The following is a 57,045-nucleotide window of genomic DNA, read 5'->3' on the forward strand; positions in this document are numbered from 1 at the left end:
CGTGCCGAAGACCGCGAACGCTTCCAGCAGATGGTTCAGCGCCTGAGCCTGCTGCAGCCGCCAAACGCCACCGTACGCAGCGAAGACGAAGCCATCGTTGCCGCCGGCAAGATCGGTTACCCGCTGGTAGTGCGCCCGTCCTATGTACTGGGCGGCCGCGCCATGGAAATCGTCTACGAACTGGACGAGCTGAAGCGCTACCTGCGTGAAGCGGTTCAAGTGTCGAACGACAGCCCGGTGCTGCTCGACCACTTCCTCAACTGCGCCATCGAGATGGACGTGGATGCGGTCTGCGACGGCGCCGACGTGGTGATCGGCGCGATCATGCAGCACATCGAGCAGGCCGGCGTTCACTCCGGTGACTCGGCGTGCTCGCTGCCGCCGTACTCGCTGAGCCAGGACGTGCAGGACCAGGTTCGCGACCAGGTCAAGAAAATGGCCCTGGAGCTGGGCGTGGTCGGCCTGATGAACGTGCAGCTGGCCCTGCAGGGCGACAAGATCTATGTGATCGAAGTCAACCCACGTGCCTCGCGTACCGTGCCGTTCGTTTCCAAGTGCATCGGCACCTCGCTGGCGATGATCGCCGCCCGTGTCATGGCTGGCAAAACCCTGAAAGAGCTGGGCTTCACCCAGGAAATCATCCCGAACTTCTACAGCGTCAAGGAAGCCGTCTTCCCGTTCGCCAAGTTCCCAGGGGTTGACCCGATCCTCGGCCCTGAGATGAAATCCACCGGTGAAGTCATGGGTGTCGGCGACAGCTTCGGTGAAGCCTTCGCCAAGGCCCAGATGGGCGCCAGCGAAGTACTGCCGACCGGCGGTGCCGCGTTCATCAGCGTGCGTGACGACGACAAGCCGCAAGTGGCCGGCGTCGCTCGCGACCTGATCGCCCTGGGCTTCGAAGTGGTCGCCACGGTCGGTACCGCCAAGGTGATCGAGGCGGCTGGCCTGAAAGTGCGCCGTGTGAACAAGGTGACCGAAGGGCGTCCGCACGTGGTCGACATGATCAAGAACGACGAAGTGTCGCTGATCATCAACACCACCGAAGGTCGCCAGTCTATCGCCGACTCCTACTCGATTCGTCGCAATGCGCTGCAGCACAAGATCTACTGCACCACGACCATTGCGGCCGGTGAAGCCATCTGCGAGGCGTTGAAATTCGGTCCGGAAAAGACCGTTCGTCGCCTGCAGGATCTGCATGCAGGACTCAAAGCATGAGCATTACCAAGTACCCGATGACCGTCCAGGGCGCTCGCGCCCTGGAAGAAGAACACCTGTTCCTGAGCAAGACCGAGCGCCCGCGCCTGAGCCAGGCGATCGGTGAGGCCCGCGAGCTGGGCGACCTCAAGGAAAACGCCGAATACCATGCCGCCCGCGAGGAGCAGGGCATGGTCGAGGCGCGTATCCGTGACATTGAAGGCCGCCTGCAGAACTCGGTGGTGATCGACGTCACCACCATCGCCCATACCGGCAAGGTGATCTTCGGCACCACCGTCGATCTGGAAAACACCGAGACCGGCGATCAGGTGACCTACCAGATCGTCGGCGAGGACGAGGCCGACATCAAGAAGGGCAAGCTCTCGGCGAGCGCGCCGATTGCCCGGGCGATCATCGGCAAGGAAGAGGGCGACACCGTCGTCGTCAAGACGCCGAGCGGCACCGTCGAGTACGAGATTGTCGAAGTCAAGCACATCTGATCGGCGCCTGCGGGCGCCTTCCCTCGAGGGGATCCTCTGGCAACTGGCCCAGGTTTTCTGGGTCGGTGGCCTGTGGGTGTTCCACGTTGGGTTGGTGCCGGCGCTCAAGGTCAGCGGCCTGGCGCCGCTGCTGGTGCAGGACATCGCCGGGCAGATCGACCGTTGGTTGATCGGCGTGGCATTGCTCGGGTTGTTGACCCAGCTGGCGGTATTGGCGCGGGTGGACGGCCTGGCGGCCTGGTGGCGGCAATTCCGCGGCCAGATGCTGTTGCTCGGCTTTGGCGCCTGTATCGGCTACTACACACTGCGCTACGGGATTTCCGTCGGCGAGCGCTGGCAGATGTTCTGTTTCCTGGTGCTGGGCTTTTCCGGCATCGTGCTGGTGGCCCAGCCGGTGCCGATCAGGGCGCGCCGCTAGTCGGGTTTCCCAGGTTTGCGCGGTCCCTGTGGGAGCAGGCTTGCCCGCGAACACGGGCGAAGCCCGTGCCATCCACCGCAGTGCATGCTTCGCGGGCAAGCCCGCTCCCACAGGGGGCAGGCATTGCGCTCTGAACGTTACTTGTAACGGTGGATATTGGACAGCTGCTTGTTCGGCTGCGGATTCTTGCGGTAGATCAGCGCTTTCTTGCCGATGGTCTGCACCAGCTCGGCGCGACCGGCCTTGCACAGCGCGGCGATGGTCTCGGCGCGTTCCTCGCGATCTTCCGAGCGAATCTCGACCTTGATCAGCTCGTGATCGGCCAGGGCGCGTTCCAGTTCGGCAACCACGCCTTCATTCAAACCGTTGCCAGCGACGATCAGAACCGGCTTCAGGTCATGACCAATGGACTTGTATTGCTTCTTCTGCTCGTTATTGAGCGGCATAATCTGACCCTTTTCGTCTGATTCTGTAAAATTGACGGGCATTTTACCCGAGGGCCTGTGGCTCCGCCCAGTCAAACACGACGCATATCATCGAGGTGCCCCGTGGTACAACGTTCCAAAAGCAGCGCAAACTGGCTGCGCGAACATTTCAACGACCCTTTTGTGAAGCAGGCGCAGAAGGATGGCTACCGCTCGCGCGCGAGCTACAAACTGCTGGAGATCCAGGAGAAAGACCGCCTGATCCGGCCTGGCATGAGCGTGATCGACCTCGGCGCGGCCCCAGGTGGCTGGTCGCAGGTGACCAGTCGTCTGATTGGTGGCCAGGGCCGGCTGATCGCTTCCGACATCCTGGAAATGGACTCGATCCCCGATGTGACCTTTATCCAGGGCGACTTCACCCAGGACGAAGTGCTGCAGCAGATCCTGCAGGCGGTCGGTGATTCGCACGTAGACCTTGTGATTTCCGATATGGCCCCCAATATGAGTGGTACGCCCGCGGTGGACATGCCGCGCGCCATGTTCCTCTGTGAGCTGGCCCTGGATCTGGCGACCCGCGTGCTCAAGCCCGGCGGGGATTTCCTGATCAAGATCTTCCAGGGTGAAGGCTTCGACATGTACCTCAAGGATGTGCGCAGCAAGTTCGACAAGGTGCAGATGCGCAAGCCGTCGTCCTCGCGGGACCGCTCCCGTGAGCAGTACCTGTTGGGCAGGGGTTTCAAGGGGGCGTGAGCGGCGTTATGCGGAGTTTCCGATAGTTAAAACCAATCGGTCACCCCGTCTGGATCGTCCGAACTTCGTGTAGTCTAGCTTTCACAAAGGGTTACAGACGGTGCCTGCGGATGCGTGGGTAATGTAGTAAGTTAGGGCGATGAATATCATGCGAGGCACGGCTGCGTCGTGCGCCGGCCTCAGAGGGTAGCGAATTGAACGACATGGCAAAGAATCTGATCCTCTGGTTGATCATCGCCGCCGTCCTGGTGACGGTGATGAACAACTTCTCCAGCCCTAACGAGCCGCAGACCCTCAACTATTCCGACTTCATCCAGCAGGTCAAGGATGGTAAGGTCGAGCGCGTGACCGTCGACGGCTACATCATTACCGGCAAGCGCACCGATGGCGACAACTTCAAGACTGTCCGCCCGGCCATTACCGACAACGGCCTGATCGGCGACCTGGTCGACAACCATGTCACCGTCGAAGGCAAGCAGCCCGAGCAGCAGAGCATCTGGACCCAGTTGCTGGTGGCCAGCTTCCCGATCCTGGTGATCATCGCCGTGTTCATGTTCTTCATGCGCCAGATGCAAGGCGGCGCTGGTGGCAAGGGCGGGCCGATGAGCTTTGGCAAGAGCAAGGCGCGCCTGCTCTCCGAAGATCAGGTCAAGACTACCCTGGCTGACGTCGCCGGCTGCGACGAGGCCAAGGAAGAAGTTGGCGAGCTGGTCGAATTCCTGCGCGACCCCGGCAAGTTCCAGCGCCTGGGTGGCCGTATCCCGCGTGGCGTGCTGATGGTCGGCCCGCCCGGTACCGGCAAGACCCTGCTGGCCAAGGCCATCGCCGGCGAAGCCAAGGTGCCGTTCTTCACCATTTCCGGTTCCGACTTCGTCGAGATGTTCGTCGGCGTGGGCGCCAGCCGTGTCCGTGACATGTTCGAACAGGCCAAGAAGCACGCGCCGTGCATCATCTTCATCGACGAGATCGATGCCGTCGGTCGCCACCGTGGCGCCGGCATGGGCGGCGGTCACGACGAGCGCGAGCAAACGCTGAACCAGTTGCTGGTGGAGATGGACGGCTTCGAGATGAACGATGGCATCATCGTCATCGCCGCCACCAACCGTCCCGACGTGCTCGACCCGGCGCTGCTGCGTCCTGGTCGCTTCGACCGCCAGGTGGTGGTCGGCCTGCCGGACATTCGTGGTCGTGAGCAGATCCTCAAGGTGCACATGCGCAAGGTGCCGGTTGGCGAGAACGTCAACGCGGCGGTCATCGCCCGTGGTACCCCTGGCTTCTCCGGTGCCGACCTGGCCAACCTGGTCAACGAGGCGTCGTTGTTCGCCGCCCGCGCGAGCAAGCGCCTGGTCGAAATGAAGGAGTTCGAGCTGGCCAAGGACAAGATCATGATGGGCGCCGAGCGCAAGACCATGGTCATGTCCGAGAAAGAGAAGCAGAACACTGCCTATCACGAGGCCGGTCATGCCATCGTCGGTCGTGTCGTGCCCGAGCACGACCCGGTCTACAAGGTATCGATCATTCCCCGTGGCCGCGCCCTGGGCGTGACCATGTTCCTGCCGGAGGAAGATCGCTACAGCCTGTCCAAGCGCGCCCTGATCAGCCAGATCTGCTCGCTGTACGGTGGCCGTATCGCCGAAGAGATGACCTTGGGCTTCGACGGTGTCACCACCGGCGCGTCCAACGACATCATGCGTGCCAGCCAGATTGCCCGGAACATGGTGACCAAGTGGGGCCTATCCGAGAAACTCGGCCCGCTGATGTACGCTGAAGAAGAGGGCGAGGTATTCCTCGGTCGCAGCGCCGCCAGCCAGCACGCCAGCGTCTCGGGCGAAACCGCCAAGATGATCGACTCCGAGGTGCGCAGCATCATCGATCAGTGCTACGCCACGGCCAAGCAGATCCTCACCGACAACCGTGACAAGCTCGACGCGATGGCCGAGGCCTTGATGAAGTACGAAACCATCGATGCCGACCAGATCGACGACATCATGGCGGGTCGTACCCCACGCGAGCCGCGTGACTGGGACAATGATTCCGGTACCTCCGGTAATCAGGCTTCCCAGGATGATCGTCCGGAGTCGCCGATCGGCGGTCCAGCGGCGCAACACTAAGGGTTTCTATGACCTCACAGCAGTACCCAACCCGGTTGCCTTGCGGCAACCGGGTTCTTGATTTGTCCCGTACCCATGTCATGGGTATCCTCAATATCACCCCCGATTCCTTCTCCGACGGCGGGCGCTTCAGCCAGCGCGACGCGGCCCTGCGTCATGCCGAGGCGATGGTCGCGGCCGGCGCGACCCTGGTCGACGTCGGTGGCGAGTCCACGCGCCCCGGGGCGCGTGCGGTTTCACCCACCGAGGAGCTGGAGCGCGTGGCGCCGATTGTCGAGGCGATCAGCAGCCGGCTCGACGTGGTCATCTCTGTCGATACTTCGACGCCTGCGGTCATGCGTGAGTCAGCGCGCCTTGGGGCTGGCCTGATCAATGATGTTCGCGCGCTCGAGCGTGACGGTGCCCTGGACGCCGCGGCCGATACCGGGTTGCCGGTGTGTCTCATGCATATGCGCGGCGAACCGGGCACCATGCAGGATAATCCGCACTACGAGGATGTGACGACCGATGTCACGCGCTATCTTGAACAGCGTATGGCTGCCTGCGCGGCAGCGGGCATTGGTGCCGAGCGCATAGTGCTCGACCCAGGCTTCGGTTTTGCCAAGACCCTTGAGCACAACCTGAGCCTGTTCAAACACATGGAAGCGCTCTATCGCCTCGGGCGTCCACTGTTGGTGGGTGTTTCGCGCAAGAGCATGATCGGCCTCACGCTGGACCGTCCGGTCGGCGAGCGGCTCTACGGCAGTCTGGCCCTGGCCGCCTTGGCCATGACCAAGGGCGCGAGCATCCTGCGGGTGCACGACGTGGCGGAAACCGTCGACGTGGTACGCATGATCGCCGCGGTCCAGAACGCCGAATAAGAACATTGGAGTCACTATGAGCAGAAAATACTTTGGTACCGATGGTATCCGTGGTCGCGTCGGCCAATACCCCATTACCCCTGACTTCATGCTGAAGCTCGGCTGGGCGGCGGGCATGGCCTTCCGCAAGCAGGGCAATTGCCGTGTGCTGGTGGGCAAGGACACGCGGATCTCCGGCTACATGTTCGAATCCGCGTTGGAAGCCGGGCTTTCTGCCGCAGGCGCTGACGTGATGCTGCTTGGCCCGATGCCGACCCCGGCCATCGCCTATCTGACCCGTACTTTCCACGCCGAAGCCGGCATCGTCATCAGTGCCTCGCACAACCCGCACGACGATAACGGCATCAAGTTCTTCTCGGGTGCTGGCACCAAGCTGCCGGACGAAGTCGAGCTGATGATCGAGGAACTGCTCGATCAGCCGATGACCGTGGTCGAGTCGAGCAAGCTGGGCAAGGTCTCGCGCATCAATGACGCGGCCGGGCGCTATATCGAATTCTGCAAGAGCAGCGTGCCCAGCAGCACCAGCTTCGAAGGGCTGAAGATCGTCGTCGATTGCGCCCATGGCGCGACCTACAAGGTGGCGCCGAGCGTGTTCCGCGAGCTGGGGGCCGAGGTCACGGTGCTGCACGCGGCGCCGGATGGCCTGAACATCAACGAAGGCTGTGGCTCGACCCATATCGAGTCGTTGCAGGCGGCGGTGCTGGTCGGCCACGCCGACATGGGCATCGCCTTCGATGGTGACGGCGACCGGGTGCTGATGGTCGACCATACCGGCGCCATCGTCGACGGTGACGAGTTGCTGTTCATCATCGGTCGCGACATGCAGGAGCGCGGCAAGCTCCAGGGTGGCGTGGTCGGTACACTGATGAGCAACCTGGGCCTGGAGTTGGCGTTCAAGGAGCTGGATATCCCGTTCGTGCGCGCCAAGGTCGGTGACCGCTATGTCATGGCCGAACTGCTGGAACGCGACTGGCTGCTGGGCGGCGAGAACTCTGGTCACGTTGTTTGCGGCAGCCATACCACGACCGGTGATGCGATCATCGCCGCGCTGCAGGTGCTGATGGCGCTCAAGCGCCGCGGCGAGAACCTGGCGCAGGCGCGACAGGCCGTGCGCAAGTGCCCCCAGGTGCTGATCAATGTGCGCTTCGCGGCGGGCAAGGCCGATCCACTGGAAAACCCCTTGGTCAAGGAAGCCAGTGCCAAGGCCACCGAAGCCATGGCCGGGCGTGGGCGGGTGCTGTTGCGCAAGTCCGGTACCGAGCCGCTGGTGCGGGTGATGGTCGAGGGTGATGACGAAAGCCAGGTGCGCGGCCATGCCGAAGCCCTGGCCAAGCTCGTTGAAGAAGTTTGTGCCTGAAATAGGCTTGCCAGCGCAGATCGGGTTGGGTAAGATCTGCGCCCACTTTGACCGACGAGGTAAAGCATGCGTCGCCCCATGGTAGCTGGTAACTGGAAGATGCACGGTACCCGCGCCAGCGTCGTAGAGCTGACTCAGGGCTTGGGCAATTTGTCCCTGCCAGGCGGTGTGGAAGTCGCGGTGTTCCCTCCCTTGCTGTACGTCAATCAAGTGATTGATGCACTGGAAATCACAGGGATCAACGTAGGCGCACAGAATTCTGCTGTACAGCCTGAACAAGGCGCGCTGACCGGCGAAGTTGCACCGAGTCAGTTGGCTGAAGTCGGTTGCAAGTATGTCTTGATCGGGCACTCCGAGCGTCGCCAGATTATTGGTGAAACGGACGAAGTGCTGAACCAGAAGTTTGCAGCTGCTCAGAAAAGTGGTTTGACGCCAGTGCTCTGTATAGGGGAAACTCTCGCAGAGCGCGAAGCCGGCGAGACGCTCGAAGTTGTAGGGCGTCAACTAAGCAGTGTTATCGACGCGTTCGGTATCAAGGCTTTCGCCAATGCAGTTATTGCCTATGAGCCTGTTTGGGCCATTGGTACTGGTTTGACGGCCACGCCACAACAAGCCCAGGATGTGCATGCAGCCATCCGCAAGCAGTTGAAGGCGATGGACGCCGAAGTTGCAGATAATGTGCAGCTTCTCTACGGCGGCAGCGTGAAGGCGGCCAATGCGGCTGAACTGTTCGGCATGCCGGATATCGATGGGGGGCTCATTGGTGGAGCGTCCCTGAACGCAGACGAATTCGGTGCAATTTGTCGCGCCGCAGGAAACTGAACAAATGCTGGAAACAGTCGTAGTCGTATTTCATCTGTTGGCAGCGTTGGCACTGGTTGTAATGGTGTTGCTGCAACAGGGTAAAGGTGCGGAAGCTGGTGCATCTTTCGGCGCAGGTGCTTCAAATACTGTGTTCGGAAGCCAAGGTTCCGCTACCTTTTTGAGTAAAGTTACTGCTATACTTGCCGCCACTTTCTTTTTGACTGCACTTGGGTTAGGATACTTCGCCAAGCAGCAGGCTCACCAGCTGACTCAAGCTGGTCTGCCAGATCCAGCAGTTCTGGAAGTCAAAGAGCCAAAGCCGGCAGTCAATGATGATGTACCGGTGCTCCAGCAGCAGAAGAGCGAAGCCACCAACTCTGGTGACGTACCTCCTCCAGCCAAAGAGCAGCAGTAACGGGTTTCAAGAAGTAGTATTGCCGAGGTGGTGGAATTGGTAGACACGCAACCTTGAGGTGGTTGTGCCCATAGGGTGTAGGGGTTCGAGTCCCCTTCTCGGTACCAATTGAAGCATGAGAGCCCGCTTTAGCGGGCTTTCTTGCAGGTGGAGGTTGGATTGACCCTGCACAGGGTTCGGTCTTATACTTTCGCCCCAGCTTTGTCGCGGGGTGGAGCAGCTTGGTAGCTCGTCGGGCTCATAACCCGAAGGTCGTTGGTTCAAATCCAGCCCCCGCAACCAGCTTCAGCAGAGCCCCTTTTCAGGGGCTTTTTGCTAGCCGACAGTTTTCGGCGCCGTTGTCCAACGGCGCTTTCAGGGATGGGCGCTTCGCCCATTTTTTATTTGCACAGCATGCACGAGGGGGTTCAGGTGTCGAGCAAGCTAGAACAGTTGCAGGCCTTGTTGGCCCCGGTGGTCGAGGGTCTGGGCTATCAGTGCTGGGGGATCGAGTACGTATCCCAGGGTAAGCATTCGGTACTGCGCATCTACATCGACAAGGAAGGCGGCATCCTGGTGGAGGACTGCGAAGCGGTCAGTCGTCAGGCTAGCGCGATCCTCGACGTGGAAGATCCGATCAGCAGTGAATACACCCTCGAAGTTTCTTCGCCTGGCATGGATCGCCCACTGTTCACTCTGGAACAGTTTGCCTCGCATGCCGGCGAACAAGTGAAGATCAAGCTGCGTTCACCCTTCGAGGGTCGTCGTAACTTCCAGGGCCTTCTCCGTGGTGTGGAGGAGCAGGATGTGGTGGTCCAGGTGGACAACCAGGAGTTCCTGCTGCCGATCGACTCGATCGACAAGGCCAATATTATTCCCAGTTTTGACTGAGACGTGCCGGGCCCGGTGGACTTTCCGGGGCCAATGGCTTGCGCAAGGCGAGGCGTACGATGAGCAAAGAAGTACTGCTGGTTGTTGAATCGGTATCCAACGAAAAAGGTGTACCGCCAGGCGTCATTTTCGAAGCGCTGGAAGTGGCTCTGGCCACTGCAACCAAAAAACGTTTTGAGGACGAAGTCGACCTGCGTGTGGAAATCAACCGCCACACCGGTAGCTACGAGACCTTCCGCCGCTGGACCGTGGTCGACGAGAACGACCTGGACGATCCGGCGATCGAGACCTGGCTGGAAAAGATCCAGGACACGCACCCGGACGCCAAGATCGGTGACGTGATCGAAGAGAAGATCGAGTCGATCGAATTCGGCCGCATCGCCGCCCAGACCGCCAAGCAGGTCATCGTGCAGAAGGTCCGCGAGGCCGAGCGCGCCCAGGTGGTCGACGCCTACCGCGAGCGCGTCGGCGAGATCATCTCCGGCACCGTGAAGAAGGTCACCCGCGACAACGTCATCGTCGACCTGGGCAACAACGCCGAGGCGTTGCTGGCCCGCGAAGACATCATCCCCCGTGAGACCTTCCGTGTCGGCGTGCGCCTGCGTGCGCTGCTCAAGGAAATCCGCACCGAGAACCGCGGTCCGCAGCTGATCCTGTCGCGCACCGCGCCGCAGATGCTGATCGAGCTGTTCCGCATCGAAGTGCCGGAAATCGCCGAAGGCCTCATCGAAGTCATGGCCGCCTCCCGTGATCCGGGTTCGCGTGCCAAGATCGCCGTCCGCTCCAAGGACAAACGCATCGACCCGCAAGGCGCCTGCATCGGCATGCGCGGTTCGCGTGTCCAGGCCGTATCCGGCGAGCTGGGTGGCGAGCGTGTGGATATCGTCCTGTGGGACGAGAACCCGGCGCAGTTCGTCATCAACGCCATGTCGCCGGCAGAGGTTGCCGCGATCATCGTTGACGAAGATGCCCATGCGATGGACATCGCCGTGGCCGAGGACAACCTGGCCCAGGCCATCGGACGTGGCGGCCAGAACGTCCGTCTGGCCAGCCAGCTGACTGCATGGACCCTGAACGTGATGACCGAGAAGGACATCCAGGCCAAGCAACAGGCTGAGACAGGCGACATCCTGCGTAACTTCATCGAGGAACTGGAAGTCGACGAAGAGCTGGCACAGGTGCTGGTCGACGAAGGCTTCACCAGCCTCGAAGAAATTGCCTACGTACCGTTGGAAGAAATGCTCAACATCGATGGCTTTGACGAAGATATCGTCAATGAGCTGCGCGCTCGTGCCAAGGACCGTTTGTTGACCAAAGCCATCGCTACCGAAGAAAAACTGGCAGACGCCCATCCGGCCGACGACCTGCTCTCCCTCGAGGGCATGGACAAGGACCTGGCGGCGGAACTGGCGGTGCGCGGCGTGGTTAACCGCGAAGACCTGGCCGAGCAGTCGATTGACGACCTGCTCGACATCGACGGCATCGACGAAGAGCGTGCCGGCAAGTTGATCATGGCCGCCCGAGCCCACTGGTTCGAGTAATTAGGCGCGGCCTGAGGAGAGAAGTGCATGACGCAAGTCACGGTGAAAGAACTGGCCCAAGAGGTCGAGGCACCGGTAGAGCGCCTGCTGCAGCAGATGCGTGAGGCAGGTCTGCCGCACACCGACGCCGGTCAGGTAGTGACCGATAATGAGAAGCAGACCCTGCTGACCCATTTGAAGAGCAGCCACAAGAGCAAGGCGGAAGAGCCGCGCAAGATTACCTTGCAGCGCAAGACCACCAGCACGCTGCGTGTCGCCGGTAGCAAGAGCATCAGCGTAGAAGTACGCAAGAAGAAAGTATTCGTGCAGCGCAGCCCGGAAGAGATCCAGGCCGAGCAGAAGCGCGAGCAGGAAGAGCGTCGTGCGGCTGAAAACGCCGCGCGCGAAAAAGTCGAGGCCGAAGTTCGCCAGCGCAACGAGGAGCAGGCTCGCCGTCAGGCTGCCGAGGCCCCGGCCGCGGCGCCTGCGCCGAAGGCTGAGCCTGCCCCTGTCGCTGCCCCGGTAGTGGCTGACGCGCCGGTCTCCGAAGACGCCGCCGCACGTGCTGCCGAGCGCAAGAAAGACGAGACCCGTCGCAATGAAAGCCGTACCCGTGATGACGATCGTCGCGGTGGTGGCCCGGCGGCTGCCGGCCGTGGCGATGCGCCGCGCATGTCGGTCAAGGTCAAGGTCAAGGAGAAGGAAAAGGCTCCGACTCCACGTGCCGCGCCGCGTACCACCGACGAAGAGAGCGATAGCTTCCGTCGTGGCCGTGGTGGCAAGGGCAAGGGCAAGAAGCGCAATGCGCACGGCTTCCAGAGCCCGACCGGTCCGGTCATTCGTGACGTGACCATTGGCGAGACCATCACCGTCTCGGAACTGGCGCAACAGATGTCGGTCAAGGCCGCTGAAGTCGTCAAGTTCATGTTCAAGCTGGGTACCCCGGTCACCATCAACCAGGTGCTCGACCAGGAAACCGCGCAGCTGGTCGCCGAAGAGCTGGGCCACAAGGTCACCCTGGTCAGCGACACTGCCCTGGAAGACTCCCTGGCCGAATCGCTGAAGTTCGAAGGTGAAACCACCTCGCGTGCTCCGGTCGTGACCGTCATGGGCCACGTCGACCACGGTAAGACCTCGCTGCTCGACTACATCCGTCGCGCCAAGGTTGCCGCTGGCGAAGCCGGTGGTATCACCCAGCACATCGGTGCCTACCACGTCGAAACCGACCGTGGCATGGTCACCTTCCTCGACACCCCGGGCCACGCTGCGTTCACCCAGATGCGTGCCCGTGGTGCCAAGGCCACCGACATCGTCATCCTGGTGGTGGCGGCGGACGACGGCGTGATGCCGCAGACCCGCGAAGCCGTGCAGCACGCGAAAGCTGCTGGCGTGCCGCTGGTCGTGGCCGTGAACAAGATCGACAAGCCAGGTGCGGACCTCGATCGCATCCGTAACGAGCTGTCCGTCGAAGGCGTTACCTCCGAGGAATGGGGTGGTGACACGCCGTTCGTCAAGGTGTCGGCGAAGATGGGTACCGGCGTCGACGAACTGCTCGAAGCTGTCCTGCTGCAGGCCGAGATCCTCGAACTCAAGGCCACCCCGACCGCACCTGGTCGTGGTGTCGTGGTCGAGTCGCGCCTGGACAAGGGCCGCGGCCCGGTCGCCACCATCCTGGTTCAGGACGGTACCCTGCGTCAGGGCGACATGGTCCTGGTTGGCTCCAACTATGGCCGCGTGCGCGCCATGCTCGACGAGAACGGCAAGCCTGTGAAGGAAGCCGGCCCGTCGATCCCGGTCGAGATCCTCGGCTTGGACGGCACGCCGGACGCTGGTGAAGAGATGTCGGTGGTTGCCGACGAGAAGAAAGCGCGTGAAGTTGCGCTGTTCCGTCAAGGCAAGTTCCGTGAGGTCAAGCTGGCCCGTGCTCACGCCGGCAAGCTGGAAAACATCTTTGAGACCATGGGTCAGGAAGAGAAGAAGACCCTCAACATCGTCCTCAAGACCGACGTGCGCGGTTCGCTCGAGGCGCTGCAAGGTTCGCTCGGCGGCTTGGGCAACGACGAAGTTCAGGTACGCGTCATCGGTGGCGGCGTCGGTGGTATCACCGAAAGTGACGCCAACCTGGCGCTGGCTTCGAATGCAGTACTGTTCGGCTTCAACGTGCGTGCCGATGCCGGCGCGCGCAAGATCGTCGAGCAGGAAGGTCTGGATATGCGTTACTACAACGTGATCTACGACATCATCGAAGACGTCAAGAAGGCCCTGACCGGCATGCTCGGCAGCGATGTTCGCGAGAACATCCTGGGTGTCGCTGAAGTGCGTGACGTGTTCCGTTCGCCGAAATTCGGCGCCATCGCTGGCTGTATGGTCATCGAGGGTACCGTGTACCGCAACCGTCCGATCCGCGTACTGCGCGACGACGTGGTGATCTTCGAAGGCGAACTGGAATCGCTGCGTCGCTTCAAGGACGATGCCTCCGAAGTGCGTAACGGCATGGAGTGCGGTATTGGCGTCAAGAGCTACAACGACGTCAAGGTCGGCGACAAGATCGAAGTCTTCGAGAAAGTCCAGGTGGCTCGTACCCTGTAAGGGCCGAGCGTGGTGCGGGCCCCGCCCCAGGGCGGTTGCCGGCACCTCTGAAGGTAGCGCCCGGTCAGGCTTTTCGCTTGACCGGGCGTTTGCCGCTTTAAGATACAGGTAGCAAGAATGGCAAAAGAATACAGCCGTACCCAACGTATCGGTGATCAGATGCAGCGTGAGCTGGCCGAGCTGATCCGCCGCGAAGTCAAAGACCCGCGCGTCGGCCTGGTGACCATCACCGCCGTTGACGTCAGCCGCGACCTCGGCCACGCCAAGGTGTACATCACCGTGATGGGCCAGGACGGTGCCGATGCCGTGCCGCAGACTCTCAAGGCCCTCAACAGCGCCGCGAGTTTCCTGCGCCTGCACCTTGGCCGCGTCATGCAGCTGCGCAGCGTGCCGCAGCTGCATTTCCACTTCGATGAAAGCGTCAGCCGTGGTGTCCACCTGTCGGCGCTGATCGAGCGTGCGGTGGCCGAAGACCGTCTGCACAAGGATGCCGACGAGCCGGACACCAAGGAGTAAGCGGTGGCCCAGGTCAAACGTATCCGCCGCAACGTCAGCGGCATCATCCTGCTCGACAAGCCGCTGGGGTTCACCTCCAACGCCGCGCTGCAGAAAGTCCGTTGGCTACTCAATGCCGAGAAGGCCGGTCACACCGGCAGCCTCGACCCGTTGGCCAGCGGTGTGCTGCCGCTGTGCTTCGGCGAGGCGACCAAGTTCTCCCAGTACTTGCTCGATTCCGACAAGGGCTACGAAACGGTCATGCAGATGGGGCAGACTACGACCACGGCGGATGCCGAAGGCGAAGTGCTGCAAACCCGTGAGGTGACCGTTGGTCGCGCCGACATCGAAGCGGTGATTCCGCGTTTTCGTGGCGAAATCAAGCAGGTACCGCCGATGTACTCGGCCCTCAAGCGCGATGGCCAGCCGTTGTACAAACTGGCGCGTGCAGGAGAGGTAGTGGAGCGCGAGGCGCGTTCTGTTACTATTGGCCGCTTGGAGTTGCTCGAGTGCGAAGGCACCCGTGCGCGCCTGTCGGTGGGTTGCAGCAAAGGCACCTATATCCGCACCCTGGTGGAGGATATCGGTGAGGCGCTGGGCTGTGGTGCCTACGTCGCCGAACTGCGCCGTACCCAGGCCGGGCCCTTCGCGCTGGCACAGACCGTGACGCTCGAGGAACTCGAACAGGCCCACGCCGAAGGTGGCAACGAAGCGCTCGATCGCTTCCTGATGCCGTCTGACAGCGGCCTGCAGGACTGGCCCCTGGTGGTGCTTTCCGAGCACAGCGCGTTCTATTGGCTGCATGGCCAGGCCGTGCGTGCTCCAGATGCGCCACAGTTCGGCATGGTCCGGGTACAGGATCACAATGCGCGTTTCATCGGTATCGGTGAGGTGAGCGAAGACGGGCGTATTGCGCCGCGTCGACTGATTCGGTCGGAATGACCGAAACCACCGGTGCAGGCTTCGGCTGAAACCGGCGGGATCGAGGGTGGCTGTTATTAGGCACGGTCACACCTCTTCTTATTAATACGGGGACTTGTCCCTGGCCTATTGGACCCCGCTTGCGGGTTCCGTTTATCAGGAGAAGCCAAATGGCCCTCAGCGTCGAAGAAAAAGCCCAAATCGTTGCAGACTATCAGCAAGCCCAAGGCGACACCGGTAGCCCGGAAGTTCAGGTTGCCCTGCTGACCTTCAACATCAACAAGCTGCAAGGCCACTTCAAGGCCAACGAAAAAGACCACCACTCGCGTCGTGGCCTGATTCGCATGGTCAACCAGCGTCGTAAGCTGCTGGACTACCTGAAGGGCAAGGACACCACTCGTTACAGCGCCCTGATCGGTCGCCTGGGTCTGCGTCGCTAATAGCGGCCTGGCCAGTGGTGTTGCATGGCGTGTCGCATTCTTCGGCAAGGCTGCCTGTCAGCCTTGCCGTTGGGCACGCCACGCGATCTGCGAGGTTGGCAGCCTGGTCTGCCGTGCGGTTGATCCGCTCGGCGCCAGGCTCCCAGCCTCGTGTTGTATCTGGACGGTCGATGGGGCCGATTCCCCGTGCCGCCCAAGAATTCGCAAGAACCAGTTCCCCCAAGAGCCACTGAAAAAGGTAGGAAACCGTGAACCCGGTAATCAAGACGTTCCAGTTCGGTCAATCGACCGTTACTCTCGAAACGGGCCGCATTGCCCGTCAGGCCACCGGCGCCGTGCTGGTCACCGTCGACAACGATGTCACCGTGCTGGTGACCGTGGTCGGTGCCAAGCAAGCCGATCCGGGCAAGGGCTTCTTCCCGCTGTCCGTGCACTACCAGGAAAAGACCTACGCCGCCGGCAAGATCCCTGGTGGCTTCTTCAAGCGTGAAGGCCGTCCTTCCGAGAAGGAAACCCTCACCTCGCGCCTGATCGACCGTCCGATCCGCCCGCTGTTCCCTGAAGGCTTCATGAACGAAGTGCAGGTCGTCTGCACCGTCGTTTCCACCAGCAAGAAGACCGATCCGGACATCGCTGCGATGATCGGTACCTCGGCTGCCCTGGCCATCTCCGGCATTCCGTTCGAAGGCCCGATCGGCGCCGCCCGCGTCGCCTTCCACGAAAGCACCGGCTACCTGCTGAACCCGACCTACGAGCAACTGGCTGCCTCGAGCCTGGACATGGTCGTCGCCGGTACCGAATCCGCCGTTCTGATGGTTGAATCGGAAGCCCAAGAGCTGACCGAAGACCAGATGCTGGGCGCCGTCCTGTTCGCCCACGACGAATTCCAGGCTGTGATCAAGGCGGTCAAGGAGCTGGCTGCCGAAGCCGCCAAGCCGACCTGGGACTGGAAACCAGCCGTTGCCAACACCGAGCTGTTCAACGCCATCCGCGCCGAGTTCGGCGAAGCGGTATCGCAGGGCTACACCATCACCGTCAAGGCTGACCGCTACGCGCGCCTGGGCGAGCTGCGCGACCAGGCCATCGCCAAGTTCTCCGGCGAAGAAGGCCAGCCATCGGCCGGCGAAGTCAAAGACATCTTCGGCGAGATCGAATACCGCACCGTTCGCGAAAACATCGTCAACGGCAAGCCACGTATCGACGGTCGCGACACCAAGACCGTGCGTCCGCTGAACATCGAAGTCGGTGTTCTGCCGAAGACCCACGGCTCGGCCCTGTTCACTCGCGGCGAAACCCAGGCCCTGGTCGTCGCGACCCTGGGTACCGCCCGTGACGCCCAGTTGCTGGACACCCTCGAAGGCGAGAAGAAAGACCCCTTCATGCTGCACTACAACTTCCCGCCGTTCTCGGTGGGCGAGTGTGGCCGCATGGGCGGTGCCGGTCGTCGCGAAATCGGCCACGGCCGTCTGGCCCGTCGTTCGGTCCAGGCCATGCTGCCGGCCGCCGACGTGTTCCCGTACACCATCCGCGTGGTGTCGGAAATCACCGAGTCCAACGGTTCCAGCTCCATGGCTTCGGTCTGCGGCGCCTCGCTGGCCCTGATGGACGCCGGCGTGCCGATGAAAGCTCCGGTTGCCGGTATCGCCATGGGCCTGGTCAAGGAGGGTGACAAGTTCGCCGTCCTGACCGACATCCTCGGTGACGAAGACCACCTGGGCGACATGGACTTCAAGGTAGCCGGTACCGCCAAGGGCGTCACCGCGCTGCAGATGGACATCAAGATCAACGGCATCACCGAAGAGATCATGGAAATCGCCCTGGGCCAGGCCCTGGAAGCGCGCCTGAACATCCTCGGCCAGATGAACCAGATCATCGGCGAATCGCGTACCGAACTGTCGGCCAACGCCCCGACCATGATCGCGATGAAGATCGACACCGACAAGATCCGTGACGTCATCGGCAAGGGCGGCGCCACCATCCGCGCCATCTGCGAAGAGACCAAGGCTTCGATCGACATCGAAGACGACGGCTCGATCAAGATCTTCGGCGAAACCAAAGAAGCCGCTGACGCTGCCAAGCAGCGCATCCTGGGCATCACCGCCGAGGCCGAGATCGGCAAGATCTACGTCGGCAAGGTCGAGCGCATCGTCGACTTCGGCGCCTTCGTCAACATCCTGCCGGGCAAGGACGGCCTGGTGCACATCTCCATGCTGAGCGATGCTCGCGTCGAGAAAGTCACCGACGTGCTGAAGGAAGGCCAGGAAGTCGAAGTACTGGTACTGGACGTGGACAACCGCGGCCGTATCAAGCTGTCGATCAAGGACGTTGCCGCTGCCAAGGCATCGGGCGTCTAAGCCTTCACAGGCTGAAAGGAAGGACCCTTCGGGGTCCTTTTTTTATGCCTGTGGCTTTGTCTTGTGGACTTGCATCTTGCATGCAGGATTTTGCCCGGGCTTGCAAAATGCACGACCAGCAATGTTGTATGTGATTGTTAACTAATTGATTTGTAAGGTAAAAATAAAAATCAAAAAGCTGGCACACGCCCTGCAACATCACTCCTACCTGACGCCAGGAACCACGGCGCAGACCTTTCGAAAAACAGGAGTGACCCATATGAAGAAGTTCGCCATTGCTGCCGCTACTGCCACCGCTCTGACCCTGACCATGGCTAACGCGGCGTTTGCTGCCCAGTCCACCCAGGCCCCGATGACGCTGGCGGCCGGTGAGGTGACCAAAGCCAAGGAAGCTACTTCCGACACTTGGATCACCACCAAGGTGAAGGCCGACCTGATGACCGAGAAAGGCGTGCCGGGCAGTGATATCAAGGTCGAAACCAACAAAGGTGTAGTGTCTCTGTCCTCGGACGTGGCCATCACCGATGCGCAGAAGGAGATGGCGGTCGCCATCGCCAAGAAGATCAAGGGCGTGCAGGCCGTCTCGGCTGATGGCCTGAAGTCCGAATAAGGAATGTCCCGTCGGCCAAAAGGATTTGGCCACCCCTTCAAGCACAAGCCCCGGCATTTGCCGGGGCTTTTGTTTGCACATCACGATCCCCGCTCCGCACCTATGGAACAACACGTAGCCCATTGACTTATCTCGGCCCTGTGGGAGCGGGTTTACCCGCGAAGAATCCCGCGCGGTGTTTGGCACCGGCTTCGCCGGTGTTCGCGGGTAAACCCGCTCCCACAGAGATAACAGTTCCCTGCGCGACAGCACAGCCCCGAAAGGCTGGGCGATCTCCTACAGAAGGCGTTTTAGCGTCTCAGTGCACCGGGTTGCGCGCGATCACATCGCTCTCGTAGCACAGCTGCTCCTCGATCAGAGGCTCCACCAATGGCCGGCTGTCGCGAAAATGCGCGGTCTGGGTATGGGCCTCGTACGCGGCGTCGTCCTGGTAGATCTCGTACAGGTAGATCACCTGTGCATCCTCCCGGTCCTGCGTCACATCGAATACCAGGCAGCCTGGCTCGGTGGCGACCGAGGCAGCGGCATTGGCCTTGATGGCACTCAGGAACGCGTCGGCGGTACCGGGCTTGACCCGGGTCTTGATAAACAGACAGTACACAGGAAACTCCTTTTGTTTTAAATTCTGTTTTGAATTGTATACAAAAATGGAGTTGTGCTCATGTCCGAACTACCTGTGCGCCCAGGTCGCCTGAATGGCCTGCGCCATATCGCCTTGCTGGTCCCCAACCTGGAGGAATGCGAGCGTTTCTACGTCGATGTGCTGGGCATGGAGGTGTTGAACCGTGCCAACGAAGACCTGGTCTACCTCACCTGTGGCAACGACAACCTGTCGCTCGGGCGTGGGGCGGGGGCGGCCAACGGGCTGCAGACCCTGGACCACTATGGCTTCATCGTTGATAGCATCGAGGAGTTGGAAGCCTGGTACCAGTACTTCAAGGCCCGTGGCGTGACCTTGCTGGATCGCCCATTCAACCATGGTGATGGCGCGCGCAGCTTCCATCTGCTGGACCCGGCGGGGAACAAAGTGCAGCCGCTGTATCACCCGGCGGTATCGGGACAGCGGCTAGCTTGAAGGTTGTGCGCCGTAGGAGCCAGTAAGCTGGCTCCTACAGGTCAAGGCAGATTCGATGCTTATTCGGCATCCAGGTGCATCGGCGTCACTACGCGCCCATCGCTTTCGGCCTGGCCGAGGTTGGTGTCGATGAAGTACACCCGGTCATCCTCCAGCTGCCCTTTGTCCACCAGGTAATCCTTGATGCTGCTGGCACGTTCCTGGCCGAGGGTACGCAGCAATGCAGTGCTCTCCGCCCAGGACCTGATCACCGCTTCGCGCAGCTTGGCACTGCGCTCGTCACGCCCCAGCTTCTCCCACTCGGCTGGCGGTTGCTGTTTCAGACGGGTGCGATAGATGCCTTCGAGCATCGCCGGTTTGTCGCTGTCATCCACCACCAGCAGCGAGGCGTTGGCCGGGACCTTGTCGCCACGGCGCTGGAGGATCTTGTACCAGGTGGCCTGGTATTCACGCTCCAGGCGCTGCTGGGCGATCAGTGGGCCATCGCTGCTCTGCGCCGCGGTGCCTTCGATCTCCAGGCGCAGTTCCGGGCGTTCCTTGAGGGCCGAGGCCAGCTTGTCGAGGGATGTTTGTACCTCAGGGGTCAGGTCGCTGGAGCCCGGCGCGAACGAGACATTGCCGAGGTCCTCGGCACCGCCGCCCGAGACCAATCCGCCCAGCAGCTTGAACGGCGCTTGGGCCGCGCGCAGCACCAGGTTGCGCAGGGTCTGCCAGACGATCGGCATCACGCTGAACTGCGGGTTGTTGAGGTCGCCCGACACCGGCAGTTCGATGGAGATCTTGCCTTCGGTGTCCTTGAGCAGCGCCACCGCCAGGCGGATCGGCAGGTCTACCGCGTCCGGGCTGTCGACCTTCTCACCCAATTGCAGTTGCTCGATCACCACCTTGTTCTCAGCCTTGAGCTGGCCGTTGGTGATCAGGTAGTGCAGGTCGAGGTTCAGGCGCCCCTTGCGGATGCGCAAGCCGGCGAACTTGCCGGAGTAGGGGGTCAAGGTGGTCAGCTCGACACGCTTGAAGCTGGTGGCGATATCCAGGCTGGCCAATGGGTTGAACGGGTTGAGCGCGCCTTTGATGGTCACCGGCGCGTAGCGATCGACCTTGCCCTTGATGTCCACTTTTGCCGGCACCGGCTTGCGGTTGTCGATGGTGCCGATCTGGCCATTGAGTTGCTGCACCGCGGTGGCGAAGTTGGGGGTCAGGGTCAGGTCGGCGAAGTTGGCCGAGCCGTCGTTGATGCTGATCTGGCCGATACGGATGCCCAGCTCCTTGCTACTGCCGGAGCTGGCCGGCTTGCTCGCGGCTGCGGCCGGCTTGTCGGCGGGCTGCGGGATCAGCAGGTCGTCGACGTTGGTGGTGCGGTCTTCGTTGATGATGAAGCGCGCATAGGGTTGCAGCAGGGTCACCTTGTCGATCGACAGGGCGTCGCCGTGCACATACGACAGGCCATCGACGTTGACCTGCTGCCATTTGACGAAGTCGCGGTTCTTGATGGTGTCGAGGGTGTGCAACTGGTTGGCCTGGGCCTTGCCGGTGATGCTGAAGGCCAGTGGCTCGGTGCTCTTGAGGTCGACCTTGAGGTCACTGGAGAGCATACCGCTGCGCAATTCGAGGCGGATGAACGGGCTGATGTAGGCCTGGGCCACGCGCAGGTCGATATCGCGGGTGGCGACGTCCAGCTTGGCGCTCACCGGTGCCAGGTTGACCTGGCCGGCGGCCTGCAGCTTGCCCTGCTTGCCCACCCCGGTGTCGAGCTTGAGGGTGAAGGGCGACTGGTTGAGGCTGTCGAAGTTCTGCAGGTCGAGGTTGAGCGGGCCGACATCCAGCGCCACGGGCTCCTTCTGGCTACGGTCGGCCAGGTGCACCAGGTAGTTGCGCGCCTGGACGTCCTTGAGCAGTACCTGCCAGGGCTTGCTCGGTGTCGCGGCAGCCTTTTCCTGGGCGCTCGGTTCGGCAGTGGCCGGCTCGGCCTTTTCCTTGGGCGTGGTTTTTTCCGGCTGGCTGGCGAACAGCTTCTGCCAGTCGAGTTGGCCGTCCTTTTCCAGGGCAGCCCAGGTCTCGAGTTTTTCGCTGCGGATCTTGCCGACCGTGACCAACTGCTTGGCCAGGTCGATGGAGGTCTCGCTCACCTCCAGGCTGGCCAGGCGTGCCAGTGGGCGCCCGTCCGGCGCCTTGATGGCGAAAGGCGCGACCCGCACCGAAGTGTTGTCCAGTAGTAGCTCGGTTTCCTTGGCCAGGTTGAGCTTGTAGTGGGTGTCGAGGCTGACCTTGCCGTCTTCCAGCACCAGCGGCACGGCATCGCGCACGTAGGGCCAGAACAGCTTCATCTGGCCATCGCTGATCTTCAGCGTGCCTTCGGAGGCGATCGGGGTCAGGCTCAGGGTGCCGCTCCAGTCGATACGGCCACCGGCCGGACCGTTGGCCACCAAGGTCATGTCGGCGTTGTCGTCGGGCAGGGTGCTGAGGTTCTTCAGCTCCAGGTTCATCGAGTCGTAGAGGAACTCGATCGGCTCGCTGGGGCGCAGGTCCTCGAAGTGCAGGTAGCCCTCATTGAGCTTGATGCTGGCGATGCGCACTGGGAACGGGTCGCTGGGTGGCTCCTCGACCTTGGGTTCGCTCGGTGGCAGCTTGAACAGCTGGGCCAGGTTGAGGCTGCCGTCCTTGGCGAACAGCAGCTCGGTGCGCGGCTTGTCCAGCTCCACGGCATCCAGGCGCAGGGCCTTGGTCCACAGGCTGTCCAGCGACAGGTTGGCGTACAGGCGCTCGAAGCCGACCTGCTCCTTGCCGGGCTCGCCGATCTGCAGGCCCCAGAGCGTGAGCTCCAGGCTGAACGGGTTGAGCTCGATGCGTTGCAGGTGCGCCGGCACCGTGGCGTATTGCGCCAGTTGCTGGTTGGCGATGCGCAGGGCGACGCCAGGAAGAATGAGAAAGCCGAGCAGGCTGTACAGGGCCACGAGGGCCAGCAGGGCGCCGAGGGCGCGGGTCAATCCTTTGGGCATGTGTCGCTTCGTCTGTATCAGGCTGGAGTGCTTGGAGTATGGCACGTTAAATCGGTTCCGATGAGCTGAGCAAAATACCTCATTCCAGGCCCATGCGCCGCCGCGCGCGGTGTGCCGAGCTGTCGCGCATGGCCCAGCGCAGCACCGGGGCGGTGTTGATCAGGCCCAGGCGGACCAGGCGCCGCCGCAGCGAACCCTGCTGCAGGCCGAGCATCGTGCTGGCCCAGTCGGGCAGCAAATCGATCCCGGCGTTGAGCATCAGCTTGCCCACCGGCTGCGCCAGGCGACTCGGGGCGGGCGCCCTGCGCAGGATATCCACCACCTCCAGGCTGCGGGCATCACATTGCAGCTGGGGACGCATGCGTTGCAGATAGTCCTCGATCTCGGCGCAGGAGCGCGGCACATCGCGCGCGCCGAGGCGCTCGGCAACCAGGGCGATCTCGGCGTAGTAGGCGTCCTGGCACGCCCGCGGCAGGTTCGGGTTGCGATAGCGCAGGTGGGCGGCGAGAAAGCTGCTGACCTCGGCCACGTGCACCCAGGTCAACAGGTCGGGGTCGCTGGCGGCATAGGGGCGACCATCGGGTGCGCTGCCAACCACCTGCAAGTGGATGGTGCGCACCTTGTCGATCAACCATTCGGCATCGCGGGTCGAGCCGAAGGTGGTGCCGGAAATGAACTGGCTGGTGCGGCGCAGGCGGCCGAGCAGGTCATGGCGGAAGTTCGAGTGGTCCCACACCCCGGCCAGCGCCAGGGGATGCAGCAGTTGCAGCATCAAGGCGCTGATACCGCCCACCAGCATGCTGGGAAAGTCGCCGTGCACCTGCCAGCTGATACTGCCTGGGCCGAACAGGCCAGGGTCGCCCTTGGGCGACTCCAGGTCGAGCTGGCCGAGGGCCAGCCCGGTGAGGCTCATGACCTGGGTTTCGATACGGCGGCGTAGGGCTTCCATGGCGACCTTGCGGCTGGGCGGCCGCCCGGGCCGCGGGTTATTGGTTGAGACGCTTGTCGATCAGGCCCTGGACCACGCTGGGGTCGGCGAGGGTCGAGGTGTCCCCCAGGTTGTCCAGTTCGTTGCAGGCGATCTTGCGCAGTATACGCCGCATGATCTTGCCCGAGCGTGTCTTGGGCAAGGCCGGGGCCCACTGGATCAGTTCCGGCTTGGCGAAGCTGCCGATTTCCTTGCTCACCAGGGCCAGCAGTTCGGCCTTGAGCGCGTCGTCCGGGGTGATGCCGTTCATGGGGGTGACGAAGGCATAGACACCCTGGCCCTTGAGGTCGTGGGGATAGCCGACCACGGCAGCCTCGGCGACGCTGTCGTGCAGCACCAGGGCGCTCTCTACCTCGGCGGTGCCGATACGGTGGCCGGAGACATTGATCACATCGTCGATGCGCCCGGTGATCCAGTAGTCGCCATCGGCGTCGCGGCGGGCGCCGTCGCCGGTGAAGTAGTAGCCGGGCATGGGCTTGAAGTAGGTGTCGACCATGCGCTGGTGATCGCCGTAGACGCTGCGGATCTGCCCGGGCCAGCTGGCCTTGATCGCCAGTAGTCCGGCACCGGGGCCTTCGATCAGCTGGCCTTTGTCATCCAGCAGTACCGGTTGCACGCCGAACATGGGCTGGGTGGCGCAGCCTGGCTTGAGCCGTGGTGTGCCGGGGAGGGGGGTGAGCATGATGCCGCCGGTTTCGGTCTGCCACCAGGTGTCGACGATGGGACAGCGCTTTTTGCCGACCGCCTCGAAATACCATTCCCAGGCTTCCGGGTTGATCGGTTCGCCGACGCTGCCGAGCAGGCGCAGGGTCTCGCGTGAGGTGCCCTGCAATGGCCCGGCGCCTTCGCGCATCAGTGCCCGCAGCGCGGTGGGGGCTGTGTAGAAGATATTCACCCGGTGCTTGTCGACCACCTGCCAGAAACGCGAGGTGTCCGGGTAGTTGGGCACGCCTTCGAACATCAGCGAGATCGCGCCGTTGGCCAGCGGGCCGTAGACGATGTAGCTATGGCCGGTGACCCAGCCGACATCGGCGGTGCACCAGAACACCTCGCCGTCGCGGTAGTCGAACACCGTCTTGAAGGTCATGGTGGCCTGCAGCAGGTAGCCGGCGGTGGTGTGCAGCACGCCCTTGGGTTTACCGGTGCTGCCCGAGGTATAGAGGATGAACAACGGATCTTCGGCGTCCATCGCCTCGGCCGGGCAGTCGTCGCCGGCCTTTGCGGTCGTCTCTTGATAGCAGAGGTCACGGCCTTCACTCCAGGCGATTTCGGCGCCTGTGCGCTTGACCACGAACACGCTGCTCACCGCCGGACAACTGGCCAGCGCCTGGTCGACGTTGTGCTTGAGCGGGATGCGCTTGCCACCGCGCACGCCTTCGTCGGCGGTGATCACGGTGCGGCAGTCGGCGTCGAGGATACGGTCACGCAGGGCATCGGGGGAGAAGCCGCCGAACACCACCGAGTGGATGGCGCCGATGCGCGTGCAGGCAAGCATGGCGTAGGCGGCCTCGGGAATCATCGGCATATAGATGCAGACCCGGTCGCCTTTCTTCACGCCGCGGGCTTTCAGGGCGTTGGCCAGGCGGCAGACCTGGCGGTGCAGTTCGCGGTAGCTGATGGCCTTGCTGTCGGCGGGATTGTCGCCCTCCCAGAGCAGGGCGGTCTGTTCGCCGCGCGTGGCCAGGTGGCGATCGATGCAGTTATGGCTGACGTTGAGCTGGGCGCCGTCGAACCAGCGGGCGCTGCCATTGTGCAGGTCGCATTGCTGCACGCTCGACCAGGGCTTGAGCCAATCCAGGCGCTTGGCCTGTTCGGCCCAGAAGCTGTCGGGGTCATCCACCGACTGGCGGTAGAGGCGATGGTAGTCGGCGTCGCTGAGGGTGGCGGACTGGCTCACGGCCAGGGCCTGGGGAAAGTCACGGATATCGAACATGGCGGGTGGTCCTGCTCTTGTTAGGGGCGAGGGACTGCAACGGCTATTCGATGGACAGTGTAGAAGGTGGGGGTGTTCCCTGGGGGCACGCTGTCCGTGTAGGAGCGGCCTTGTGTCGCGAAAGGGCTGCGCAGCGGCCCCAGCAATCGAGGCAGTATCGCTGAAATCCTGGGGCCGCTGCGCGGCCCTTTCCGGCCGGTCCGACGTCTCGGCAAGGCCGCTCCTACAGAGAGCGGCGGTGTGGCCTATGGCGTCAGCCGCGGTGACGGCCGCGGAAGTAGTTGATCAGGCCCTGGGTCGAGCCATCCTCGGCGTTGTCTTCCTGGGCACCGACCAGGCGCTGGTACACGCCCTTGCCCAGTTCCTTGCCCAACTCCACGCCCCATTGGTCGAAGGCGTTGATGCCCCAGACCACGCTCTGCACGAACACCTTGTGCTCATACATCGCCACCAGCGCACCGAGACGACGCGGGCTGATGCGTTCGACCACCAGGGTGTTGCTCGGGCGGTTGCCCGGAATCACCTTGTGCGGGGCCAGCCTGGCAACTTCGGCTTCGCTCAGGCCCTTGGCGCGCAGTTCGGTCTCGGCTTCCTCGAGGGTCTTGCCGAGCATCAGCGCCTGGCTCTGCGACAGGCAGTTGGCGTACAGCCATTGGTGATGGTCGGCCACCGGGTTGAAGCTCACCACCGGCACGATGAAGTCGGCCGGGATCAGCTGGGTGCCCTGGTGCAGCAACTGGTGGTAGGCATGCTGGCCGTTGCAGCCGACGCCGCCCCAGATCACCGGGCCGGTATCGGTTTTCACCGGGGAGCCGTCGGTCAGCACGCTCTTGCCGTTGGACTCCATGTCCAGCTGCTGCAGGTGCTTGGTGATATTGCGCAGGTAATGGTCGTACGGCAGGATCGCGTGGCTGCGGGCGCCCCAGAAATTGCCGTACCACACGCCCAGCAGGGCCAGCAGCACGGGCATGTTCTTCTCGAATGGCGCGGTCTGGAAGTGCTGATCCATGGTGTAGGCACCGGACAGCAGCTCCTTGAAGTTGGCGGTGCCGATGGCCAGGGCGATCGGCAGGCCGATTGCCGACCATAGCGAGTAGCGCCCACCGACCCAGTCCCACATCGGGAAGATGTTCTCTTCGCGAATACCGAAGGCCACGGCGGCGGCCTTGTTGCTCGACACCGCGATGAAGTGGCGGTACAGCTCGGCTTCCGAGCCGCCCTGGGCCAGGTACCAGGTGCGTGCGGCCTGGGCGTTCTTCAGGGTTTCCAGGGTGTTGAACGACTTCGACGAGACGATGAACAGCGTCGTCTCGGCGCGCAGCTTGGCCGACAGCTCATGGAATTCGCTGCCGTCGATGTTCGCCAGGTAGTGGCAGCGCACGCCGCGCTGGGCATAGGGCAGCAGGGCCTCGGACACCAGCTCGGGGCCGAGGAACGAGCCGCCGATGCCGATGTTGACCACGTCGGTGATCGGTTTTTCGCTATAGCCGCGCCACAGGCCGTCGTGGATGCGCCCGACCAGCTCGGTGATCTGGTTCAGCACCTTGTGCACTTCCGGCATCACGTTGACGCCGTTCACGCTGAGCTTGTCGCCAACCGGGCGGCGCAGGGCGGTGTGCAGCACCGGGCGGCCTTCGGAGGCGTTGATGATCTCGCCGCTGAACATCGACTGGATGGCTGCTTCCAGGTCGACTTCCTTGGCCAGGTTCACCAGCAGGTCACGAGTCTGCTCGGTGATCAGGTTTTTCGAGTAGTCGAGGAACAGGCCGCAGCTGCTCAAGGAGAACTGTTCGAAGCGCTTGCCGTCGGCGGCGAAGGCTTCGCGCATGCTGAAGCCCTGCATGGCGTCGCGGTGGTGTTGAAGCGCCTGCCAGGCGGGCAGCGCCGTCACATCGTGGGGGGTACGGTAATACGCCATTGCGGGTGGTTTCCTTGGTGCATGGTCAGGCTTGGACAGCGGCATTCGTTGCCGGTTGCAAGCTGGACATTATAGGCATTGGCGCCAAGGCGGGAATGGGGGGAGGCAAACGGTGTGGATTAAAAATTGTCACCGGCTGGATACCTGGCGTGCGTGGGGCGACGGTTCGCCGCGCCCACGCGCGGGCGTCAGGCGGTCTGCTCTTCCAGGTGCAGGTAGATGTTGTCGATCAGACGAGTATTACCCAGGTACGCCGCCGCGATCACCACGAGGTCACGGTCGTCGATCATCGCCGGGCGCAGCGTCAGGGCGTGGCGCACTTCCAGGTAGTCCTTGCGCAGGCCTGCCGCTTCCAGTTGCGCCTGGCCCTCGGCGATCAGCGCCGCGAAATCGCGCTGGCCATGGCGCAGGGCCTCGGCGATGCCGTTCAGGGTGCGGTACAGCACCGGGGCGGTGGCTCGCTGTTCTGGCGTCAGGTAGCCATTGCGCGACGACAGCGCCAGGCCGTCCTCGGCGCGCACGGTCGGCTCGCCGATGATCTGGATCGGCATGTTCAGGTCGCGCACCATGGCGCGGATCACCGCCAGTTGCTGGAAGTCCTTTTCGCCGAACACGGCCAAGTCCGGCTGGACCATGTTGAACAGCTTGCTGACCACGGTCGCGACGCCTTCGAAGTGCCCCGGGCGGCTGGCACCGCACAGGCCTTCGGACAGCTGTGGCACGCTGACCCGGGTCTGCACGGCCATGCCGTCGGGGTACATCTCTTCGACGGTGGGGGCGAACAGCAGGTGGCAGCCGGCCTGGAGCAGTTTTTCCTGGTCGGCGGCGAGGGTGCGCGGGTACTTGTCCAGGTCCTCGCCCGCGCCGAACTGCAACGGGTTGACGAAGATGCTGGCGACCACGAAGTCGGCGCGCTGGGCGGCCTTGGTCACCAGGGCGGCATGGCCGCTGTGCAGGTTGCCCATGGTCGGCACGAAGGCGATGCGCTTGCCTTCGCCACGGGCGCGGGCCACGGCGGCGCGCAGTTCACGGACGGTCTTGACGGTATTCATGCGCTGAACCCGTGTTCGCTGCCTGGGAAACTGACGTCCTTGACCGCGCGGACGTAGGCGGCCAGGGCGCTCTGGATATCCGGCTGGCCGGCCATGAAGTTCTTCACGAACTTGGGCACGCGACCGCTGAGCGACAATCCGAGCATGTCATGCAGGACCAGTACCTGGCCATCGGTGGCGCTGCCGGCACCGATGCCGATCACCGGGATGCTCACTGCCTGGGTGATTTCCGCGGCCAGCTCGCTGGGCACGCACTCGAGCAACAGCATGGCCGCGCCGGCCTGTTCCAGGGCGATGGCGTCGGCGCGCATCTGCCGCGCCTGGGCTTCCTGACGGCCCTGGACCTTGTAACCACCGAGCACGTTGACGGTCTGCGGGGTCAGGCCCATGTGCGCGCACACCGGCACACCGCGTTCGGCCAGCAGGCGGATGGTCTCGGCCAGCCAGGCGGCACCTTCGATCTTGACCATGTGGGCGCCGGCGCGCATCAGCTGGGCGGCGTTGGCGAAGGCCAGCTCAGGGGTGGCGTGGGCCATGAACGGCAGGTCGGTGAGGATCAGCGCACCGCTGTTGCCGCGCTTTACGCAAGCGGTGTGGTAGGCCATGTCGTCGTTGCTGACGGGCAGGGTGCTGTCATGGCCCTGCAGGACCATGCCCAGCGAGTCGCCGACCAGCAGGACTTCGACACCCGCATCGCTCGCAGCCTTGGCGAAGGTCGCGTCGTAGCAGGTCAGCATGGTGATTTTTTCACCCTTGGCCTTGAGGCCGTTCAGGGTGGTCAGGGTTACTTCAGGCATGTAGGGGCATCCTCGTTCAGGCGCTGTGAACAACAACTGCGGACAACGCGTGCATTCATCTTCCGGAGCGGCACATCATCGATCGTGATGTTTGGGCGCAGGTCCGTCCGAGCCTAAATGGGTGATTGCGGCATAGTGGCGCCGCGGGACGCCTATAGTCGTGAGCGAGGTGGGGGAAGTCAATAATCCGTGTTACCGCATTGTTACGCCGTGGGTGTTACTGGCGTTACCTTGCTCTGGAACGCCCGGATTACAGGCGTTCCAGGCCGACGAACGGGCACGCCTGGAGCAACTGCTGCAGGACGCGGCCATCGGCGAGGCGGAAGTCGGCGGGCACCAGCTCGGCGAGCGGGTAGAGCACGAAGGGGCGCGCGTGCATGTGATAGTGCGGCACTTTCAGGCGCGGTACATCGATCACCTGATCACCAAACAGCAGCACGTCGAGGTCGAGGGTGCGCGGGCCCCAGCGTTCCTTGCGCACGCGGCCCTGGTCGTTCTCGATGGCTTGCAGGGCATCGAGCAGGTCGAGCGGCGCCAGCGTCGTATCGATGGCCGCCACGGCGTTGGTGTAGCGTGGCTGGCCGGGCAGCAGCGAGTCGCTGGTATAGAAGGCCGACGCCGCCGCCAGGCGAGTGTCGGCCATCAGGTCCAGCGCCTGGAGGGCGCTTTGCAACTGCTCGGCGGGCTGGTCCAGGTTGCTGCCCAGGCCGATGAACGCACGGGTGCTCATGCTCAGTCCCAGGCTTGCTCGTCGTCGCGCTTGCGCTTGGCGCCACTGCGCTTGCGTTTGCGTGGCCCGGCAGTGGTGCTGGCGCCATCGTCGCGGCTGCCCAGCTCGCGGATCATGTCGCGGCGCTGGCTGTCGTTGGCGTCCTGGTAGTCGGTCCACCATTCGCCCAGGCCGTCGGTTTCCTCGCCGGCGCTTTCACGCAACAACAGGAAATCGTAGCCGGCGCGGAAGCGTGGGTTGTCCAGCATCGCATCGGCGCGCTTGCCGCTGCGCCGTGGCAGGCGCTCCTGCATGTCCCAGATCTCGCGGATCGGCAGGGTGAAGCGCTTGGGAATGGCGATGCGTTGGCACTGTTCGGCGATCAGGTCGTGAGCCGCGCCGTTCATGGCCGGGATCGGTGGTACGCCCTGGCTCTGCAGGTACAGCACGCGGCCTGGCAGGGCCGGCCACAGCAGGGCGGCGAACAGGAAGGCCGGGGTGACCGGCTTGCCCTGCTTGACGCGCAGGTCGGTGTTGCTCAGGGCCTGGCTGATCAGGGTGTGGGTGTAGGTCGGGCGCTCTTCCAGGGCGTGGCTGCTGGCTGGGAACAGTGGCTCGAACAGCTCCAGGTCGACCAGCATCTCGAAGGTGATCGCGCCCTGGCCGTTGAGGAACAGCTTCAGGCTCTCTTCGAACAGCCGCGCTGGCGGGATGTCGCGCAGCATAGGTGCCAGCTCGCGGATCGGCGCCACCGTGTGCTTCTCGATGCCGAAGTTCAGCTTGGCGGCGAAACGCACTGCCCGCAGCATGCGTACCGGGTCTTCCTGGTAGCGCTGGGTCGGGTCGCCGATCAGGCGCAGCAGGCGGTTGCGGATGTCGTGGACACCGTTGGCGTAGTCGAGAATGCGCTCGCTGACCGGATCGTAGTACAGGGCGTTGATGGTGAAGTCGCGGCGCTGCGCGTCTTCTTCCAGGGTGCCGTAGACGTTATCGCGCAGGATGCGACCGCTGGCGTTGTGCGACGAGCGGTGGCTGTCGGCCTGGTCTTCATCGGAGTGCGGGGCACGGAAGGTGGCGACTTCGATGATCTCGCGGCCGAAATGAATATGGACCAGCTTGAAGCGCCGGCCAATGATTCGGGCATTGCGAAACTCCGCGCGGACCTGTTCGGGCGTGGCGCTGGTGGCGACGTCGAAGTCCTTGGGGGGGATGCCTAGCAACAGGTCGCGCACGCAGCCGCCGACCAGGTAGGCCTGATAACCGGCCGCCTGCAGACGTTCGACGATGCTCACGGCATGACGGCTGAACTGGCTGCGTTGCAGCGAGTGCTGGCTCTTGTTGATCACTTCAGGCGTGGTGCGCCTGTGGTGCTGGCCACGGACGGGCGGGCGGAACGACTGGAACAGCTTCTTCAGCATGGGATGCACTGTTTGAAGGAATGTTCGGCCAAGGATAGGAGAATGGCCGCATGATGGGCGGGGATTCTAGCATTTACTCGAGGAATCGTGTAGGCGGTATGCCAAGAGGTGATGCAGGCGGGAGAAACGACATGAGGAGCCGAAGCTCCCCATCAAGTCGTTGCGTGCTCTTATTGTTTTTTTGTCGGGCTTCTTGTTTTTGTTGAGTGCCCTGCCCACAAATCCAAACGCTTGTGAGCGACCCCCAAACCAGGGGTGAAGAGCAAACGGATTGCTTTGGTCGCCGAGTTGATGCTGACCTTACGGTCCAATCAGTTCAGGTGCTGCTTTTAAGTGCAGTTTTTGTTGTTCTCTGCCTGATCGTGGGGCAAGCCCCAAACACAACGCCTCTCCAAAAGAATCAGTTAGCTGCGCCTCCGCCGTCTTGTTCTTATTGTGCGTGAGCCGTTTCGTCTTGTTCTTATTCTGAGTTGCAGTGCTTGTTATTGTTCTTGTACCAGACATATAGCAGATGCCGTGCCAACTTTTGAAAATCCAATGAAACCGGGGCTTTCGTCGATTCTGGCCGGGTGCGGGGGCGGGCAAATGTAGAAATTTCGTTACCGTACGCCTCGGCGGATGTTACGCCGAAGGGCAGAGGTAACAGATTTTTGCGGGAACTGATCTGTTACCTCGGGGTGGGCGTTGGTGGTGCCGGCCCTTTCGCGGGCAAGCCCGCTCCCACAGGTATCGCACAGGGTGAGATTGCTATGGGGGCCACTGCCTTGCTGAGATTGGCCCCTGTGGGAGTGGGCTTGCCCACGCACACCGGCGCAGCCGGTGCCAGGCCACTGCATCGCCTGGTTCGCCAGCACGGCTGGAGCACGGGGTTTGAGGTGGGCTTGTTCGCGAGGTGGTCGCAAAGGCTGGGGGAACAGAGGCTGGGCAGGAGGGACCTCCTGCCCGATCAGATCAGTTGTCGCTGGTGGCGTTGCTCTTGCGGCGCGGGATGCCCAGGCGCTGGCGGCGTTCCCACAGGCATTTGCGGCTGACCCCCAGCTTGCGCGCCAGCTCGGTTTCGGTCATGTGGTCCTGGTGTTCGAGCACGAAGTGCTGGAAGTAGTCCTCCAGCGACAGGTCCTCGGTCGGCTCATGGCTGGCGCTGTTGGTACCGTTGCCGACCAGCGCCGGCAGGCTGTCGAGCCCAACGTCGTCGTCCAGGTCGCTCAGCTCGATATCGATGCCCAGCAAGTCAGCGGAAATTTCCGCACTCTCGCTGAGGATCACCGCGCGCTCCACGGCGTTCTCCAGCTCGCGCACGTTGCCCGGCCAGCTGTAGTGACGAATGGCTTGTTCGGCTTCATGGGAGAAGTGCAGGTCGTCGCGGCCGACCCGCGCGCTCTGGCGGGCGAGGAAGGCATTGGCGATTTCGTTGACGTCGCTGCCACGTTCGCGCAGGGCCGGCAGCTTCAGGGCGATCACATGCAGGCGGTAATACAGGTCTTCGCGGAACTGCCCGGCCTTGGCCAGGTTCTTCAGGTCTCGGTGGGTCGCGGCAATCAGGCGCACATCGACCTTTTGCGACTGCACCGAGCCGACCCGGCGGATCTCGCCTTCCTGCAGCACGCGCAGCAGGCGGGCCTGGGCCTCCAGTGGCAGTTCGCCGATCTCGTCGAGGAACAGCGTGCCGCCGTCAGCGGCCTCGACCAGGCCCGCCCGCCCGGCGCTGGCGCCGGTGAACGCGCCTTTTTCGTGGCCGAACAGTTCGGATTCGATCAGGGTTTCCGGGATCGCCGCGCAGTTCACCGAAATCATCGGCGCCTTGGCCCGGCGCGACAGGTTGTGCAAGGCCCGGGCGACCAATTCCTTGCCGGTGCCCGATTCACCCTGGATCAGCACATTCGAGTCGGTGGGCGCGACCTTGCGAATCTTTACGAACAGGTCCTGCATCGGCGCGCAGGAACCGATGATGCCGATCTCGCCGTTGGCCGTGGCGGTTGGCTTGTCGGCGCCGGCCTTGCCATTGGCCGGCCGCGCCTCGGCGACTGGCGCCGCGGCCGGGGCATTCTGGCGGTCGCGCAGGATGCGCGCGACGGCCTGGAGCATCTCGTCGTGGTCGAAGGGCTTGGCGATGTAGTCCACCGCGCCCATTTTCATCGAGTCCACCGCCGAGCGCAGGCTGGCGTAGCTGGTCATGATCAGCACCGGGGTGCCCTGGCCGAGCTTGATCAGCTCGGTGCCGGGGGCGCCGGGCAGGCGCAGGTCACTGACGATCAGGTCGAAGGTGGCAATGCTGAAGCGTTCCTGGGCTTCCTGCACCGAGCCGGCTTCGCTGACCTGGTACTGGTTCCGTTCGAGCAGGCGGCGCAAGGCCGAACGGATGATGGTTTCGTCTTCGACGATCAGAATGTGCGGCATTGATTCAATTCTCTCGACGGTCTCGAATTTCAGGGGACGTCGCTACGACATGCCGGGGCAGGGTCACGCGGATCCGGGTACCACGTTGGCGCTCGATGTCGGCCGGGCTGTCGATGGTGATTTGCCCATAATGCTCTTCCACGATGGAATAGACCAGAGCGAGCCCCAGTCCGGTGCCTTCGCCCGGGTCCTTGGTGGTAAAGAAGGGTTCGAAGAGGCGGTCCATGATGCTTTTCGGAATGCCGCTGCCTTCGTCCTCGACGATCAGGTCCACGGTGTGCTCGCTGCTTTCGCTGCGCACGCGCACGGCGCTGCCGGGGGGCGAGGCGTCGCGGGCATTGGAGAGCAGGTTGATCAGCACCTGGGCCAGGCGTTGCGGGTCACCTTCGACCCAGTGTTGCGGGTCGCAGAGGTTGAAGAACTGTACTTCGAAATTGCGCCGGTTCAACGCCAGCAGACCAATGGCGTCCTGCGCCACTTCGGCCAGGCACACTGGCTCTTCGCTGTTCTGCTGGCTGCCGCCGGCGTGGGCGAAGCTCATCAGCGACTGGACGATGCGTGATACGCGCTTGGTCTGCTCGAGGATCTGGCTGGACAGCTCGATCAGCTCGCCGTCGCCCTCGCGCTCTTCGCGCAGGTTCTGTGCCAGGCAGGCGATGCCGGTGATCGGGTTGCCGATCTCGTGGGCCACGCCGGCGGCCAGGCGGCCGATGCTGGCCAGGCGCTCGGAGTGCACCAGCTTGTCTTCCAGGGCCTGGGTTTCGGTCAGGTCTTCGACCAGCAGCACCAGGCCGCTGTTGCCGGGGGCCAGCGGCTCGTCGATGGCCGCCTTGTGCAGGTTGAGCCAACGTGGTTGGCCGTCGAGGGCCAGGCGTTGCTTGTGTAGGTGTTCGTCGGGCACGTTGATGAACCCTTGCAGCAGCCCGCGCCAAGGCTCGGCGATGGTCACCAGGCGTGAGCCGACCACGTGCTTGGCGGCGATCCCGGTGAGCTCTTCCATGGCCTTGTTCCACATCAGGATCTCCTGGTCCTTGGCCAGCGAGCAGACGCCCATGGGCAGCTCCTGCAAGGTCTGGCGGTGGTAGCGGCGCAGGGCGTCGAGCTCGGCGGCAAGGCCGGTCAGGCGCGAGTGGTAGTCCTCGAGGCGGCTTTCGATGAAGTGAATGTCCTCGGTGACGTAGTTTTCGTTGCCGGACTTGTAGGGCAGGAAGGTCTCGACCATGTCCTGGGCCACGCTGGGGCCCATCAGGCCGGAGAGGTTGGCCTCGATGCGGTCGCGCAGGCGGCGCAGCGCATAAGGGCGGCGCTCGTCGAAGGGCAGGTAGAGGTCGCGCAGGGCCTGCTCGACTTCCTTCTGCGCGGCCTTGGCGCCCAGCGGCTTGGCCAGCTGGGTGGCGAACTCCTGGGGCGAGGCGGCGTGCAGTTCGCGGCGTTGCGGCCGGCGCACGTTGTCCACCGCGCAGGCCTCGGCGGCGCTAACTTCTTCGCTGCTGGCGTTGGTGAACAGCGAGATCAGGGTGAACAGCAGGACGTTGGCCGCCAGCGAGGCGATGGCCGCCATGTGCCAGCTGGTGTCGTCCAGCACGTAGATCATGTCCAGCAGCGGGATGTAGAAGCCCTGCAGATTGCCCAGCAGCGGCAGCAGCATGGTCACCATCCACACCAGGGTGCCGGCCAGCAGGCCGGCGATGAAACCGCGGCGGTTGGCGGTCGGCCAGTACAGCACCGAGAGTACGCCGGGCAGGAACTGCAAGGTGGCGACGAAGGCGACGATGCCCAGGTTGGCCAGGCTCTGGTGGTTGCTCTGGGTGAGGTAGAAGATGAAACCGGCGGTGATGATGGCGACGATCAGCGCCCGGCGTGTCCACTTCAGCCAGCGGTAGATGTTGCCTTCGGCTGGTGGCTGGTACAGCGGCAGCACCAGGTGGTTCAGGGCCATGCCCGACAGGGCCAGGGTGGTGACGATGATCAGGCCGCTGGCGGCCGACAGCCCGCCGATGTAGGCCAGCAAGGCCAGTGCCTGGTTGTCGGCGGCAATGCCCAGGCCCAGGGTGAAGTACTCGGGGTTGGTGCTGGCGCCCAGGCGCAGACCGGCCCACAGGACCAGCGGCACGGCCAGGCTCATCAGCAGCAGGAATAGCGGCAGGCCCCAGCTGGCGCTGACCAGCGCGCGGGGGCTGAGGTTTTCGGTGAAGGCCATGTGGTACATGTGCGGCATGACGATCGCTGAGGCGAAGAACACCAGCAGCAAGGTGCGCCACGGGCCTTCCTGCAAGGGCGTGTGCAGCGCGGCGAGGGCGGTCTGGTTCTGCAGCAGCCAGACCTCCAGGCCATGGGGGCCGCCGAACACGCCATACAGCGCGTACAGGCCGATACCGCCCAGGGCCACCAGCTTGATCACCGATTCGAAGGCGATGGCGAACACCAGGCCCTCGTGCTTTTCGCGGGTGGCGATATGGCGCGAGCCGAAGAAGATGGTGAACAGGATGATCAGCGCGCAGAAGGCGAAGGCTACCCGTGCCTTGACCGGCTCGCCGGTGAGGATGCTGATCGAGTCGGCCACTGCCTGGATTTGTAACGCCAGCAACGGCAGCACACCGATCAGCATGATCACCGTGGTCAGCGCGCCGGCCCAGGTGCTGCGAAAGCGAAACGCCAGCAGGTCGGCCAGCGACGAGAGCTGGTAGGTGCGGGTGATCTTGAGGATCGGGTAGAGCAACACTGGGGCCAGCAGGAACGCGCCGGACACCCCGAGGTAACAGGCGAGGAAGCCGTAGCCATACTGGTAGGCCAGGCCGACCGAGCCGTAGAAGGCCCAGGCACTGGCGTAGACGCCCAGCGACAGGGTGTAGGTCAGGGGGTGGCGAATGACCGCGCGCGGGATCAGCCCGCGTTCGCTGATCCAGGCCACGCCGAACAGCACCAGCAGGTAGGCGGCGCTGATCAGGATCATCTGGGTCAGGCTAAAGCTCATCGGCATCTCGTTGGCTCTGCAGGATGAAGGTGACGACGATCAGGATCAGCCAGAGCAGGTAAGGGCGATACCAGGCTCCGGTCGGTTCGATCCACCAGTCCATGATGGCCGGGGAGAACAGGTAGATCCCCACGACCAGAAGCAGGACCAAACGATAGATGTACATGCTGGCCTCGAGGGTTGGGCGCTGCGGGTTTGGACTTATTATTGGCGCAAATGATGGCGGCGATGCTAGCGGGAATCGGTGGTGTTCGCCAAGGGTTTGAATTTGTTCGGCTTTTGATCTTTGTGAAACGCAGGGCTTGCTGTCTTGCGCGGTCCCTGTAGGAGCGGCCTTGTGTCGCGATGGGGCGCGTAGCGGCCCCAGGTTTTCAGTGTTTCCTCAGATATTGCCGGGGCTGCTTTGCAGCCCATCGCGACACAAGGCCGCTCCTACAGGGACCGCGTAGGCCGGTCGGACCAGGGCATTAATGCAGTTCAGCCTCGGGCACTGTCATTTGCCGGGCAATATTCTCCGGCCGCCACTGCTGCCTGGCCACGGCAAGCACCTCGGCCGGGCTGGCGCCCGCCAGCGCCGGATCGGTCTGCTGGCCAAGCGCGCGCAGCGCCCGCAACAGCAACGGCGTTGCCTGGTCAGCATCCAGCGGCGGCGAACGGTACGACTTGCCCAGCTTGTGCCCGTCGGGCTGCACGATCAGCGGAATATGCAGGTAGCGCGGTTGGGAAAAACCCAGCAACTCCTGCAGGTACAGCTGGCGTGGCGTGTTGTCGAGCAGGTCGGCCCCACGCACGATATCGGTGACGCCCTGCCAGGCATCGTCCAGTACCACCGCCAGCTGGTAGGCATAGAGCCCATCGCGACGCTGGATGACAAAATCGCCCACCTCGCGGCCCAGGTGCTGTTCGAACGGGCCCTGGACGCGGTCGCTGAAGCGGTAGATCAGCTCCGGTACTCGCAGGCGGATCGCCGCGCCTTCGCGGGCATGGCCGGCATTGCGGCAAAAGCCCGGGTAGATGCCGTTGTGGCCTTCGAGTTGCTTGCGCGAGCAGGTGCAGGCGTAGGCCAGGCCCATGTTGAACAGGCGCTCGACCACTGCGGCGTAGGCGTCATGGCGCTGGCTCTGGAACACCACTTCGCCATCCCACTCCAGCCCGTAGCGCTCCAGGGTCTGCAGGATCGCGTCACGGGCGCCGGGCATTTCCCGGGGTGGGTCGGTGTCTTCCATGCGCAGTAGCCAGCGGCCACCGACCGCGCGGGCATCGAGCCAGGAGGCGAGGGCGGCGACCAGCGAGCCGAAGTGCAGGAAACCACTGGGGGTGGGGGCGAAGCGGCCGATGTAGCGGGAGTCGGTCATGGATTGCGCAGCTATATAAATGAAAACGGGGCGCATGATGCGCCCCGCTCGGGTGGGAAAAGGATCAGCCTTTGCCGACGGTCTTTTCCTTCTTCTCCGCGATTTCCTTGCAGTCGAAGCACAGGTCGGCGGTAGGGCGGGCCTCGAGGCGACGCAGGCCGATCTCGATGCCACAGGAGTCGCACCAGCCGTATTCGTCGTCCTTGATCTTGTCGAGGGTTTTGTCGATCTTCTTGATCAGCTTGCGCTCGCGATCGCGGTTGCGCAGCTCCAGGGCGAATTCTTCTTCCTGGCTGGCACGGTCGGCCGGGTCGGGGAAGTTGGCTGCTTCGTCCTTCATGTGGTCCACGGTGCGATCGACACTGACCATCAGCTCGCCTTTCCAGGCATTAAGGAGCTTGGTGAAGTGTTTTTTCATGGGCTCGCCCATGTACTCCTCACCCTTGGTCTCTACGTAAGGCTCGACACCGTACATGGTCTGGACTTTTTGCTTTTCTACGGTGGACATGAATAGACCGCCTCTCACTCATCTGATCCAATGCGCAGGCTTGCTTCCATCTCCGGCGCCCGCCGGCCCTGCGACTGCGAGCCGCCGAACTTACCAGATAGATCCAGGGTGCGCTACCCCGCCCTATGCCTGCTATTGACAGCGGCGCGGGCGGCACGTTCGCAGGCCCGCACAGGTAGAATCACCAGTTTAGACCTAATTGAGAGAAGGCCCATGGCTCAGCCACACAGTGCGCGCAGTCGCGCCATCGAACCCTTCCACGTGATGGCCCTGCTGGCGCGCGCCAACGAGCTGCAGGCCGCCGGCCACGACGTGATCCACCTGGAGATCGGCGAGCCCGACTTCACCACCGCCGCGCCGATCGTCGCCGCCGGCCAGGCCGCCCTGGCCGCCGGGCATACCCGCTACACCGCGGCCCGTGGCCTGCCGCAGCTGCGTGAGGCGATCGCCGGGTTCTATGGTCAGCGCTACGGTGTCGACCTCGACCCCGAGCGCGTACTGATCACCCCGGGCGGCTCTGGTGCGCTGTTGCTGGCCAGTAGCCTGCTGGTCGATCCAGGCAAGCACTGGCTGCTGGCCGACCCAGGCTACCCGTGCAACCGCCACTTCCTGCGCCTGGTCGAGGGTGGCGCGCAGCTGGTGCCGGTGGGGCCGGACGTCAATTACCAACTGACCGCCGACCTGGTCGAGCGCTATTGGGACAAGGACACGGTCGGTGCCCTGGTGGCCTCGCCGGCCAACCCGACCGGCACGGTGCTCGACCGTGACGAGTTGGCCAGCCTGTCCATGGCCACCCGCGAGCGCCATGGGCACCTGGTGGTCGACGAGATCTATCACGGCCTGACCTACGGCATGGACGCGCCCAGTGTGCTGGAAGTGGACGACCAGGCGTTTGTCCTGAACAGTTTTTCAAAATATTTCGGCATGACCGGCTGGCGCCTGGGTTGGCTGGTGGCGCCGCCATCGGCGGTCGGCGACCTGGAAAAGCTGGCACAGAACCTCTACATCAGTGCCCCGAGCATGGCCCAGCATGCCGCGTTGGCCTGCTTCGAGCCGCAAACCCTGGCGATTCTCGAAGAGCGCCGCGCCGAGTTCGCCCGGCGTCGCGACTACTTGCTGCCGGCCCTGCGGGCACTGGGCTTCGGCATCGCCGTCGAGCCCCAGGGGGCGTTCTACCTGTATGCCGATATCAGCGCGTTCGGTGGCGATGCCTTCGCGTTCTGCCGGCATTTCCTCGAGACCGAGCACCTGGCCTTTACTCCGGGCCTGGATTTCGGTCGCCACCAGGCCGGCCACCATGTGCGGTTTGCCTATACCCAGAGCCTGCCGCGCCTGGAAGAGGCGGTGCAGCGTATCGCCCGTGGCTTGCAGAGCTGGCAGGGCTGAGCATGCTGTTTCCCGAACTCGAACAAGCGCGCTTGCTGCGTCGCTACAAACGCTTCCTGGCCGATATCGAACTGGCCAATGGCGAGCAACTGACCATCCACTGCCCGAACACCGGCTCCATGCTCAACTGCATGCGCGAGGGCGGGCAGGTCTGGTTCAGCCGCTCCAACGACCCCAAGCGCAAGCTGCCCGGCACCTGGGAAATCAGCGAGACGCCCCAGGGCCGGCTGGCCTGCGTCAATACCGGGCGAGCCAACGCGGTGGTCGAGGAGGCACTGCGTGCCGGGCTCATCAGCGAACTGGCCGGCTTCATCACGCTCAAGCGCGAAGTGCCCTACGGCGAGGAGCGCAGCCGGATCGACTTCTATCTGGAGTTCGCTGACGGCAGCAAGGCCTATGTCGAGGTCAAGAGTGTGACCCTGGGTTATCCGGACACGCCGGTGGCGGCCTTCCCCGACGCCGTTACCCAGCGCGGCGCCAAGCACCTGCGCGAGCTGGCGGCCCTGGCTCGGCAAGGGATTCGCGCGGTGCAACTGTATTGTGTGAACCTGACCGGCATAGAGGCGGTGCGCCCGGCCGAGGAAATCGACGCCGCCTACGCCCAGGCGTTGCGCGCCGCGGTGGCGGAGGGTGTCGAGGTGCTGGCCTATGGCACGCGCCTGGATGCCCGGCAATTGGTCATTGATCGCCCGTTGCCGGTATTGCTGACCCGCTGAGCCAGATGCCCTGGCTGTCTTCCTGGCAGCCCAGGACATCCAGCCATTGGCCCTCGCACGGGCCGGCCACGCATTCGCCACTTTCTATAAGGAACAACGCCCCGTGATGGGCGCAGTGGATCAGGCTCGCGCTGTCGTCGAGGAACCGCTCCGGTGCCCAGTTGAGCGGGATGCCCCGGTGCGGGCAACGATTGCGATACAGATGGACCTTGCCTTGGCGGCGCACGCCGAACAGCGGCTCGCCAGCTACGCTGAAGGCGCGGCTGTGGCCTTCGGCGAGGTCGCTGGAGGCGCAGAGAAAATGCATGGGCAGGGCTTCTTCCGGTCAAGTCGTGTGACAAAGGGATGGCTTGACGCTTCAATGCGAATAATTATCAAATTGCCGCATGCGTCGCGCCAGGCTGTCTATGGTGCGCAACTGCGCCGCCGGCCACAAGGTTGGCGACCTGCCTTCTGTAAAGGAACCCGATGATGCGCCGTCCCGCTGCCCTGATCGCCTTGTGTGCCGGTCTTGCCCTGACTACCCAGGCCCTGGCCACCGAACTGCCGCAACGCTGGGTCAGTGCCGGTGGCGCCCTCAGCGAGTGGATCAGTGCCCTCGGTGGTGAGCAGCGCTTGGTCGGTGTCGATACCACCAGCCAGCACCCGGAGTCGCTCAAGACCCTGCCAAGCATCGGTTACCAGCGGCAGCTGTCCGCCGAGGGCATCCTCAGCCTGCGCCCGGATGTGCTGGTGGGCACTGAAGAAATGGGACCGCCGCCGGTGCTGGCGCAGATTCGCAAGGCCGGCGTGCGTGTCGAGCTGTTCTCCAGCAAGGCCGAGATCGACGCGGTGGACGAAAACCTCAAGCACCTGGGGGCGCTGCTGGGCAGCCAGCAGAAGGCCGCCGAACTGGCTGACGACTATCGCCAGCAGCTGGCGCAACTGCACAAACAGGTCGAACAGGCCCAAGCCGGGCAGCAAGCGCCGGGCGTGCTGCTGCTGGTCGGCCATGCGGGTGCCAAGCCGATGATTGCCGGGCAAGGGACTGCCGGTGACTGGGTGGTACGCCAGGCGGGCGGTCGCAACCTGGCCGACCACCAGGGCTACAAGAACTTCTCGGTGGAGGCCCTGGCAGCGCTGAATCCGGATGTGGTGGTGTTCTCCGACCGGGCCCTGAGCGGCGAACAGGCCCTGCAGGCGCTGATCAAGGAAAACCCGGCACTGGCAACCTCGCGGGCAGTGCGTGACAAGCGCTTGGTGTCTCTCGACCCGACACTGCTGGTTGGCGGCCTGGGCCCGCGCTTGCCGGCGACACTGCATGAGCTGGCGGCCAGCTTCTACCCTGCGGCCAAGGCCAGTCTCACCCCATGAGGCAGCGGGTCCAGCCGCGCACGCTGTTCATCGTCCTGGCCCTGTTGTGCTTGCTGGCGGTCTGGCTGTCGCTGGCGCTGGGGCCGGTCAGTTTGCCGCTGTTCGACACCTTGCGCGCCGGGCTGCGGCTGCTTGGCGTGCCGGTGGCGGGTGAGGGCTTGGAGCAGGCCGAAATGATCCTGGGCCAGATCCGCCTGCCGCGCACCTTGCTGGGGCTGGCGGTGGGCGCGGTGCTGGCGTTGTCGGGCGTGGCGATGCAAGGGCTGTTTCGCAACCCTCTGGCCGATCCGGGATTGGTGGGCGTGGCCAGTGGTGCGGCGCTGGGCGCGGCAGTGGCGATTGTCGGCGGCAGTTGGCTGGGAGGCATCCCTGAGTGGTTCGCGCCCTATCTGCTGTCGCTCTGCGCGTTCGTCGGTGGTCTGGGGGTGACCGCGATGGTCTATCGCTTGGGCCGGCGCGACGGGCAGACCAATGTCGCCACCATGCTGCTGGCCGGTATCGCCATGACCGCGCTGGGTGGCTCGGCGGTGGGCCTGTTCACCTACCTGGCCGATGACGCCACCCTGCGCACCCTGACGTTCTGGAACCTGGGCAGTCTCAATGGCGCCAGTTACGAGCGCCTGTGGCCGTTGCTGCTGGTGGCGGCGGCGGTGGCGCTGTGGTTGCCGCGTCGGGCCCAGGCGCTCAATGCCTTGCTGCTGGGTGAGTCGGAGGCCCGCCACCTGGGGATCGAGGTGGAGGCGCTCAAGCGCGAACTGGTGTTCTGCACCGCCCTGGGGGTCGGCGCGGCGGTGGCCGCTGCCGGGTTGATCGGCTTCATCGGCCTGGTGGTGCCGCACCTGGTGCGCCTGGTGGCCGGCCCGGATCACCGAGTGTTGCTGCCTGCGTCGTTGCTGGCCGGCGGTACGCTGCTACTGTTCGCCGATCTGATCGCGCGCCTGGCGCTGGCGCCTGCGGAACTGCCAATCGGTATCGTCACGGCCTTCATCGGTGCGCCGTTCTTCCTGTTCCTGCTGGTGAAGGTGCGCAACTGATGCTCGATGTCCAAGGCCTGTCTCTAGTGCGCGGCGGCACTGAAGTACTGCGCGATATCAACCTGACCTTGCAGCCTGGGCGGATCCTTGGCGTGCTTGGGCCCAATGGTGCTGGCAAGAGCAGCTTGCTTGGCGTGTTGTGTGGTGAGTTGGCCCCCGCTGCCGGGCGTGTGCAGCTCGATGGGCGCGCGCTGCACGAGTGGGCTGGGCAGGAACGTGCCCGGCGCCTGGCGGTATTGCCGCAGGCCTCCAGCCTGGGGTTCGCCTTCAGTGTCGAGGAGGTGGTCGGCCTGGGCCGCCTGCCCCATGCCAGTGGTCGTCAGCGCGACGCCGAGATCGTTGCCGCAGCGCTGGCGGCGGCGGATGCACAGCACCTGGTGGCGCGCAGCTACCTGGCGCTCTCTGGAGGCGAGCGCCAGCGTGTGCACCTGGCCCGGGTGCTGGCCCAGCTGTGGCCGGGCGAGGCCGGCACCACGCTGTTGCTTGACGAGCCAACCTCCGCGCTTGATCCGTTGCACCAGCACACTACCCTGCAAGCCGTGCGCGACTTCGCCGACCGTGGCGCGGCGGTGCTGGTGATCCTGCATGACCTCAACCTGGCGGCGCGCTACTGTGACCATATCCTGCTGCTGGAGCAGGGCCGTTGCCATGCGCTGGATACCCCCGAGCAGGTGTTGACCCCGGTGGCGCTGCGCGCGGTGTTCGGTATCGATGTGCTGGTGCAGGCGCACCCGGAGCGCGGCCATCCGTTGATCATCACTCGCTAGGGTCTGTACGAAATGTGTCTGCGCGAAGGCCAGACAAGGCGAAACAGGGGGAGGAAGCGGAGAGTACTGGAGTACATGAGCATTCCGAGCCCTGTTTCAACGCAGTATGGGCGAGTGCAGATACATTTCGTACAGAGCCTAGGAGCCTGAGCCATGCGCCATCCTCTGTTGTCCTGCATACCGATCTGCCTGGCGCTGGTCTTGGCGGGCTGCCAGGCCAGCCTGCCACCGCTGCCGGCCTGGCAGAGCAGCGAAGGGCGCGACAGCGCGCAGTTGGGGCAGATCCGCGAGTTGTCCACAGGCAGGCTGCTGAACCCTGAGCAACTGGTCGAACGGCTGGCCGTCGCACCTCGGGTACTGGTGGGCGAGAAGCACGACAACCCTGATCAGCATGCCTTGCAGCTCTGGTTGTTACAGGCACTGGACAGCCGCAGGCCCCAGGGCAGCCTGCTGCTGGAAATGCTCGAGCCCGGCCAGCAAGCAAGGGTCGACGCACAAAAGGGCGGGCTCCCGGCGGACCTGCCCAAGGCGCTCGACTGGCAGGCCGGCTGGGACTGGAATCTGTATGGGCCGATCGTGCGCGAAGCCTTGGCGCGACCCTACCCACTGCTGGCCGCCAACTTGACGCCCGTGGACATCAAGCAAGCCTACCGCCAACCCTCGACACCGCCAGGCTCGCGGTCCAATGCGCCTGCCGTGGTACAGGCGCTGGGCGAGTACGTGCGCGCAGGCCACTGTGACCTGCTGCCGGCAAGCCAGTTGCCAGCGATGCTCAGTGTTCAGCAGCAGCGTGACCGGCGCATGGCCGAGCGTCTGCTCGACGCGCCGCAACCGGCCATGTTGTTCGCCGGTAGCTTCCATGCGCGCAAGGACCTTGGCGTGCCCCTGCACCTGATCGACCTCGGCGCCCAGGGTGAAAGCCTGGTGTTGCTGCTGGCGGAGGTTGGCGAGGTGATCGAGCCAGCCATGGCCGACTACGTCTGGTATACCGCGGCGCTCCCGGCACAGGACTACTGCGCCCAACTGCGCAAGGCCCCTTGAAGCGCAGGCAAAAAAAGACCCGGCAAAGTGCCGGGTCAATAACCGTGATTAGCCTGATGAGGAGATAATCTGAGCGTCCGAACCAGGGAGCATTCAGTTTATCCAACCAGTCTCGCGACCGGTTGTGATAATCATAACGATTCTCATTTCGTAGTCAATGCCTTTTGCCAAATTATTTTTCGCTTTTCTGCGCCTGGCTCTTGGCATCGAGTTGTTGATTGAGCGCCTCCTTGCGTTCGGCCGGCAGGTCGTTCCAGTGCAGGTCCAGCAGGGCCCCCTCGATGGCGTACAGCAACACCTTCGAAGCCCGAAAACCCCGCGTTCTCACCGCCTGATAGGCACCCACCGCGCCGAGCCGGCGCAAGTCCGATGCACTGTGGATCCCGACGGCGTGCAGCCATTGCGCGGAGGTCTTGCCAAGGTTTTTCAGATGCTGCAATTCATCGTTCATCGAGCCTCCTTGCGATGGCTGAACGGGTCGTGGGGATAAATCGCGAGCAGGTCAGTGAGGAGTGTAGCGGGGGTTGGAGATTGCGCGGCCTTTTGCCATCTGTCGGCGACGGGATGCTGCCTGGCGGTCGATCACAAGCTGTGCCAGCCCCCTGTGGGAGCGGGTTTACCCGCGAAGCAGGCGCTGCGGTGTGTGGCACCGGCGTTGCCGGTGTTCGCGGGCAAGCCCGCTCTCACAGGGATCGCGCCATATCAAGGCATCCGGGCAAGTCAGATGTCCCCGCAGTGTCAGGTCGGCAACAGCTGCTCAGCGAGCGCCGCGATAACGCATCCGCGTGCCGAACTTCACCGACATCAGGATTTCGTCGGCACTCAGCTCGGCAGGGAAGTAGGTCCCGGAAATCTGCGCATGCGCCAGGCTTGCGCCTTCCAGGCCGTTTTCGCGCAAGTCCAGTCCGCGCAGGTCGGCGGCGCGGAAGTAAGCGTCGGTGAAATCGATGCCCTTCACATCCAGGTCGCGCAGGTCCAGCCCACGGAAATCACCACCGCGAAAATCAATGGACGGGTGTGCGGCCTTGACCCGGTTGAACTCGGCGATCTTCTCGTCGCGCACCAGGGTGAACAGCAGGTTATCCAGCTGACGGGGTTGGTTCATGGTGGCGCCTCCTCCGTGGGGTGTGATGATATTGTAATGCCATCACTGGAGGGGCGCCGGACTTCAGACGTGAACTGTCGACTGCTTCACGCCTTGGGGTTCAAAGGCCGGGCAGGCGTTGGCGAATCTGCTCGATCACCTTGTTCATATTGCTGGCGTCCTGGGTGTCGACGCGGGTGCTTTGCGCCAGTTCTTCGGCATCCAGCGGCTCGCGGCTGGCCTGTTGCGCCTGGATCACTTCCAGGGTGGCATCCGACGGGTCGATGGCTTCGGCCTGGCGCTGAGCCAGCCAGCTGGCGATCACCGCGTCGGGCGCCTGGCAGTCGAGAATCAGGAACGGCACGCCGGTTTCGCTGGCGACCTGCGCCGCCGCCTTGCGCTGGCCTTGCTTGAGGTAGGTGGCGTCGATCACGACCGGGAAACCAGCGTGCAGGATGGTCGCGGCCAGTTCATGCAGGCGCTGGTAGGTAGCGGTACTGGCTTCTTTATCGTAGATGCCGGCCTCGAGCTGACCTGCGTTGTCTGCCGATTGCTTGCCGAACAGGCGCTTGCGCTCGACATCCGAACGCACGCGGACTGCGCCCAGCGCTTCGACCAGGCGCATGGCCACGTGGCTCTTGCCCACCGCCGAGACGCCCTCGGTGATGGCCAACAGGCGCGAGGGGATGGCGCTGTAGCTTTCGGCAAGGTTGGCGTAGTTGCGGTAGGTGCGCAGGGTGGTGGCGCGCTGCACGCCGTCGGCATCGGGCGCCAGGCTGAACAGCGCGACCTTGGCCCGCACCAGGGCGCGGTAGGCCTTGTAGAAGTTCAGCAGCTCCAGGCCTTGGTAGTCACCGGTCAGCTCCAGGTACTGGCTGATGAAACGCCGCGACAGGCACTTCAGGCCGCGGTCCTCAAGGTCCATGGCCAGGAAGCCGACGTCGGCGTAGACGTCGGTCAGGCGGAACGGCTCGTTGAACTCGATGCAGTCGAAGATCACCACCTTGCCGTCGATCAGGGTGGCGTTACCCAGGTGGATGTCGCCGTGGCATTCACGGATGAAACCATTGGCCTTGCGCGCCTCGAGCAGGCTATGCAGGCGCTTGAAGCTGTCCTGGGCCCAGGCTTGCAGGTTGTCCAGTTGTTGCAGGTCGGCCTTGTCGGTGAGGAATGGACGGATCTGCTCGAAGTTTTGCTCCACCGGCGCCATGACCGCATCCGGGGTGCCCAGCGGATGTTCGACCGACACTTTCGGCGCCTGCAGGTGGAACTCGGCGATCTGCCGGGCCATCTGGTCGATGTGGCCGGCGTTCAGCTCGCCATTGGCCTGCAGGGTGCTGAGCATCTGGTCCTGGGGGAACTGGCGCATCTTCAGCGCGTACTCGATCGCCGGGCCTTCGCCACCGATCTGCGGGGCCTCGACACTGCCGGTGATCGGCAGCACTTCCAGGTACAGGCCTTCGGTCAGGCGCTGGTTCAGGCGCAGTTCTTCGTTACAAAAATGCCCGCGCTGGTCGAGGCCGGTGAAGTCGAGGAAGCCGAAGTTCATCGGCTTCTTGATCTTGTAGGCGTATTCGCCAGTGAGCAAAACCCAGGAGATGTGCGTCTCGATGAGCTGGAAGCCCGCGACGGGGTGCGGATAGAGGGCGGGGTTCTGCAGCGCGCTGATCAGGGCTTGGCTCACGGATCATCCTTTACGGGTCAGGGAATTCGAATCGGACATTATGGTCAATGGTGCCGTCCCTGCAAACCGCCGAGGGGCGCCTGCCCCCCATTTCCAAAGTGCGTATAATCCGCCGCCATGACACGAACCCGAAATTCCCGCACTCCTCAAAAACGCCCGTCCGGCCGCTCCCGCGCCTGGCTGGGCTGGGCGCTCAAGCTCAGCCTGGTCGGCCTGGTGGTGATCGCCGGTTTCGCGGTCTACCTCGATGCCACCGTCCAGGAAAAGTTCTCTGGCAAGCGCTGGACCATTCCTGCCAAGGTGTATGCCCGGCCGTTGGAGCTGTTCGTCGGCCAGAAGCTGAGCAAGAACGACTTCCTCACCGAACTCGATGCCCTGGGTTATCGCCGCGAAAGCGTGGCCAACGGCCCGGGCGCCGCGTCGGTCAATGGCAACAACGTCGACCTCAACACCCGCGGCTTCCAGTTCTATGAAGGTATGGAGCCGGCGCAGTTCGTGCGCGTGCGTTTCTCCGGCGACTACGTCGCCGGCCTGAGCGGCGCCAATGGCGGCAAGCTCGATGTGGTGCGCCTCGAACCGCTGATGATTGGCGGCATCTACCCGAAGAACCTTGAAGACCGCATTCTGATCAAGATCGACCAGGTGCCGCCGTACCTGGTGGAAACCCTGATCGCCACTGAGGACCGCGATTTCTACAGCCACTTTGGCGTGTCGCCCAAGTCCATCGCCCGTGCCGTCTGGGTCAACACCTCGTCCGGCGCCATGCGCCAGGGTGGCAGTACTCTGACCCAGCAGTTGGTGAAGAACTTCTTCCTTACCAATGAGCGCAGCCTCAGCCGCAAGCTGACCGAGGCGATGATGTCGGTGCTGCTGGAAATGCACTACGACAAGCGCGAAATCCTCGAGGCCTACCTCAACGAAGTGTTCATCGGCCAGGACGGCCAGCGCGCGGTGCACGGTTTCGGCCTGGCCAGCCAGTTCTTCTTCAGCCAGCCGCTGCAGGAGCTCAAGCTGCACCAGATCGCCTTGCTGGTGGGCATGGTCAAGGGCCCGTCCTACTACAACCCGCGGCGTTATCCCGAGCGCGCCCTGCAGCGTCGCAACCTGGTGCTCGACCTGCTCGCCGAGCAAGGCGTGGCGCCCCAGGAGGTCGTCGACGCGGCGAAGAAAATGCCGCTGGGCGTGACCAAGCGCGGCAGCCTGGCCGACAGCTCGTTCCCGGCCTTCCTTGACCTGGTCAAGCGTCAGCTGCGCCAGGACTACCGCGACGAGGACTTGACCGAGGAAGGCCTGCGCATCTTCACCAGTTTCGACCCGATCCTGCAGATGAAGGCCGAAACCGCCATGAGCGAGACCTTCAAGCGCCTTGCTGGACGCAAGGGCGCCGATGAGGTGGAGTCGGCGATGGTCGTGACCAACCCGGAAACCGGTGAAGTGCAGGCGCTGATCGGCAGCCGCCAGTCGGGCTATGCCGGTTTCAACCGCGCCATCGACGCGGTGCGGCCGATCGGCTCGCTGGTCAAGCCGGCGGTGTACCTGACCGCGCTGGAGCAACCCAGCAAATTCACCCTGACCACCTGGGTGCAGGACGAGCCGTTCTCGGTCAAGGGCGCCGATGGCCAGGTCTGGCGGCCACAGAACTATGACCGCCGCCCCCACGGCACCATCTACCTGTACCAGGGCTTGGCCAACTCCTACAACCTGTCGACCGCCAAGCTCGGTCTGGAAGTAGGTGTGCCCAACGTGATCAAGACCATCGGTCGGCTGGGCGTTCAGGTCGAGTGGCCGGCGTTCCCGTCGATGTTGCTGGGCGCTGGTGGCATGTCGCCGATGCAGGTGGCGACCATGTACCAGACCATTGCCAACGGCGGCTTCAACACGCCGATGCGCGGTATCCGCAGCGTGCTCACCGCCGAAGGCGAGCCACTCAAGCGCTACCCGTTCCAGATCCAGCAGACCTTCGACCCGGGTTCGATCTACCTGGTACAGAACGCCATGCAGCGGGTGATGCGCGAAGGCACCGGCCGCTCGGTATACAGCCAACTGCCAAGCTCGCTGACCTTGGCCGGCAAGACCGGCACCAGCAACGACTCGCGTGACAGCTGGTTCTCCGGCTTCAGCCAGGATCTGCTGGCGGTGGTCTGGCTGGGCCGCGACGACAACGGCAAGACCCCGTTCACCGGTGCCACCGGCGCGCTGCAGGTGTGGACCAGCTTCATGAAGAAGGCCGACCCGCTGCCGCTGGACATGCCGCAACCGGACAACGTGGTGCAGGCCTGGATCGACCCGTACAGTGGCCAGGGCTCCGACGGCAGCTGTCCGGGAGCGGTGCAGATGCCGTATATTCGCGGCAGTGAACCACCCGCTGGCGCCACCTGTGGTGGCGAGCAGAACCCGGCCGAATCGGTGATGGACTGGGTCAAGGGCTGGATGAATTGAGCGCGAGCTTTTGAAGAGGGTGTGAAGTGAACAAGTGGTGGATTCCTGCCTTGACCGCGGTGGCCGTACTGCACGGCTGTGCCAGTGTCCCGCGTGGCAACATTCCGGTGGTGGATTCGAGCACCCGGGTTTCCGACAACGAGCGGGTCATGGCCAAGCGCAACGCGGCCTACCCGACCAGCGGCGGCAGTAACCAGGCCCAGGCATTGCCGGAAGACTCCGGTGTTACCGTGATGATTCCGCAGGGCACTGGCGGCGCGCCGATCCAGTCGTTCCCGGCCGGTAGCAGCGCCGCACCGATCAGCACCGGCCCGATCACCCCGGGCCCGGTCAGCAGCGGGCCGATCAGCACCAACCCCAACCCGATCGCCGACGAGCCCTTCGACATTGCCTCGATGAGCAAGCCGGCGCCGGTCACCAGCGCGCCCACGGGTATTCCGCGCGCCAGTGGTGGCTTGTCTGCCGACGAGCAGCTCGACGGCCCAGTGCTGGCGCTGCTGACCACCGCCCAGCAACAACAGGGCAGCGGTGACTTCAACGGTGCCGCCTCCAGCCTGGAGCGGGCCCAGCGCATCGCCCCGCGTGAGCCGCAGGTGCTGTTCCGCCTGGCCCAGGTACGCCTGTCCCAGGGCGATGCGGCGCAGTCCGAGCAACTGGCCCGCCGCGCGCTGACCTACGCCAACGGGCGCCCCGACCTGCAGGCGCAACTGTGGAATACCATTGCCCAGGCCCGCGAGAAGCAGGGTGACAGTGCCGGCGCGGCCCTGGCGCGGCAGAAAGCGCGGGTCAACCTGTGATGGAGCAACGCATCCTCGATATCGCCGACCAGCTGCTGCTGATCGAGCAGGAACTCAAGGTCCAGGGCTGGTGGAGCGAGGCCGCGCCCAGCGCCGAGGCGCTGGCCAGCGTCGAGCCGTTCGCGGTGGACCGCCTGAGCTTCGAACAGTGGCTGCAATGGATCTTCCTGCCGCGCATGCGGGTGATCCTCGAGCATGGCCATCCACTGCCCAACGCCTCCGGCATCCTGGTGATGGCCGAGACGGTGTTCGTCGATCGTCCGGAACAAAGCCGCGAGCTACGGCGCTTGCTCGCAACTTTTGATCAATTGATCGGGCCTGGCGCCTGATTTCTACCGTTTTTCCTTTAAGGGCCGCAGATTGTGGCCCTTTTTTATGGAAATCTTATTGTTCCTGCTGCTGCTAACGGCATTAGTGGTGGTGAGAATTCATCTTGATGAAAAACTGGCAATAATTTCTCTTGACTTGTGAGCGCCGAATCACAAGAATCGAGCTTCCGCTGTAGAGGGACTGCCAGAAGCAGACCCGCTAAGCAGATCATGAGGCGCACACCCGCGCCGACTTGCTACACCCCGCAACGCGTTACCTCGCGCTGGGTGGGAAAGCCCGCAACACACCAGGGTATTCCCAATACTTGCTCAGTCAGTGCTGACGTTCGCTCATGCTCTGCTTGGCAGTAAACCTAATAAGACCCGCTCAGTGAGGGCGGTATTCTGGCGTTTTAGAGGTGAACAACGTGGAGCTCTTATCCGGCGCTGAAATGGTCGTCCGCTTTTTGCGCGACGAAGGCGTTAAGCACATCTACGGGTACCCTGGCGGTGCTCTCCTGCATGTTTACGATGCCTTGTTCAAAGAACCGGAAGTCCAGCACATCCTGGTTCGCCACGAACAGGCTGCCACCCATATGGCGGACGGATACGCCCGTGCCACCGGCAAGGCCGGCGTGGTACTGGTGACTTCCGGTCCAGGCGCGACCAATGCCATCACCGGCATTGCCACCGCTTACATGGATTCCATCCCGATGGTCATCCTGTCTGGCCAGGTGCCCAGCACCATGGTCGGCACCGATGCCTTCCAGGAAACCGACATGATCGGTATCTCGCGGCCGATCGTGAAGCACAGCTTCATGGTCAAGCATGCCTCGGAAATTCCTGAAGTCCTGAAAAAAGCCTTCTATCTGGCGCAATCCGGCCGTCCCGGTCCGGTGGTGGTCGACATTCCAAAAGATATGACCAACCCGGCCGAGAAATTCGAGTACATCTACCCGAAAAAGGTCAAACTGCGCTCGTACAGCCCGGCCCTGCGCGGCCACTCCGGGCAGATCCGCAAGGCAGCCGAAATGCTCCTGGCGGCCAAGCGCCCGATCGTCTACGCCGGTGGCGGGGTGATCCTCGGCGGTGGCTCCGAAGCCCTCACCGAAATCGCCAAGTCGCTGAACCTGCCGGTCACCAACACCCTCATGGGCCTCGGTGGCTTCCCGGGTACCGACCGCCAGTTCCTCGGCATGCTTGGCATGCACGGCAGCTATACCGCCAACATGGCCATGCACAACGCCGATGTGATCTTCGCCGTTGGCGCGCGCTTCGACGACCGCGTGGTCAATGGTCCGGCCAAGTTCTGCCCGAACGCCAAGATCATCCACATCGACATCGACCCTGCGTCGATTTCGAAGATGATCAAGGCCGATGTGCCGATCGTCGGCCCCGTCGAGAGCGTGCTCAGCGAAATGCTCGCCATCCTCAAGGAAATCGGCGAGCAGCCCGACAAGGCGGCGCTGGATGCCTGGTGGAAGCAGATCGACGAATGGCGCGGTGATGGCGAGCTGTTCCCCTACGACAAGGGCGACGGCAACATCATCAAGCCGCAACAGGTCATCGAGACCCTGTGCGAAGTGACCAAGGGCGATGCCTTTGTCACCTCCGACGTCGGCCAGCACCAGATGTTCGCGGCGCAGTACTACCGCTTCAACAAACCCAACCGCTGGATCAACTCCGGTGGCCTGGGCACCATGGGCTTCGGTTTCCCGGCGGCCATGGGCATCAAGCTCAACTTCCCCGACCAGGATGTGGCCTGCGTCACCGGTGAAGGCAGCATCCAGATGAACATCCAGGAGCTGTCCACCTGCATGCAGTACGGCCTGCCGGTGAAGATCGTTAACCTGAACAACGGCGTGTTGGGCATGGTCCGCCAGTGGCAGGACATGGCCTACAACGGTCGCCACTCGCACTCCTACGTCGAGTCGCTGCCGGACTTCGTCAAGCTGGCCGAGGCCTATGGCCATGTGGGGATCCGCATCACCAGCCTGAAGGACCTCAAGCCCAAGCTCGAGGAAGCCTTCGCGATGAAGGATCGCCTGGTGTTCATCGATATCGCGGTGGACCGCACCGAACACGTCTATCCGATGCAGATCAAGGACGGTTCGATGCGCGACATGTGGCTGAGCAAGACGGAGCGTACCTGATATGCGGCATATCATTTCCCTGCTGCTGGAAAACGAACCCGGTGCCTTGTCTCGCGTGGTCGGCCTGTTCTCCCAGCGCAACTACAACATTGAAAGCCTGACCGTGGCACCGACCGAAGACCCGACCCTGTCGCGTCTGACGCTGACCACCGTTGGCCATGACGAGGTGATCGAGCAGATCACCAAGAACCTGAACAAGCTGGTCGAAGTGGTCAAGCTTGTCGACCTGTCGGAAAGCGCTCACATCGAGCGTGAACTGATGTTGGTCAAGGTCAAGGCCACCGGTGCTCAGCGCGCCGAAATCAAGCGCACCACGGATATTTTCCGTGGCCAGATCGTCGATGTGACCGCCAGCGTGTACACCGTGCAACTGAGCGGCACCAGCGACAAACTGGACAGCTTCATTCAGGCCATCGGTACCGCATCGATTCTCGAAACCGTGCGCAGTGGAGTCACCGGCATTGCCCGTGGCGACAAAGTGCTCAGCATCTAACTTCAAAAATTAGCGATGGCTCCACTGGGGCCGAGATATAACAGGGGTGTTTCATGAAAGTTTTCTACGATAAAGACTGCGACCTTTCCATCATCCAGGGCAAGAAAGTCGCCATCATCGGCTACGGCTCCCAAGGTCACGCCCAGGCGTGCAACCTGAAGGACTCCGGTGTGGACGTCACCGTCGGTCTGCGTAAAGGTTCGGCCACCGTTGCCAAGGCAGAGGCCCATGGCCTGAAAGTCGCCGACGTCGCCAGCGCCGTCGCCGCCGCCGACCTGGTCATGATCCTGACCCCGGACGAATTCCAGGGCCAGCTGTACAAGAATGAAATCGAGCCGAACATCAAGAAAGGCGCCACCCTGGCCTTCTCCCACGGTTTCTCGATCCACTACAACCAGGTCGTGCCGCGCGCCGACCTCGACGTGATCATGATCGCGCCGAAGGCCCCGGGCCACACCGTACGTTCCGAGTTCGTCAAGGGTGGCGGTATCCCTGACCTGATCGCCATCTACCAGGACGCCTCGGGCAACGCCAAGAACGTCGCCCTGTCCTACGCCGCTGGCGTCGGTGGCGGCCGCACCGGCATCATCGAAACCACCTTCAAGGACGAGACTGAAACCGACCTGTTCGGCGAGCAGGCTGTTCTGTGCGGCGGTACCGTCGAGCTGGTCAAGGCCGGTTTCGAAACCCTGGTCGAGGCGGGCTACGCCCCAGAGATGGCCTACTTCGAGTGCTTGCACGAGCTGAAGCTGATCGTCGACCTCATGTACGAAGGCGGTATCGCCAACATGAACTACTCGATCTCCAACAACGCCGAGTACGGTGAGTACGTCACCGGCCCTGAAGTTATCAACGAAGAATCCCGCAAGGCCATGCGCAATGCTCTGAAGCGCATCCAGGACGGCGAGTACGCGAAGATGTTCATCAGCGAAGGCGCTACCAACTATCCTTCGATGACCGCCAAGCGTCGCAACAACGCCGCCCACGGCATCGAGATCATCGGCGAGCAACTGCGCTCGATGATGCCGTGGATCTCGGCCAACAAGATCGTCGACAAGACCAAGAACTGAGTCTTGCGTCGATAAATGAAAAACGCGGCTTCGGCCGCGTTTTTTCGTTTGCGCGGTCAGCTTCTGGTATAAAGCGACCAGTGGCTCGCTATCAGAACCGTTGTCCCGAGCCCATGTCGAACATATTCCACCCTGTTGCAAGGTACTTTTCATGAGCGAACGTCCCGAAGAGCCGAACAAGCCCTCCGACGCCGAAAGCCTGCTACCTGTCGATGAGCACGTTGAGGAAGGTCACGATGCCGAAGGGCGCAAGGTGCGTCACCGCGGTATCTATCTGCTGCCCAACCTGTTCACCACCGCGAACCTGTTCGCCGGCTTCTATTCCATCATCAGCTCGATGAGCGCGCAGAGCGCCCTGAGCGCCGGTGACCCGCGCGAGGCGAGCAAGTATTTCGCCTTCGCCGCCATCGCCATCTTCGTCGCCATGGTCCTCGATGGTCTCGATGGTCGCGTAGCACGCATGACCAACACGCAAAGCGCATTCGGCGCCGAGTACGACTCGCTGTCGGACATGGTCGCCTTCGGCGTGGCCCCGGCCTTGCTGGCCTTCGGCTGGGCGCTGGGTGACATGGGCAAGGTCGGCTGGATGGTCGCGTTCATCTATGTAGCTGGTGCGGCACTGCGCCTGGCGCGCTTCAACACCCAGGTCGGCACGGCCGACAAACGCTACTTCATCGGCTTGGCCAGCCCGGCCGCGGCCGGCGTGGTGGCCGGTACCGTGTGGGCTTTCAGCGACTACGGCATCCAGGGTTCGAAGCTGTCGTTCCTGGTGGCGTTGCTGGTCGCCGCCGCCGGCATGCTGATGGTCAGCAACATCAAGTACAACAGCTTCAAGGAGCTCGACCTCAAGGGGCGCGTGCCTTTCGTCGCGATCCTCGCGGTGGTGCTGGTGTTCGCCGTGGTGTTCAGCGATCCACCACGCATCCTGCTGCTGATCTTCCTGGCCTATGCTGCCTCGGGGCCGATCCAGTTCCTGTTGCGGGCGCGCCGTCGCAAATCCTGACAAGGATTTAATCGCGGAATAACCTGCCGGCTCCATAGTCTTACGTGTACATCAGTGACCCGTACTGTGGAGCCGCCATGCTCATCAAGCTTCCCCGATCGTCCGACTGCAAAGCATCGGAGATCACCCCCGAACATCTCTACCTCTCTCGTCGCACGTTGCTGGGCGCTGGCCTGGCGGGTATCGCCCTGGGCGGATTGCCACGCTTGAGCCTGGGGGCAGAGATGTCCCGCTACGCCGATGTCGAGGCAGGGAGCGCCCCAGGCTGGTTCGGCGACAAGCTGGCCAGTGCCCGCTGGCAGGCGGTAACGGTCAGCGGCGAGGCGATCACGCCATTCAAGGATGCCACCCACTACAACAACTTCTATGAGTTCGGGCCTGACAAGGGCGACCCGGCGGCCAATGCCGGCAGCCTCAAGACCGAGCCGTGGAGTCTGGTGGTCGATGGTGAAGTGGCCAAGCCCGGTCGCTATGCACTGGAAGATTTCATCAAGCCTTATCAGCTCGAGGAGCGCATCTACCGGCTGCGCTGCGTCGAAGCCTGGTCGATGGTCATCCCGTGGTTGGGGTTTCCGTTGGCCGAGGTGCTCAAGCAGGTGGAGCCGACTTCGAAGGCGCGCTATATCCGCTTCGAAACCCTGCAGGATCCGCAGCATATGCCGGGTCAACGTTCCGGTTTCGCCCTGATCGACTGGCCCTATGTGGAAGGGCTGCGCCTGGATGAAGCGATGAATCCACTGGCGATCCTGGCGGTGGGCATGTATGGCCGTGAATTGGCCAACCAGAACGGCGCACCGCTAAGGTTGGTGGTGCCGTGGAAGTATGGCTTCAAGAGCATCAAGTCCATCGTGCGCATCAGCCTGGTGGCGGAACAGCCGCATACCACCTGGCAAGGGCTGGCGCCGGAGGAGTATGGCTTCTATGCCAACGTCAATCCGACGGTGGACCACCCCCGCTGGACCCA

At 63.3% G+C, this 57,045-nt stretch carries 51 protein-coding genes and 2 tRNA genes (2 of these 53 cut by a window edge); 34 read left to right on the forward strand and 19 right to left on the reverse strand.

Annotated features, from left to right (window positions below; all coding sequences use genetic code 11):
- The 3 genes in view from carB to HU772_RS03455 are tightly spaced (each overlapping or abutting the next) and all read left to right on the forward strand, a layout consistent with a single transcriptional unit that may run on beyond the window.
- Positions 1-1,215 carry the end of a carbamoyl-phosphate synthase large subunit gene (carB, locus tag HU772_RS03445; RefSeq protein WP_186656892.1) on the forward strand. Its footprint begins 2,007 nt before the window's first position, so 1,215 of the gene's 3,222 nt are visible here — the last part of the coding sequence; its start codon lies beyond the left edge, outside the window; it ends in the stop codon at positions 1,213-1,215.
- The gene (greA, locus tag HU772_RS03450) at positions 1,212-1,694 is read left to right on the forward strand and encodes a transcription elongation factor GreA (RefSeq protein WP_081255197.1); all 483 of its coding nucleotides are present in this window, start codon (positions 1,212-1,214) and stop codon (positions 1,692-1,694) included. Before carB ends, greA begins: the two co-directional genes overlap by 4 nt.
- Positions 1,672-2,112, forward strand: a complete 441-nt coding sequence (locus HU772_RS03455) for an MFS transporter (protein WP_186656878.1) — start codon at positions 1,672-1,674, stop codon at positions 2,110-2,112. Before greA ends, HU772_RS03455 begins: the two co-directional genes overlap by 23 nt.
- A gap of 137 nt (positions 2,113-2,249) precedes the next feature.
- Here HU772_RS03455 and yhbY read toward each other — a convergent pair whose 3' ends face one another.
- Positions 2,250-2,558: a ribosome assembly RNA-binding protein YhbY gene (gene yhbY, locus HU772_RS03460; RefSeq protein ID WP_186656875.1), complete on the reverse strand. Its 309-nt coding sequence runs from the start codon at positions 2,556-2,558 to the stop codon at positions 2,250-2,252.
- 102 nt (positions 2,559-2,660) lie between these two features.
- Here yhbY and rlmE point away from each other — a divergent pair, with 102 nt between their 5' ends.
- The 16 genes from rlmE (at position 2,661) to HU772_RS03540 (ending at position 18,633) form a co-directional block, all read left to right on the forward strand.
- Positions 2,661-3,287, forward strand: coding sequence for a 23S rRNA (uridine(2552)-2'-O)-methyltransferase RlmE (rlmE, locus tag HU772_RS03465; RefSeq protein ID WP_054885642.1), 627 nt, complete (start codon positions 2,661-2,663; stop codon positions 3,285-3,287).
- A gap of 203 nt (positions 3,288-3,490) precedes the next feature.
- Positions 3,491-5,398, forward strand: coding sequence for an ATP-dependent zinc metalloprotease FtsH (gene ftsH, locus HU772_RS03470; protein WP_028691259.1), 1,908 nt, complete (start codon positions 3,491-3,493; stop codon positions 5,396-5,398).
- Between the two features lie 8 nt (positions 5,399-5,406).
- Positions 5,407-6,258, forward strand: a complete 852-nt coding sequence (gene folP, locus HU772_RS03475) for a dihydropteroate synthase (protein WP_186656858.1) — start codon at positions 5,407-5,409, stop codon at positions 6,256-6,258.
- A 16-nt stretch (positions 6,259-6,274) separates the two neighbouring features.
- Positions 6,275-7,615: a phosphoglucosamine mutase gene (gene glmM / locus HU772_RS03480; protein WP_186656855.1), complete on the forward strand. Its 1,341-nt coding sequence runs from the start codon at positions 6,275-6,277 to the stop codon at positions 7,613-7,615.
- Between the two features lie 66 nt (positions 7,616-7,681).
- On the forward strand, positions 7,682-8,437 hold the full coding sequence (tpiA, locus tag HU772_RS03485; RefSeq protein ID WP_186656850.1) for a triose-phosphate isomerase: 756 nt from the start codon (positions 7,682-7,684) through the stop codon (positions 8,435-8,437).
- Positions 8,438-8,441: 4 nt separating this feature from the next.
- Positions 8,442-8,834, forward strand: coding sequence for a preprotein translocase subunit SecG (gene secG, locus HU772_RS03490; RefSeq protein ID WP_186656847.1), 393 nt, complete (start codon positions 8,442-8,444; stop codon positions 8,832-8,834).
- 21 nt (positions 8,835-8,855) lie between these two features.
- Positions 8,856-8,941, forward strand: a tRNA-Leu gene (locus tag HU772_RS03495).
- A gap of 98 nt (positions 8,942-9,039) precedes the next feature.
- A tRNA-Met gene (locus HU772_RS03500) sits at positions 9,040-9,116 on the forward strand.
- Between the two features lie 129 nt (positions 9,117-9,245).
- Positions 9,246-9,704, forward strand: coding sequence for a ribosome maturation factor RimP (gene rimP, locus HU772_RS03505; protein ID WP_012274245.1), 459 nt, complete (start codon positions 9,246-9,248; stop codon positions 9,702-9,704).
- Positions 9,705-9,763: 59 nt separating this feature from the next.
- Positions 9,764-11,245: a transcription termination factor NusA gene (nusA, locus tag HU772_RS03510; RefSeq protein WP_028691253.1), complete on the forward strand. Its 1,482-nt coding sequence runs from the start codon at positions 9,764-9,766 to the stop codon at positions 11,243-11,245.
- A 27-nt stretch (positions 11,246-11,272) separates the two neighbouring features.
- Positions 11,273-13,813, forward strand: a complete 2,541-nt coding sequence (gene infB / locus HU772_RS03515) for a translation initiation factor IF-2 (RefSeq protein WP_186656845.1) — start codon at positions 11,273-11,275, stop codon at positions 13,811-13,813.
- Between the two features lie 117 nt (positions 13,814-13,930).
- Entirely contained in the window at positions 13,931-14,329 is a 399-nt protein-coding gene (gene rbfA, locus HU772_RS03520; RefSeq protein ID WP_186656843.1) for a 30S ribosome-binding factor RbfA, read from the forward strand.
- 3 nt (positions 14,330-14,332) lie between these two features.
- Positions 14,333-15,250, forward strand: a complete 918-nt coding sequence (truB, locus tag HU772_RS03525; RefSeq protein ID WP_134691571.1) for a tRNA pseudouridine(55) synthase TruB — start codon at positions 14,333-14,335, stop codon at positions 15,248-15,250.
- A 149-nt stretch (positions 15,251-15,399) separates the two neighbouring features.
- The gene (gene rpsO, locus HU772_RS03530; protein WP_110735089.1) at positions 15,400-15,669 is read left to right on the forward strand and encodes a 30S ribosomal protein S15; all 270 of its coding nucleotides are present in this window, start codon (positions 15,400-15,402) and stop codon (positions 15,667-15,669) included.
- Positions 15,670-15,917: 248 nt separating this feature from the next.
- Positions 15,918-18,023: a polyribonucleotide nucleotidyltransferase gene (gene pnp / locus HU772_RS03535; RefSeq protein WP_186656841.1), complete on the forward strand. Its 2,106-nt coding sequence runs from the start codon at positions 15,918-15,920 to the stop codon at positions 18,021-18,023.
- A 259-nt stretch (positions 18,024-18,282) separates the two neighbouring features.
- Positions 18,283-18,633, forward strand: a complete 351-nt coding sequence (locus tag HU772_RS03540; RefSeq protein WP_028691248.1) for a BON domain-containing protein — start codon at positions 18,283-18,285, stop codon at positions 18,631-18,633.
- Between the two features lie 298 nt (positions 18,634-18,931).
- Here HU772_RS03540 and HU772_RS03545 read toward each other — a convergent pair whose 3' ends face one another.
- Positions 18,932-19,234 carry a heme-binding protein gene (locus tag HU772_RS03545; RefSeq protein ID WP_186656831.1) on the reverse strand — a complete coding sequence of 101 codons (303 nt, stop codon included), beginning with the start codon at positions 19,232-19,234 and terminating at the stop codon, positions 18,932-18,934.
- Between the two features lie 60 nt (positions 19,235-19,294).
- Here HU772_RS03545 and HU772_RS03550 point away from each other — a divergent pair, with 60 nt between their 5' ends.
- Positions 19,295-19,708 (forward strand): VOC family protein, encoded by a 414-nt coding sequence (locus HU772_RS03550; protein WP_186656828.1) that lies wholly within the window; start codon positions 19,295-19,297, stop codon positions 19,706-19,708.
- Positions 19,709-19,767: 59 nt separating this feature from the next.
- Here the strand turns inward: HU772_RS03550 and HU772_RS03555 are convergent, their stop codons facing one another.
- The 13 genes from HU772_RS03555 to dksA form a co-directional block, all read right to left on the reverse strand.
- Positions 19,768-22,704, reverse strand: coding sequence for a DUF748 domain-containing protein (locus HU772_RS03555; protein WP_186656826.1), 2,937 nt, complete (start codon positions 22,702-22,704; stop codon positions 19,768-19,770).
- Positions 22,705-22,783: 79 nt separating this feature from the next.
- A complete protein-coding gene (locus HU772_RS03560) occupies positions 22,784-23,653 on the reverse strand; it encodes an oxygenase MpaB family protein (protein WP_186656824.1) in 870 nt (289 codons plus the stop codon).
- A gap of 37 nt (positions 23,654-23,690) precedes the next feature.
- Positions 23,691-25,625 carry an acetate--CoA ligase gene (gene acs / locus HU772_RS03565; RefSeq protein ID WP_186656821.1) on the reverse strand — a complete coding sequence of 645 codons (1,935 nt, stop codon included), beginning with the start codon at positions 25,623-25,625 and terminating at the stop codon, positions 23,691-23,693.
- A gap of 253 nt (positions 25,626-25,878) precedes the next feature.
- Entirely contained in the window at positions 25,879-27,543 is a 1,665-nt protein-coding gene (gene pgi / locus HU772_RS03570) for a glucose-6-phosphate isomerase (protein WP_186656819.1), read from the reverse strand.
- 188 nt (positions 27,544-27,731) lie between these two features.
- A complete protein-coding gene (gene panC, locus HU772_RS03575) occupies positions 27,732-28,595 on the reverse strand; it encodes a pantoate--beta-alanine ligase (protein WP_186656818.1) in 864 nt (287 codons plus the stop codon).
- Positions 28,592-29,392, reverse strand: coding sequence for a 3-methyl-2-oxobutanoate hydroxymethyltransferase (gene panB / locus HU772_RS03580; protein WP_186656816.1), 801 nt, complete (start codon positions 29,390-29,392; stop codon positions 28,592-28,594). The genes panC and panB overlap by 4 nt, the downstream gene beginning before the upstream one ends.
- Positions 29,393-29,642: 250 nt before the next feature.
- Positions 29,643-30,122: a 2-amino-4-hydroxy-6-hydroxymethyldihydropteridine diphosphokinase gene (gene folK, locus HU772_RS03585; protein ID WP_186656814.1), complete on the reverse strand. Its 480-nt coding sequence runs from the start codon at positions 30,120-30,122 to the stop codon at positions 29,643-29,645.
- A gap of 2 nt (positions 30,123-30,124) precedes the next feature.
- Positions 30,125-31,519: a polynucleotide adenylyltransferase PcnB gene (locus HU772_RS03590; RefSeq protein ID WP_186656812.1), complete on the reverse strand. Its 1,395-nt coding sequence runs from the start codon at positions 31,517-31,519 to the stop codon at positions 30,125-30,127.
- A gap of 951 nt (positions 31,520-32,470) precedes the next feature.
- Complete coding sequence (locus HU772_RS03595) at positions 32,471-33,916, reverse strand: sigma-54-dependent transcriptional regulator (RefSeq protein WP_186656810.1); 1,446 nt, start codon at positions 33,914-33,916, stop codon at positions 32,471-32,473.
- A gap of 4 nt (positions 33,917-33,920) precedes the next feature.
- A complete protein-coding gene (locus HU772_RS03600) occupies positions 33,921-36,896 on the reverse strand; it encodes a sensor histidine kinase (RefSeq protein ID WP_186656808.1) in 2,976 nt (991 codons plus the stop codon).
- Positions 36,880-37,056 carry a hypothetical protein gene (locus HU772_RS03605; RefSeq protein WP_003250005.1) on the reverse strand — a complete coding sequence of 59 codons (177 nt, stop codon included), beginning with the start codon at positions 37,054-37,056 and terminating at the stop codon, positions 36,880-36,882. Before HU772_RS03605 ends, HU772_RS03600 begins: the two co-directional genes overlap by 17 nt.
- A gap of 301 nt (positions 37,057-37,357) precedes the next feature.
- Positions 37,358-38,245, reverse strand: a complete 888-nt coding sequence (gene gluQRS, locus HU772_RS03610) for a tRNA glutamyl-Q(34) synthetase GluQRS (RefSeq protein WP_186656800.1) — start codon at positions 38,243-38,245, stop codon at positions 37,358-37,360.
- Between the two features lie 64 nt (positions 38,246-38,309).
- Entirely contained in the window at positions 38,310-38,753 is a 444-nt protein-coding gene (gene dksA / locus HU772_RS03615; RefSeq protein WP_186656798.1) for an RNA polymerase-binding protein DksA, read from the reverse strand.
- A 213-nt stretch (positions 38,754-38,966) separates the two neighbouring features.
- On the opposite strand from dksA, the gene HU772_RS03620 reads away from it, so the two are divergent.
- The gene (locus tag HU772_RS03620; RefSeq protein WP_186656791.1) at positions 38,967-40,139 is read left to right on the forward strand and encodes a pyridoxal phosphate-dependent aminotransferase; all 1,173 of its coding nucleotides are present in this window, start codon (positions 38,967-38,969) and stop codon (positions 40,137-40,139) included.
- 2 nt (positions 40,140-40,141) lie between these two features.
- The gene (gene sfsA / locus HU772_RS03625; protein ID WP_186656789.1) at positions 40,142-40,855 is read left to right on the forward strand and encodes a DNA/RNA nuclease SfsA; all 714 of its coding nucleotides are present in this window, start codon (positions 40,142-40,144) and stop codon (positions 40,853-40,855) included.
- On the opposite strand, the gene HU772_RS03630 is transcribed toward sfsA, so the two are convergent.
- Positions 40,818-41,162, reverse strand: coding sequence for a Rieske (2Fe-2S) protein (locus HU772_RS03630; protein WP_186656787.1), 345 nt, complete (start codon positions 41,160-41,162; stop codon positions 40,818-40,820). The two genes, sfsA and HU772_RS03630, sit on opposite strands and share 38 nt — an antisense overlap.
- A gap of 161 nt (positions 41,163-41,323) precedes the next feature.
- Here HU772_RS03630 and HU772_RS03635 point away from each other — a divergent pair, with 161 nt between their 5' ends.
- The 4 genes from HU772_RS03635 (at position 41,324) to HU772_RS03650 (ending at position 45,050) form a co-directional block, all read left to right on the forward strand.
- The gene (locus tag HU772_RS03635) at positions 41,324-42,208 is read left to right on the forward strand and encodes a heme/hemin ABC transporter substrate-binding protein (protein ID WP_186656785.1); all 885 of its coding nucleotides are present in this window, start codon (positions 41,324-41,326) and stop codon (positions 42,206-42,208) included.
- Positions 42,209-42,258: 50 nt separating this feature from the next.
- Entirely contained in the window at positions 42,259-43,242 is a 984-nt protein-coding gene (locus HU772_RS03640; RefSeq protein WP_186657394.1) for a FecCD family ABC transporter permease, read from the forward strand.
- Complete coding sequence (locus tag HU772_RS03645; protein ID WP_186656783.1) at positions 43,242-44,009, forward strand: heme ABC transporter ATP-binding protein; 768 nt, start codon at positions 43,242-43,244, stop codon at positions 44,007-44,009. Before HU772_RS03640 ends, HU772_RS03645 begins: the two co-directional genes overlap by 1 nt.
- 153 nt (positions 44,010-44,162) lie before the next feature.
- Entirely contained in the window at positions 44,163-45,050 is an 888-nt protein-coding gene (locus HU772_RS03650; protein ID WP_186656781.1) for a ChaN family lipoprotein, read from the forward strand.
- A 172-nt stretch (positions 45,051-45,222) separates the two neighbouring features.
- Here HU772_RS03650 and HU772_RS03655 read toward each other — a convergent pair whose 3' ends face one another.
- The 3 genes from HU772_RS03655 to HU772_RS03665 all read right to left on the reverse strand — a co-directional run bounded on the left by HU772_RS03655 (position 45,223) and on the right by HU772_RS03665 (position 47,818).
- Entirely contained in the window at positions 45,223-45,501 is a 279-nt protein-coding gene (locus HU772_RS03655; protein WP_186656766.1) for a TfoX/Sxy family protein, read from the reverse strand.
- Between the two features lie 306 nt (positions 45,502-45,807).
- Positions 45,808-46,155, reverse strand: coding sequence for a pentapeptide repeat-containing protein (locus HU772_RS03660; RefSeq protein ID WP_186656764.1), 348 nt, complete (start codon positions 46,153-46,155; stop codon positions 45,808-45,810).
- Positions 46,156-46,255: 100 nt separating this feature from the next.
- The gene (locus HU772_RS03665) at positions 46,256-47,818 is read right to left on the reverse strand and encodes a bifunctional aminoglycoside phosphotransferase/ATP-binding protein (protein WP_186656762.1); all 1,563 of its coding nucleotides are present in this window, start codon (positions 47,816-47,818) and stop codon (positions 46,256-46,258) included.
- 117 nt (positions 47,819-47,935) lie between these two features.
- On the opposite strand from HU772_RS03665, the gene mrcB reads away from it, so the two are divergent.
- The 8 genes from mrcB to msrP form a co-directional block, all read left to right on the forward strand.
- Positions 47,936-50,257 (forward strand): penicillin-binding protein 1B, encoded by a 2,322-nt coding sequence (gene mrcB, locus HU772_RS03670; RefSeq protein WP_186656760.1) that lies wholly within the window; start codon positions 47,936-47,938, stop codon positions 50,255-50,257.
- 26 nt (positions 50,258-50,283) lie between these two features.
- The gene (locus HU772_RS03675; RefSeq protein WP_186656758.1) at positions 50,284-51,054 is read left to right on the forward strand and encodes a tetratricopeptide repeat protein; all 771 of its coding nucleotides are present in this window, start codon (positions 50,284-50,286) and stop codon (positions 51,052-51,054) included.
- Positions 51,051-51,383: a YqcC family protein gene (locus HU772_RS03680; protein ID WP_186656756.1), complete on the forward strand. Its 333-nt coding sequence runs from the start codon at positions 51,051-51,053 to the stop codon at positions 51,381-51,383. Before HU772_RS03675 ends, HU772_RS03680 begins: the two co-directional genes overlap by 4 nt.
- 407 nt (positions 51,384-51,790) lie before the next feature.
- Positions 51,791-53,515 (forward strand): acetolactate synthase 3 large subunit, encoded by a 1,725-nt coding sequence (locus HU772_RS03685; RefSeq protein WP_186656754.1) that lies wholly within the window; start codon positions 51,791-51,793, stop codon positions 53,513-53,515.
- A 1-nt stretch (position 53,516) separates the two neighbouring features.
- Positions 53,517-54,008: an acetolactate synthase small subunit gene (gene ilvN / locus HU772_RS03690; RefSeq protein ID WP_003250040.1), complete on the forward strand. Its 492-nt coding sequence runs from the start codon at positions 53,517-53,519 to the stop codon at positions 54,006-54,008.
- 53 nt (positions 54,009-54,061) lie between these two features.
- Positions 54,062-55,078 (forward strand): ketol-acid reductoisomerase, encoded by a 1,017-nt coding sequence (gene ilvC, locus HU772_RS03695; RefSeq protein ID WP_038706849.1) that lies wholly within the window; start codon positions 54,062-54,064, stop codon positions 55,076-55,078.
- 151 nt (positions 55,079-55,229) lie between these two features.
- Positions 55,230-56,081: a CDP-diacylglycerol--serine O-phosphatidyltransferase gene (gene pssA, locus HU772_RS03700; RefSeq protein ID WP_028691215.1), complete on the forward strand. Its 852-nt coding sequence runs from the start codon at positions 55,230-55,232 to the stop codon at positions 56,079-56,081.
- Between the two features lie 77 nt (positions 56,082-56,158).
- Positions 56,159-57,045, forward strand: the 5' portion of a protein-coding gene (msrP, locus tag HU772_RS03705; protein ID WP_186656752.1) for a protein-methionine-sulfoxide reductase catalytic subunit MsrP. Its footprint extends 127 nt past the window's final position; only the first 887 of its 1,014 coding nucleotides appear in the window; its start codon is at positions 56,159-56,161; the stop codon falls past the right edge of the window.

This window comes from Pseudomonas xantholysinigenes, assembly GCF_014268885.2.
Classification (GTDB): domain Bacteria; phylum Pseudomonadota; class Gammaproteobacteria; order Pseudomonadales; family Pseudomonadaceae; genus Aquipseudomonas; species Aquipseudomonas xantholysinigenes.

Coding starts and splice junctions, on each gene's coding strand:
- yhbY (WP_186656875.1), bottom strand. CDS start 2,558: ATGCCGCTCAATAACGAGCAGAAGAAGCAATACAAGTCCATTGGTCAT.
- ilvC (WP_038706849.1), top strand. CDS start 54,062: ATGAAAGTTTTCTACGATAAAGACTGCGACCTTTCCATCATCCAGGGC.
- tpiA (WP_186656850.1), top strand. CDS start 7,682: ATGCGTCGCCCCATGGTAGCTGGTAACTGGAAGATGCACGGTACCCGC.
- rbfA (WP_186656843.1), top strand. CDS start 13,931: ATGGCAAAAGAATACAGCCGTACCCAACGTATCGGTGATCAGATGCAG.
- nusA (WP_028691253.1), top strand. CDS start 9,764: ATGAGCAAAGAAGTACTGCTGGTTGTTGAATCGGTATCCAACGAAAAA.
- infB (WP_186656845.1), top strand. CDS start 11,273: ATGACGCAAGTCACGGTGAAAGAACTGGCCCAAGAGGTCGAGGCACCG.
- HU772_RS03550 (WP_186656828.1), top strand. CDS start 19,295: ATGTCCGAACTACCTGTGCGCCCAGGTCGCCTGAATGGCCTGCGCCAT.
- HU772_RS03605 (WP_003250005.1), bottom strand. CDS start 37,056: ATGTACATCTATCGTTTGGTCCTGCTTCTGGTCGTGGGGATCTACCTG.
- folP (WP_186656858.1), top strand. CDS start 5,407: ATGACCTCACAGCAGTACCCAACCCGGTTGCCTTGCGGCAACCGGGTT.
- glmM (WP_186656855.1), top strand. CDS start 6,275: ATGAGCAGAAAATACTTTGGTACCGATGGTATCCGTGGTCGCGTCGGC.
- panB (WP_186656816.1), bottom strand. CDS start 29,392: ATGCCTGAAGTAACCCTGACCACCCTGAACGGCCTCAAGGCCAAGGGT.
- HU772_RS03540 (WP_028691248.1), top strand. CDS start 18,283: ATGAAGAAGTTCGCCATTGCTGCCGCTACTGCCACCGCTCTGACCCTG.
- folK (WP_186656814.1), bottom strand. CDS start 30,122: ATGAGCACCCGTGCGTTCATCGGCCTGGGCAGCAACCTGGACCAGCCC.
- panC (WP_186656818.1), bottom strand. CDS start 28,595: ATGAATACCGTCAAGACCGTCCGTGAACTGCGCGCCGCCGTGGCCCGC.
- HU772_RS03635 (WP_186656785.1), top strand. CDS start 41,324: ATGATGCGCCGTCCCGCTGCCCTGATCGCCTTGTGTGCCGGTCTTGCC.
- sfsA (WP_186656789.1), top strand. CDS start 40,142: ATGCTGTTTCCCGAACTCGAACAAGCGCGCTTGCTGCGTCGCTACAAA.
- acs (WP_186656821.1), bottom strand. CDS start 25,625: ATGTTCGATATCCGTGACTTTCCCCAGGCCCTGGCCGTGAGCCAGTCC.
- ilvN (WP_003250040.1), top strand. CDS start 53,517: ATGCGGCATATCATTTCCCTGCTGCTGGAAAACGAACCCGGTGCCTTG.
- pgi (WP_186656819.1), bottom strand. CDS start 27,543: ATGGCGTATTACCGTACCCCCCACGATGTGACGGCGCTGCCCGCCTGG.
- dksA (WP_186656798.1), bottom strand. CDS start 38,753: ATGTCCACCGTAGAAAAGCAAAAAGTCCAGACCATGTACGGTGTCGAG.
- HU772_RS03555 (WP_186656826.1), bottom strand. CDS start 22,704: ATGCCCAAAGGATTGACCCGCGCCCTCGGCGCCCTGCTGGCCCTCGTG.
- HU772_RS03630 (WP_186656787.1), bottom strand. CDS start 41,162: ATGCATTTTCTCTGCGCCTCCAGCGACCTCGCCGAAGGCCACAGCCGC.
- HU772_RS03660 (WP_186656764.1), bottom strand. CDS start 46,155: ATGAACCAACCCCGTCAGCTGGATAACCTGCTGTTCACCCTGGTGCGC.
- HU772_RS03655 (WP_186656766.1), bottom strand. CDS start 45,501: ATGAACGATGAATTGCAGCATCTGAAAAACCTTGGCAAGACCTCCGCG.
- ftsH (WP_028691259.1), top strand. CDS start 3,491: ATGGCAAAGAATCTGATCCTCTGGTTGATCATCGCCGCCGTCCTGGTG.
- greA (WP_081255197.1), top strand. CDS start 1,212: ATGAGCATTACCAAGTACCCGATGACCGTCCAGGGCGCTCGCGCCCTG.
- gluQRS (WP_186656800.1), bottom strand. CDS start 38,245: ATGACCGACTCCCGCTACATCGGCCGCTTCGCCCCCACCCCCAGTGGT.
- HU772_RS03595 (WP_186656810.1), bottom strand. CDS start 33,916: ATGCCGCACATTCTGATCGTCGAAGACGAAACCATCATCCGTTCGGCC.
- pssA (WP_028691215.1), top strand. CDS start 55,230: ATGAGCGAACGTCCCGAAGAGCCGAACAAGCCCTCCGACGCCGAAAGC.
- mrcB (WP_186656760.1), top strand. CDS start 47,936: ATGACACGAACCCGAAATTCCCGCACTCCTCAAAAACGCCCGTCCGGC.
- HU772_RS03620 (WP_186656791.1), top strand. CDS start 38,967: ATGGCTCAGCCACACAGTGCGCGCAGTCGCGCCATCGAACCCTTCCAC.
- HU772_RS03645 (WP_186656783.1), top strand. CDS start 43,242: ATGCTCGATGTCCAAGGCCTGTCTCTAGTGCGCGGCGGCACTGAAGTA.
- HU772_RS03600 (WP_186656808.1), bottom strand. CDS start 36,896: ATGCCGATGAGCTTTAGCCTGACCCAGATGATCCTGATCAGCGCCGCC.
- HU772_RS03590 (WP_186656812.1), bottom strand. CDS start 31,519: ATGCTGAAGAAGCTGTTCCAGTCGTTCCGCCCGCCCGTCCGTGGCCAG.
- HU772_RS03560 (WP_186656824.1), bottom strand. CDS start 23,653: ATGGAAGCCCTACGCCGCCGTATCGAAACCCAGGTCATGAGCCTCACC.
- secG (WP_186656847.1), top strand. CDS start 8,442: ATGCTGGAAACAGTCGTAGTCGTATTTCATCTGTTGGCAGCGTTGGCA.
- HU772_RS03650 (WP_186656781.1), top strand. CDS start 44,163: ATGCGCCATCCTCTGTTGTCCTGCATACCGATCTGCCTGGCGCTGGTC.
- rpsO (WP_110735089.1), top strand. CDS start 15,400: ATGGCCCTCAGCGTCGAAGAAAAAGCCCAAATCGTTGCAGACTATCAG.